Source organism: Pseudomonas sp. MF09150 (assembly GCF_059862355.1).
The window spans coordinates 1-55140 of the sequence record NZ_JCBCUS010000015.1; the positions used below are offsets into that span (position 1 = coordinate 1).

58 protein-coding genes and 1 pseudogene (1 of these 59 only partly in view) are annotated in these 55140 nt (G+C 58.6%); 36 read left to right on the top strand and 23 right to left on the bottom strand.

Features of this window, described 5'->3' with window-relative positions; all coding sequences use genetic code 11:
• Both AC19YX_RS32415 and AC19YX_RS32420 read left to right on the top strand, forming a co-directional pair.
• Positions 1-127 (top strand): annotated as a pseudogene (locus AC19YX_RS32415) (IS5/IS1182 family transposase); the annotation flags it as partial.
• A gap of 878 nt (positions 128-1005) precedes the next feature.
• The gene (locus AC19YX_RS32420) at positions 1006-2262 is read left to right on the top strand and encodes an integrase domain-containing protein (protein WP_500607849.1); all 1257 of its coding nucleotides are present in this window, start codon (positions 1006-1008) and stop codon (positions 2260-2262) included.
• A 285-nt stretch (positions 2263-2547) separates the two neighbouring features.
• Here the strand turns inward: AC19YX_RS32420 and AC19YX_RS32425 are convergent, their stop codons facing one another.
• Together AC19YX_RS32425 and AC19YX_RS32430 are read right to left on the bottom strand one after the other, a co-directional pair.
• Positions 2548-3453, bottom strand: coding sequence for a viperin family antiviral radical SAM protein (locus AC19YX_RS32425; RefSeq protein ID WP_500607850.1), 906 nt, complete (start codon positions 3451-3453; stop codon positions 2548-2550).
• A 54-nt stretch (positions 3454-3507) separates the two neighbouring features.
• Positions 3508-5382, bottom strand: coding sequence for a hypothetical protein (locus tag AC19YX_RS32430; protein WP_500607851.1), 1875 nt, complete (start codon positions 5380-5382; stop codon positions 3508-3510).
• A 283-nt stretch (positions 5383-5665) separates the two neighbouring features.
• Here AC19YX_RS32430 and AC19YX_RS32435 point away from each other — a divergent pair, with 283 nt between their 5' ends.
• The 7 genes from AC19YX_RS32435 to AC19YX_RS32465 all read left to right on the top strand — a co-directional run bounded on the left by AC19YX_RS32435 (position 5666) and on the right by AC19YX_RS32465 (position 10235).
• Positions 5666-5995: a hypothetical protein gene (locus AC19YX_RS32435; RefSeq protein ID WP_500607852.1), complete on the top strand. Its 330-nt coding sequence runs from the start codon at positions 5666-5668 to the stop codon at positions 5993-5995.
• 92 nt (positions 5996-6087) lie between these two features.
• Positions 6088-7056: a DUF932 domain-containing protein gene (locus AC19YX_RS32440; protein WP_500607853.1), complete on the top strand. Its 969-nt coding sequence runs from the start codon at positions 6088-6090 to the stop codon at positions 7054-7056.
• A gap of 78 nt (positions 7057-7134) precedes the next feature.
• Positions 7135-8139, top strand: a complete 1005-nt coding sequence (locus AC19YX_RS32445) for a YqaJ viral recombinase family nuclease (protein ID WP_500607854.1) — start codon at positions 7135-7137, stop codon at positions 8137-8139.
• Positions 8140-8226: 87 nt separating this feature from the next.
• On the top strand, positions 8227-9177 hold the full coding sequence (locus AC19YX_RS32450) for a recombination directionality factor (protein ID WP_500607855.1): 951 nt from the start codon (positions 8227-8229) through the stop codon (positions 9175-9177).
• The gene (gene radC / locus AC19YX_RS32455; protein WP_500607856.1) at positions 9149-9646 is read left to right on the top strand and encodes a RadC family protein; all 498 of its coding nucleotides are present in this window, start codon (positions 9149-9151) and stop codon (positions 9644-9646) included. Before AC19YX_RS32450 ends, radC begins: the two co-directional genes overlap by 29 nt.
• Positions 9647-9659: 13 nt before the next feature.
• Positions 9660-9869 carry a hypothetical protein gene (locus tag AC19YX_RS32460; RefSeq protein WP_154911896.1) on the top strand — a complete coding sequence of 70 codons (210 nt, stop codon included), beginning with the start codon at positions 9660-9662 and terminating at the stop codon, positions 9867-9869.
• 60 nt (positions 9870-9929) lie between these two features.
• The gene (locus AC19YX_RS32465) at positions 9930-10235 is read left to right on the top strand and encodes a hypothetical protein (RefSeq protein WP_500607857.1); all 306 of its coding nucleotides are present in this window, start codon (positions 9930-9932) and stop codon (positions 10233-10235) included.
• On the opposite strand, the gene AC19YX_RS32470 is transcribed toward AC19YX_RS32465, so the two are convergent.
• Positions 10222-10569, bottom strand: coding sequence for a helix-turn-helix domain-containing protein (locus tag AC19YX_RS32470; RefSeq protein WP_017739179.1), 348 nt, complete (start codon positions 10567-10569; stop codon positions 10222-10224). The two genes, AC19YX_RS32465 and AC19YX_RS32470, sit on opposite strands and share 14 nt — an antisense overlap.
• A gap of 138 nt (positions 10570-10707) precedes the next feature.
• Between AC19YX_RS32470 and AC19YX_RS32475 the strand changes: the two genes are divergently transcribed.
• Together AC19YX_RS32475 and AC19YX_RS32480 are read left to right on the top strand one after the other, a co-directional pair.
• Complete coding sequence (locus AC19YX_RS32475; RefSeq protein WP_236267683.1) at positions 10708-11061, top strand: hypothetical protein; 354 nt, start codon at positions 10708-10710, stop codon at positions 11059-11061.
• A 51-nt stretch (positions 11062-11112) separates the two neighbouring features.
• Positions 11113-11901 carry a hypothetical protein gene (locus AC19YX_RS32480; protein WP_500607858.1) on the top strand — a complete coding sequence of 263 codons (789 nt, stop codon included), beginning with the start codon at positions 11113-11115 and terminating at the stop codon, positions 11899-11901.
• A gap of 125 nt (positions 11902-12026) precedes the next feature.
• Here AC19YX_RS32480 and AC19YX_RS32485 read toward each other — a convergent pair whose 3' ends face one another.
• From AC19YX_RS32485 to AC19YX_RS32520, 8 genes are all read right to left on the bottom strand, one after another.
• Positions 12027-15131, bottom strand: coding sequence for an HsdR family type I site-specific deoxyribonuclease (locus AC19YX_RS32485; RefSeq protein ID WP_500607859.1), 3105 nt, complete (start codon positions 15129-15131; stop codon positions 12027-12029).
• Positions 15124-16440 carry an anticodon nuclease gene (locus AC19YX_RS32490; protein WP_500607860.1) on the bottom strand — a complete coding sequence of 439 codons (1317 nt, stop codon included), beginning with the start codon at positions 16438-16440 and terminating at the stop codon, positions 15124-15126. The genes AC19YX_RS32485 and AC19YX_RS32490 overlap by 8 nt, the downstream gene beginning before the upstream one ends.
• 1 nt (position 16441) lies before the next feature.
• Complete coding sequence (locus AC19YX_RS32495; RefSeq protein WP_500607861.1) at positions 16442-17596, bottom strand: restriction endonuclease subunit S; 1155 nt, start codon at positions 17594-17596, stop codon at positions 16442-16444.
• Complete coding sequence (locus AC19YX_RS32500; RefSeq protein WP_500607862.1) at positions 17593-19164, bottom strand: type I restriction-modification system subunit M; 1572 nt, start codon at positions 19162-19164, stop codon at positions 17593-17595. The genes AC19YX_RS32495 and AC19YX_RS32500 overlap by 4 nt, the downstream gene beginning before the upstream one ends.
• 92 nt (positions 19165-19256) lie before the next feature.
• The gene (locus AC19YX_RS32505) at positions 19257-19460 is read right to left on the bottom strand and encodes a helix-turn-helix domain-containing protein (RefSeq protein WP_150749605.1); all 204 of its coding nucleotides are present in this window, start codon (positions 19458-19460) and stop codon (positions 19257-19259) included.
• Between the two features lie 95 nt (positions 19461-19555).
• Positions 19556-19915, bottom strand: a complete 360-nt coding sequence (locus AC19YX_RS32510) for a hypothetical protein (protein ID WP_500607863.1) — start codon at positions 19913-19915, stop codon at positions 19556-19558.
• Positions 19916-20036: 121 nt separating this feature from the next.
• Complete coding sequence (locus AC19YX_RS32515; RefSeq protein ID WP_500607864.1) at positions 20037-21005, bottom strand: YagK/YfjJ domain-containing protein; 969 nt, start codon at positions 21003-21005, stop codon at positions 20037-20039.
• Between the two features lie 328 nt (positions 21006-21333).
• Positions 21334-21567 (bottom strand): helix-turn-helix transcriptional regulator, encoded by a 234-nt coding sequence (locus AC19YX_RS32520; RefSeq protein ID WP_500607865.1) that lies wholly within the window; start codon positions 21565-21567, stop codon positions 21334-21336.
• A gap of 538 nt (positions 21568-22105) precedes the next feature.
• On the opposite strand from AC19YX_RS32520, the gene AC19YX_RS32525 reads away from it, so the two are divergent.
• The 3 genes from AC19YX_RS32525 (at position 22106) to AC19YX_RS32535 (ending at position 24403) form a co-directional block, all read left to right on the top strand.
• The gene (locus AC19YX_RS32525; protein ID WP_500607866.1) at positions 22106-22927 is read left to right on the top strand and encodes a hypothetical protein; all 822 of its coding nucleotides are present in this window, start codon (positions 22106-22108) and stop codon (positions 22925-22927) included.
• Positions 22928-23529: 602 nt separating this feature from the next.
• The gene (locus tag AC19YX_RS32530) at positions 23530-23907 is read left to right on the top strand and encodes a hypothetical protein (protein ID WP_500607867.1); all 378 of its coding nucleotides are present in this window, start codon (positions 23530-23532) and stop codon (positions 23905-23907) included.
• Positions 23908-24079: 172 nt separating this feature from the next.
• Entirely contained in the window at positions 24080-24403 is a 324-nt protein-coding gene (locus tag AC19YX_RS32535) for a DUF2388 domain-containing protein (RefSeq protein ID WP_078469740.1), read from the top strand.
• Positions 24404-24492: 89 nt separating this feature from the next.
• On the opposite strand, the gene AC19YX_RS32540 is transcribed toward AC19YX_RS32535, so the two are convergent.
• A complete protein-coding gene (locus AC19YX_RS32540) occupies positions 24493-24810 on the bottom strand; it encodes a hypothetical protein (protein ID WP_500607868.1) in 318 nt (105 codons plus the stop codon).
• A gap of 243 nt (positions 24811-25053) precedes the next feature.
• Here AC19YX_RS32540 and AC19YX_RS32545 point away from each other — a divergent pair, with 243 nt between their 5' ends.
• Positions 25054-25782 (top strand): helix-turn-helix transcriptional regulator, encoded by a 729-nt coding sequence (locus tag AC19YX_RS32545; protein ID WP_500607869.1) that lies wholly within the window; start codon positions 25054-25056, stop codon positions 25780-25782.
• 1 nt (position 25783) lies between these two features.
• Here AC19YX_RS32545 and AC19YX_RS32550 read toward each other — a convergent pair whose 3' ends face one another.
• A complete protein-coding gene (locus AC19YX_RS32550; protein ID WP_201129393.1) occupies positions 25784-26464 on the bottom strand; it encodes an acyl-homoserine-lactone synthase in 681 nt (226 codons plus the stop codon).
• 441 nt (positions 26465-26905) lie between these two features.
• Here AC19YX_RS32550 and AC19YX_RS32555 point away from each other — a divergent pair, with 441 nt between their 5' ends.
• From AC19YX_RS32555 to AC19YX_RS32605, 11 genes are all read left to right on the top strand, one after another.
• Positions 26906-28174, top strand: coding sequence for a beta-ketoacyl-[acyl-carrier-protein] synthase family protein (locus tag AC19YX_RS32555; RefSeq protein WP_242487583.1), 1269 nt, complete (start codon positions 26906-26908; stop codon positions 28172-28174).
• Between the two features lie 2 nt (positions 28175-28176).
• Complete coding sequence (locus AC19YX_RS32560) at positions 28177-28959, top strand: MaoC/PaaZ C-terminal domain-containing protein (RefSeq protein WP_078469737.1); 783 nt, start codon at positions 28177-28179, stop codon at positions 28957-28959.
• Positions 28960-28979: 20 nt separating this feature from the next.
• The gene (locus AC19YX_RS32565) at positions 28980-29246 is read left to right on the top strand and encodes a phosphopantetheine-binding protein (RefSeq protein WP_078469736.1); all 267 of its coding nucleotides are present in this window, start codon (positions 28980-28982) and stop codon (positions 29244-29246) included.
• Between the two features lie 36 nt (positions 29247-29282).
• Positions 29283-30182 carry a diiron oxygenase gene (locus AC19YX_RS32570; RefSeq protein WP_078469735.1) on the top strand — a complete coding sequence of 300 codons (900 nt, stop codon included), beginning with the start codon at positions 29283-29285 and terminating at the stop codon, positions 30180-30182.
• Positions 30179-31702: a phytoene desaturase family protein gene (locus AC19YX_RS32575; protein ID WP_500607870.1), complete on the top strand. Its 1524-nt coding sequence runs from the start codon at positions 30179-30181 to the stop codon at positions 31700-31702. The genes AC19YX_RS32570 and AC19YX_RS32575 overlap by 4 nt, the downstream gene beginning before the upstream one ends.
• Complete coding sequence (locus AC19YX_RS32580; protein ID WP_201129390.1) at positions 31699-32538, top strand: alpha/beta hydrolase; 840 nt, start codon at positions 31699-31701, stop codon at positions 32536-32538. The genes AC19YX_RS32575 and AC19YX_RS32580 overlap by 4 nt, the downstream gene beginning before the upstream one ends.
• Positions 32539-32574: 36 nt before the next feature.
• Complete coding sequence (locus AC19YX_RS32585) at positions 32575-33330, top strand: SDR family NAD(P)-dependent oxidoreductase (protein WP_020299952.1); 756 nt, start codon at positions 32575-32577, stop codon at positions 33328-33330.
• Between the two features lie 39 nt (positions 33331-33369).
• Positions 33370-34875 carry a phytoene desaturase family protein gene (locus AC19YX_RS32590; RefSeq protein ID WP_078469732.1) on the top strand — a complete coding sequence of 502 codons (1506 nt, stop codon included), beginning with the start codon at positions 33370-33372 and terminating at the stop codon, positions 34873-34875.
• A gap of 44 nt (positions 34876-34919) precedes the next feature.
• On the top strand, positions 34920-35291 hold the full coding sequence (gene fdxA / locus AC19YX_RS32595) for a ferredoxin FdxA (protein WP_020299954.1): 372 nt from the start codon (positions 34920-34922) through the stop codon (positions 35289-35291).
• A 21-nt stretch (positions 35292-35312) separates the two neighbouring features.
• Positions 35313-36950 carry a phytoene desaturase family protein gene (locus AC19YX_RS32600; protein ID WP_078469731.1) on the top strand — a complete coding sequence of 546 codons (1638 nt, stop codon included), beginning with the start codon at positions 35313-35315 and terminating at the stop codon, positions 36948-36950.
• Between the two features lie 77 nt (positions 36951-37027).
• Positions 37028-37459, top strand: coding sequence for a hypothetical protein (locus tag AC19YX_RS32605; protein ID WP_020299956.1), 432 nt, complete (start codon positions 37028-37030; stop codon positions 37457-37459).
• A gap of 60 nt (positions 37460-37519) precedes the next feature.
• Here the strand turns inward: AC19YX_RS32605 and pdxR are convergent, their stop codons facing one another.
• On the bottom strand, positions 37520-39007 hold the full coding sequence (pdxR, locus tag AC19YX_RS32610; protein ID WP_500607871.1) for a MocR-like pyridoxine biosynthesis transcription factor PdxR: 1488 nt from the start codon (positions 39005-39007) through the stop codon (positions 37520-37522).
• A 76-nt stretch (positions 39008-39083) separates the two neighbouring features.
• Between pdxR and AC19YX_RS32615 the strand changes: the two genes are divergently transcribed.
• The 4 genes from AC19YX_RS32615 (at position 39084) to AC19YX_RS32630 (ending at position 42715) form a co-directional block, all read left to right on the top strand.
• The gene (locus tag AC19YX_RS32615) at positions 39084-40763 is read left to right on the top strand and encodes a M24 family metallopeptidase (protein WP_500607872.1); all 1680 of its coding nucleotides are present in this window, start codon (positions 39084-39086) and stop codon (positions 40761-40763) included.
• Between the two features lie 79 nt (positions 40764-40842).
• Complete coding sequence (locus tag AC19YX_RS32620) at positions 40843-41610, top strand: hypothetical protein (protein ID WP_500607873.1); 768 nt, start codon at positions 40843-40845, stop codon at positions 41608-41610.
• 32 nt (positions 41611-41642) lie between these two features.
• Positions 41643-42110 carry a hypothetical protein gene (locus tag AC19YX_RS32625; RefSeq protein ID WP_500607874.1) on the top strand — a complete coding sequence of 156 codons (468 nt, stop codon included), beginning with the start codon at positions 41643-41645 and terminating at the stop codon, positions 42108-42110.
• Between the two features lie 26 nt (positions 42111-42136).
• A complete protein-coding gene (locus AC19YX_RS32630; RefSeq protein ID WP_500607875.1) occupies positions 42137-42715 on the top strand; it encodes an SMI1/KNR4 family protein in 579 nt (192 codons plus the stop codon).
• Between the two features lie 9 nt (positions 42716-42724).
• On the opposite strand, the gene AC19YX_RS32635 is transcribed toward AC19YX_RS32630, so the two are convergent.
• The 5 genes from AC19YX_RS32635 to AC19YX_RS32655 all read right to left on the bottom strand — a co-directional run bounded on the left by AC19YX_RS32635 (position 42725) and on the right by AC19YX_RS32655 (position 47248).
• Positions 42725-43753, bottom strand: coding sequence for a hypothetical protein (locus AC19YX_RS32635; protein ID WP_500607876.1), 1029 nt, complete (start codon positions 43751-43753; stop codon positions 42725-42727).
• Positions 43754-43816: 63 nt separating this feature from the next.
• Positions 43817-44278, bottom strand: coding sequence for a GNAT family N-acetyltransferase (locus AC19YX_RS32640; protein ID WP_078469725.1), 462 nt, complete (start codon positions 44276-44278; stop codon positions 43817-43819).
• 80 nt (positions 44279-44358) lie between these two features.
• Positions 44359-45999: a glycosyltransferase family protein gene (locus tag AC19YX_RS32645; protein WP_500607877.1), complete on the bottom strand. Its 1641-nt coding sequence runs from the start codon at positions 45997-45999 to the stop codon at positions 44359-44361.
• Positions 46000-46235: 236 nt separating this feature from the next.
• Positions 46236-46544, bottom strand: coding sequence for a hypothetical protein (locus AC19YX_RS32650; protein ID WP_078469723.1), 309 nt, complete (start codon positions 46542-46544; stop codon positions 46236-46238).
• A complete protein-coding gene (locus AC19YX_RS32655; protein ID WP_078469722.1) occupies positions 46541-47248 on the bottom strand; it encodes an AzlC family ABC transporter permease in 708 nt (235 codons plus the stop codon). Before AC19YX_RS32655 ends, AC19YX_RS32650 begins: the two co-directional genes overlap by 4 nt.
• Positions 47249-47425: 177 nt before the next feature.
• Between AC19YX_RS32655 and AC19YX_RS32660 the strand changes: the two genes are divergently transcribed.
• Entirely contained in the window at positions 47426-47908 is a 483-nt protein-coding gene (locus tag AC19YX_RS32660) for a hypothetical protein (RefSeq protein WP_500607878.1), read from the top strand.
• Between the two features lie 74 nt (positions 47909-47982).
• Here the strand turns inward: AC19YX_RS32660 and AC19YX_RS32665 are convergent, their stop codons facing one another.
• Positions 47983-48864, bottom strand: a complete 882-nt coding sequence (locus tag AC19YX_RS32665) for an alpha/beta fold hydrolase (RefSeq protein ID WP_500607879.1) — start codon at positions 48862-48864, stop codon at positions 47983-47985.
• A gap of 11 nt (positions 48865-48875) precedes the next feature.
• Positions 48876-49943, bottom strand: coding sequence for a sugar phosphate isomerase/epimerase family protein (locus tag AC19YX_RS32670; RefSeq protein WP_500607880.1), 1068 nt, complete (start codon positions 49941-49943; stop codon positions 48876-48878).
• Between the two features lie 140 nt (positions 49944-50083).
• Between AC19YX_RS32670 and AC19YX_RS32675 the strand changes: the two genes are divergently transcribed.
• Positions 50084-50692 carry a TetR/AcrR family transcriptional regulator gene (locus AC19YX_RS32675; protein ID WP_500607881.1) on the top strand — a complete coding sequence of 203 codons (609 nt, stop codon included), beginning with the start codon at positions 50084-50086 and terminating at the stop codon, positions 50690-50692.
• 2 nt (positions 50693-50694) lie between these two features.
• Here AC19YX_RS32675 and AC19YX_RS32680 read toward each other — a convergent pair whose 3' ends face one another.
• The gene (locus AC19YX_RS32680; RefSeq protein ID WP_500607882.1) at positions 50695-51579 is read right to left on the bottom strand and encodes an EamA family transporter; all 885 of its coding nucleotides are present in this window, start codon (positions 51577-51579) and stop codon (positions 50695-50697) included.
• A 117-nt stretch (positions 51580-51696) separates the two neighbouring features.
• On the opposite strand from AC19YX_RS32680, the gene AC19YX_RS32685 reads away from it, so the two are divergent.
• Positions 51697-52479, top strand: coding sequence for an AraC family transcriptional regulator (locus AC19YX_RS32685; protein WP_078469716.1), 783 nt, complete (start codon positions 51697-51699; stop codon positions 52477-52479).
• Between the two features lie 83 nt (positions 52480-52562).
• Here AC19YX_RS32685 and AC19YX_RS32690 read toward each other — a convergent pair whose 3' ends face one another.
• Entirely contained in the window at positions 52563-52880 is a 318-nt protein-coding gene (locus AC19YX_RS32690; RefSeq protein WP_020299973.1) for a hypothetical protein, read from the bottom strand.
• A 296-nt stretch (positions 52881-53176) separates the two neighbouring features.
• On the opposite strand from AC19YX_RS32690, the gene AC19YX_RS32695 reads away from it, so the two are divergent.
• The 3 genes from AC19YX_RS32695 to AC19YX_RS32705 form a co-directional block, all read left to right on the top strand.
• Positions 53177-53626 (top strand): hypothetical protein, encoded by a 450-nt coding sequence (locus tag AC19YX_RS32695; RefSeq protein ID WP_500607883.1) that lies wholly within the window; start codon positions 53177-53179, stop codon positions 53624-53626.
• A gap of 4 nt (positions 53627-53630) precedes the next feature.
• Positions 53631-53975: a hypothetical protein gene (locus tag AC19YX_RS32700; protein ID WP_201129357.1), complete on the top strand. Its 345-nt coding sequence runs from the start codon at positions 53631-53633 to the stop codon at positions 53973-53975.
• 111 nt (positions 53976-54086) lie between these two features.
• On the top strand, positions 54087-55140 hold the 5' portion of the coding sequence (locus tag AC19YX_RS32705) for an ArnT family glycosyltransferase (RefSeq protein WP_500607884.1). The gene runs 401 nt beyond the window's last position; 1054 of the gene's 1455 nt are visible here — the first part of the coding sequence; the start codon lies at positions 54087-54089; its stop codon lies beyond the right edge, outside the window.

Consider the following 55140-nt stretch of genomic DNA (forward strand, 5'->3'; position numbering starts at 1 on the left):
TGGCTGGCTGAAAGAAAATCGCAGGATCGGCACTCGCTATGACAAGCTGGCCAAGAGCTTTGCAGCCATGGTCACCTTGGCCTGCAGCCTACGTTGCATGCGGCAATACTTTTCGTACAAAGCCTAGTCAGAAATCTACAAACCAGTTGTAAAATCGATACCCCGCGATAACTGACACTGCGCATGTGGTTAGGCTCAATAGAGGCCATTGTCCTTCAACGCCCAGCCACCACTGCACTTTGAACAGAAACGCTCCCATCAACACACAGGCCAGAACACCTAGAGCCAGGCCAATTAACGCAAATAGCCGAGTCCCTAACCCCGGATTTCCGCCATGCCAATTCTCACTCAGGCAAAAGGGACAGTGATTCGACGAAGGCGAATAGCCCCAGAAGCCACGGCTATATGTCGCTCTCGGAACCATCGCTTTGCCACAGTTTTGACAGGTAACCATCGAGTGTTTCATACCGCACCTCAGCTCAGACGTCCTAGATGAGCCCATGGTGCGCGACCGCGGAAAAAACCCAATTGCGTGGCCCGAGCTACCCAGCGCCCCGGCCTGGGCTAGGATCAAACCCTGGTCGCCAGATAACCGATACCATGCTGTGCACGACCGACACCATCTAATGCCCGCCGGTGAGTGGCTAGCTCCGCCTTGTCGCAGAACGATAATTCAGGACGCCAGTTCAACTCCTCAAATAGCCGTTCATCGAAAATATGTGCGCGGGGGCACTTATGGGGGCACTTACGCAGAATACAAACAAAAATGCATTTTAAAACAGTAACTTAGATACAAATATTTAATCCCCCCGGCTCCACCACTTCAACATCTAAAGACGTCCACGGACGTCTTTTTTTGTGCCTGAAATCAAGTAAATACGGGGCTTTCAGCGCCATTAGTGTCCGCGAACTTCCAGCAAGATCTATGTCTTTTGGTATTCCAGATGGTATTCCAAGCCTTCAAGTGCTAATTTTTGGAATACCAAAACATCTCATGGAATACCAATGTGCGCTCAAGCTACTCGCCTTTCTGAACTCAAGATCAGAGCCGCCAAACCTTTAGAGAAGGATTACGTCCTAGTTGATGGTGATGGCCTTCAGATGCGAGTGAGAATCAATGGCTCGAAGCTCTGGAACTTTAACTACTACCACCCTGTAACCAAGAAACGCATCAACATGGGGCTTGGCACGTACCCTGAGCTGTCTCTCGCCCAAGCACGAAAAATGACCATTGAGGCAAGGGAGCTTCTGGCTACTGGTATTGATCCGAAAGAGCAGCGAGATAATCTAAAGCAGGCTAAGAAGGCTGAAACCGAACACACATTTCAGAACGTAGCCACTGCTTGGTACGAGCTCAAAAAAGACTCGGTCACGCCTGCTTATGCCGAGGACATCTGGCGCTCGTTGACGTTGCACGTTTTTCCGGACCTTGGCACCACACCGATCTCAGCCATCAGTGCACCACAAGTCATAAACCTGCTTCGGCCACTCGAAACCAAAGGCAGTCTTGAAACAGTTAAACGGCTATCACAGCGACTCAACGAAATCATGACCTACGGGGTCAACTCGGGACTGATTCACGCAAACCCGCTTAGTGGGATTCGATCCGTCTTCAAGAAGCCGAAAAAGAAGAATATGCCGGCACTTGCTCCCGATGAGCTGAAAGAACTCATGGTGGCAATTGCCAATGCCAGCATAAAAAGGACCACTCGCTGCCTGATCGAATGGCAGCTCAACACCATGACCCGCCCAGCAGAGGCAGCCACCACTCGCTGGGAGGACATCGACTTCGAGAAGAAAATTTGGACGATTCCTGCTGAGCGCATGAAGAAACGCCGTATACATATTGTGCCGCTCACAGATCAAGCACTGGCACTGCTGGAGGCAATCAAACCCTACAGCGGACACAGAGAGTATGTATTTCCTGCAGACCGTGACCCTCGAACCCATTGCAACAGCCAGACCGCTAACATGGCGCTAAAGCGCATGGGCTTCGAAGGTCGGTTGGTAAGCCATGGCATGCGCTCAATGGCTAGCACTATTCTCAACGAACACGGCTTGGATCCTGAGCTGATTGAGGTGGCGCTTGCCCACGTCGACAAGGACGAGGTTCGTAGCGCCTACAACCGAGCGGAATATATCGAGCGCAGACGCCCGATGATGGCTTGGTGGAGCGAGCACATTCAGGAAGCAGCCACCGGCAACATGTCGGTGTCAGCCATAACGGAAAATCGGGACAGAAAAGTCGTTTCGATTCGCTGACGAGCTTATCCCTGACCAGGAGCAAGCAGTGCCGTTCCAGGTCAGGGGCACCCGACAAGTGTTAAGTATCTGGCACGTAATGGATCGTACTTACCAGACGCCTGACAGCATGCAAGAAGTTATCAAATGCGCGGTAATCGCTTGGAGTGCAAGGCACGCTAACAAAGCCTCTTCCTTCGGGCGGACGAATGCGGCCATGAGAGCGCCCTGACTGATATGACCAACCTTCAGCGAGAAGACGCCTAATCAGCAGATTGATGTCCTTGGATGAGCTGTATCTTCTCATTATCGCCCCTCCACCAATGCGTCCCGATATCTCGCAGCATAGGCGCCGGCCGAAAAGCGCCATTCGCTGAACGCACGCTCAGCACCAATCACGTCAATAGGGTTGCTGTAGTAGTAACCCGTCTGACCGATTGTGTTCTGAAAGAAGCGGCCCAGCGGGTCGATCATAATGTACGACTCTGTCATGTCGTCATTACCCTCGACACACATCACGTCATGAAAAATGTCATGCCGTGCAACGAATGCGAGAAAATCCTCAGACGAAACCGCCAGATCACTGGTTACTACCTGCAGCATGCGCAACACTTTCCATCGATCTGGCATAAGCGCATGCATGATCGGCGACATGTCTTCTTGGTGGTTCAGCGCATTGACCACTGTATTGACCTTCAATCGCAGAGCCGAATTCTGCGACTTTGCGCGCACCAGTATTTCGGGGAGCGAGTCCACGTCCAGCAAAGAGCCACGGCTGTCGAGGCGGCCAATGCCGATGTTCCTGGTAGGATCCGCTGAGTCAATACTCAGTCCGAGCATGGAAACCAGCGGTGCGAGCCGGTCAATCAAATCGTTTGTGAGCCGGCTACCATTGGTGATAATGGACGCACCCATCCCCTTAGTTCTCGCATAATCCAGTGCGCGAAGCAGAGCATCTTGATACAGCAGCGGCTCTCCACCGGCCAGATTCAAACGAATACTGGACCACGTCATGTGCTGACTGAGCGGATTGGCATCGTTCTCCGGATGAAAGAATGCCTGCAGTTCATCGAGCAAATTACGGACGCGAGTCCAGTCATGCAGCAACTCCCTGCCGGCACCATCCCATTTCGCATAGCAGTAGCGGCACTTGTAGTTACAAGCTTCAGTGATGTGCCAGTTGATAACCAATTCGGAAACATGAGGACGCATAGCCCCCTCTCCACTTCGGAGATACACCATGATTCAGCTCCTGGTGAAAGAGGGTTAGGCGTCGAGATGAGCGACATAGCAAAGCCGGAACCCGACTTTGACGCCCTTGTAGCTCATCGTCATATGAACAGGGCAGAGATTGCGCTCAATTGAGCCACCGACAATAGATTGGCCGGTTGCTACAGAGGCAATCGGCGCTGCTCCATGCAGGTGGTCAGACAGCCACTCGCCGAAACCCGGCACAGAGAGGAATGGGACTCCTTCGTCGTTGTCGACCCATTTCAGGTTCGGTCCATAGTGCATGGAGCCGTCAGGCCGGTAGCAATGCGAAGAATTGCCACCCAGCCTGCCATCCCCACCGACAATGCCCCAGCCCAACTGTTCATAAATAGGATCGTCTGGCATCTCTCCCTTTTTGACGACAAGGCTACGCACCGATGACACATGGCTAAAGTCCATCGGCGGCGGGGCGATCTGCTGCCATTCTTCGACACTCAGCAGTCGAACAGAAAGCCCTGTCAGCCGCTCATAGTCACGACAATAGGCCAAAGCATCCAGCCAGGTCACGCTCACCGGAAGCTCAGCGGGATCCATGTTGATACTGCCCAAGTCGTCGATTTCCTTCGAACTTGTTTTGAGCGCCTTCTCTTTCCTGGCCTGCCCCCAGTTCGACCGAGCACAGAAATCGAAAAAATCAACGATCGAAACGAGGGGAGAAACCATCAAGCAGCTCTCACCGAGCCGGTGCGGGATGAAGTCATCGGATGAGACCCCAGTATCAGGGCGTGGCGTTCGGTACCCCTTGCCGGCAATGAGCTCACGCTGAATCAGCTTCGCATAACCAGGCCAATTGGCTGCCGTTCCACCTTCGTTGTAATGACGCGATTCTGCATCGTGCTCCAGCTTTTCCGTCCAAGTGCCGGTTGCAAAGTACAAATGCCCGTCCAGCTTGCTCCGGTCCATAGCCTTGGGGACTTCGTCCTTATTAAAGAACGGGTAAAGCGGGTTGGAGGAAAACTTCTTGTCGCGTTGATCACGAACAACCCAGTCAAAAGCGCCGTTGGCACCCTTCAGGAATATAAGGTTGGCATTTCCCGGAACTGGTAGTACGTCCACCCAGCCTTCATCGGAGCCTTCAATTTCTTTACGGAACAGCTGGAACATCTGCAGCTCAAACGCCAGATCTTCTTCGGACATGTTGTAACTGCGCATCACCGGCTTACCCACTGCCGGCTCCATCAGATTGTTGCCCATCATGTTGTACATGCAGCCGATGAACTCACTTACCGCATTGAGCATCAACATCCGGCCGGTCATATCGAGGTAGTCGAGACCGCAGCCATCCTGCATGTACTCCGCACGCATGAGGATTTTGTCCTCATGCGGCTCACAAAAAGCGTATCGCTGCTGGTCTGTCCAAAATGTGCGGCCAGCTACTTGGTCAAAATCCAGACGACCGTACGCGCGCGGAGCGAACAGGCAAGAACCCACCCCGGTAAAGATCCGCTTGGGCAGTGCCAGACCGGAGTTGAACAACCGATCGGCAACCTGCTGTGCCACTAGAGCACCAGCCATTCTTGGTGAATACGACCACTTAATGAGATCAGTCGGCACCGACATGCCGTGCTCGCACAGAAAGTCGGCAACCTTCTGCTGCTCGACCTCGCGCCAGTGGGTATAGGACTGCGCACCGAGGGTGCGGGCAAGAGCGTCCTGTAGCGCAACCGATTTGACGGAGCGCGCAATCTGCTTGGGAATAGGCCGCGACCAACGACTGCGCAGCTCGTCTACAGCACCACGGATGTGGTCGTGATGAAGGCCTTCGATTCGCATTGACCAGAAGCGCTCAGAACTCCCGTCTTCGGTGTTCGGCTTCTCAGTCAGGACATGGACGTCACGCGATGCACGCAACAAATCAGACATATTCATAGCTCTCTCCAATAAAGCCACGGCAACAACGCACCGTGATGCCTCAGGCAACAGGTCATGGTCAGCAGGGATTTGGAGAGAGAGGGCAAGGCCCTTTGAGCTGATCAACTGAGGAGGCAACTGCTCAGCCGTGGTTGCTCAGGCACCACACGCACTTAAGCGATAGTTGATCTTATTACTGACCATAGCCCGATTACAAGGCCTCGATTGTTGAGGTTTTCGATTCAAAATAATTTCAACCACACATTACTGCTATGACATCACCACCAAAGAGGTTCGTCCCATGTCATTGCAGTGTCCTCGCTGTCATTCCCCCAAAATCGCTTCTTTCCATCACGCCATGAAAGTCGGCGCGGCCATCGGCACCGTGGGTGGTGCTGCGCGCGGCGTCAGTGCTGCGCTGGCTTGGGGGCAAGCGGGGGCCCTTATTGGCGCTATCGCCGGCCCTGTCGGTATCACCCTCGGTTCTGTATCGGGTGCCATCCTCGGCGGGTTGGCCGGCGGTGTCGGCGGTTGTGCTCTCGGTGCACAACTGGGCGAGTCGCTTGATCGCCACGTTCTGGCCCATAACCTCTGCTTGCTATGTGGACACCGCTTCAACCTCCCGACCTAACCAAATCAACGTCACTTCTATTTATTAGGTCCGGACGGTGCTGCGCTGGGCGCGGCGCTTTATGCCGGCCTGCACCCAAAGGAATCTCAACCATGGCTCATCTCGTCGAAACTATGGCCTACGCTGGCGCTGCACCGTGGCATGGCCTAGGCAAACTGCTCACGCAGAAACAATCCATCGAAGTCTGGCAACGCGAGGCTGGAATGGACTGGGCGATCCAAGAAAGCCCCGTTCACTTCAAAGCCGACACTGTCGGCCATCTCGGCAGCATCCACTCCTTCCCCGAGCAGAAGGTGCTCTTCCGTTCGGACACCAAGGCTCCGCTGTCGGTGGTTTCCCAGCGCTACCACACCGTGCAGCCGCGAGAGGTGCTGGAGTTCTACCGCGATCTCACCGAGGTCTCGGGCTACGAGTTGGAGACTGCGGGGGTACTCAAGGGCGGTCGCAAGTTCTGGGCGCTGGCGCGTACCGGGCAAGGAGCAGTACTCAAGGGTAACGATCAGGTCAACGGCTACTTGCTACTGGCTACATCCTGCGATGGCACCCTGGCCACCACAGCAACACCAACCACCGTGCGAGTGGTGTGCAACAACACCCTGACCATCGCCCTGGACGGCACCAGCCGCGCGATCAAGGTGCCGCACAACACCCGCTTCGACCCGAAAGTAGTGAAGAAGCAGCTCGGCATCGCCGTCTCGCAGTGGGATGAGTTTATGTACCGCATGCGGACCTTGTCTGAGCGCAAGGTGCAGTGGCATGAGGCGCTGGGGTTCTTCATGACCGTGCTGTGTGAGACCAGTCCAACCGGCGCACTGCCGGAGGTACTGCCAAACGAACGCGCTCTGCGCAAGGTTCAGGAGCTGTACGAAGGTCGTGGTCGGGGCAGTCAGCTCGACTCGGCACGCGGCACCGCCTGGGGCCTGCTCAACTCCGTGACCGAGTTTGTCGACCACGAACGGCGGGCACGTAGCAACGAGTACCGCATGGACTCGGCCTGGTTCGGCCAGGGGGCGCAGATTAAACAACGTGCCCTGGAAACCGCCCTGCAACTGGTCGCTTGACTGCCCACATACTCACCCCATAACGCCCGATCAGCCTGGTAGCTGATCGGGCGTTTCTATTTCCCCAAGGTGAACGTTATGAAAGCCACTTCATTGAACCGCAGCACCGACAAGCCACGCCCAGCGCTGCGCCTAATCAGTACCAAGGAGTTACCGCGTGAAGATTGGCTGGCCGTGCGTAAACAGGGCATCGGCAGTTCGGATGCAGGCGCGGCCGTTGGCCTCAATCCCTATAAATCACAGCTAGAACTGTGGCTGGAGAAAACGGGACGCGACACCACATTGCCCAAGGCCGACCCGCACGATGAAGAAAGTCCGATGTACTGGGGCAACGTGCTGGAACCAATCGTGGCCTGGCACTACAGCAAGCGTACTAATAACAAGGTGCGGCGCATAAACGCCGTACTGCAACATCCGAATCCGGATATGTCCTGGATGCTGGCCAACATCGATCGCGAGGTGATCGGTACCGACGATGTGCAGATTCTCGAATGCAAAACCTCCGGCATAAATGGCGCACGTCTCTGGAAGAACGGTGTTCCTGAGTATGTGCAATTACAGGTCATGCATCAGCTCGCCGTCACTGGTAAGCAGGCTGCGGATGTAGCGGTATTGCTCGGCGGGCAAACGCTGGAGATCCACCGCATTGAACGGGACGACCAGATGATTGCTCGTCTGATCGAACTGGAACGCAGGTTCTGGCAGTACGTGGAAACCGATACACCACCACCTGCAGATGGATCCGCCTCGGCTGAGCTGGCATTGCGTTGCCTGTACCCGGAGGACAATGGCCAGAGCTTAGATCTCAGCAATCATGCTGGGCTGACTGCTGCCTATATCGAGCTGAAGGCGGTACGTCAGTTGATCGCTGAAAAGGAAACGCGTGAAGCCCAGCTCAAGCAAATGCTGCAGCAAGCCATGGGCGATGCTAGCCGCGCGGAGTTTAGTCACGGCTTCATCAGTTGGAAAAAGTCCAAAGACAGCACCGTGCTGGATGTCGAAAACATGCTGAAGGAGAAGCCTTACCTGCAGGCTCGCTACACCAAGCTCAAGCAAGGCAGTCGGCGCTTCTTTGTCGGCTGATCTTCACCTTACTCAACCCTTTCCCCTTGGCCAGTCCATGCAGTTAGCCCTGCGTGGCTGGCCTTTATCGTTTGTAGGAGAACCATCATGTTGAAAGGCTTAGCCCTAACACCGCCGATACTCGGACGTATCTCCATCGGCAAGGTCATCGAAAAAAACGGCAAACGCCTGCCGGAAAAGGATGATCAATTTACCATCACCTCTCAGGTACACAGCAAAGACGGCTGGCTGCTACACCCACTCAACGATGAGTTGCGCAAAGGCCAGGACGACAAGTTGCGCAGTATTCCTGTGCGCTTGCTGTTCAATGAGCCGGAGCTGAATTTTCGAGCGGACTACACGCTGTTTGATCGGCAATCAGGACGACCGTTGTGCATCGGCAATGGTGAGCACTGTAAGCGGGTTACGCAGGACGGCATGCAGTCGTTGCCATGTCCTTCACCGGATGCCTGCCCACTGGCCAAAGGCGGTGCCTGCAAACCCTACGGCCGGCTGAATGTGCTGATTGGGGATGATGATCCGCTAGGCAGCTTCGTGTTCCGCACCACCGGCTTCAACAGCATCCGCACCCTAGCGGCTCGCCTGCAGTACTTCAAAGCTATTTCCGGTAATCGATTGGCTTGCCTGCCGCTGGAGTTGCGCCTGCGTGGCAAGTCAACGCGGCAAAGCCATGGAACACCAATTTTCTACGTCGATCTCACAGTACGCAGCGGTATGGACATGGCCGAAGCACTGCAGTCTGCGAGTGAGCTAGATGTGCAACGACAGGCGGCTGGCTTTGATCAGACAGCGCTGGATGAAGCCGCGCGCCGTGGCTTTGGCAATGGTGCCTTTGAGGACAGCGAAGAAGACGCCGGTGCAGTGATTGAAGAGTTTTACCCCACCGAAGAAATCCCACTCTCAACCACAAGCATTTTCCCGCGCTCTACGAAACCCAGCCTATTCGAGAAGCTGGACACGCAAGCCCAGCGCCACACCTCACCGACAGATAACCATCAAGGAACTTCACATGCGTCTACACAAGCTGAAGGCCAGTGAATCTACTGGTACCTACCAAATCGAGTCACCGATCAGTGAAGCCGACATTCTGCTAATGGCCCGGCAATTGGCAAATCTACGCCTGCGCCGAGGACGGGCATTAACTTCGCCGAAGGACGTCTTCAGCCACCTGCAAGCATTGTTGGGCGATTACGAACATGAGGTATTCGCCTTGCTTCTACTCGATAACCGGCACCGAGTAATCGTCTTTCACGAACTGTTCCGGGGCACCCTGGACAGTGCAAACGTCTATCCCCGCGAAGTCGTCAAAACCGCCCTAGAGCACAACGCTGCAGCAACTGTATTAGTACACAACCACCCTTCCGGTGATCCAGAACCTAGCCAAGCAGACCTCACCCTGACCCACAAACTACAGGAGGCCTTGAACCTGGTTGGGGTGCGAACACTGGACCATATCGTGGTAGGTCGCGAGGGCTGCGTATCGCTGGCGGAGCAGGGCTATCTATAAGGAGAACACGACGATGAAGCTACTACGCATGTTTGCGGCCGTACTCATGTTCACCGGCATACTTGCGGGCTGCTTGGCCACTCTATTGTTGGTGCTTTTGATGGTGCGGTTCCCACCACTGCTGATCGCCGTACTGCTGGCGTGTTGGATGTTCTGCCGTCTCTTAAAGGCATTGGCACCCAAGCCAGCAGCGGCAGATGCCACCACGGCAGCACCGAAATAACCCTACGTCTGAGGAGCGTCAGGCATGCACTAGCGCCTCAACTCAATAGGAAACATAACAATGAACAGACAGTGTTTGATCTGCGACTCCAGCGCCGTGCTGACACGTGACGCCGCCAAAGGGCTGACCTTGCTGATCGGGTTGTTTAATGGCGCAATCGAGGGTGCTCAACGTCCGCATGAAAGGAGCGGCCAGTTCGCTCTTCTCAGCGGGCTGGCCGCAGTTATGCCTGCTTATCCAGCGGCCAGAAAAGAGGCAGATGAGGTTGTGCGGTTCCACTTCGCCGACTTTGACTCTCTCTGCCTACGCTGTGGTGCTTTGTTCAACGAAGCAGCCGAAATCAAGGAGCGGCTTAACCCCGGCTGAGGCGCGCCACCAAACTCTCCACAAACTCCAACACCAGCGTACGGTCACCTGAGTCCAGCACGGATAACAGCCCCTGCAGTCGACGCGCCTGATCCTCCTGACGCGTGCTGCCCTCAGTTAGCAGGTCAGCAGTCTCGCAGCCGAAGACCGTCGCCAGCTCAATTAAGCGTTCGATGTTAGGCATCACAACGCCACGCTCAATACGGGATACGGCCTCGCTTCCAATCCCGAGCTTTTCCGCAACCTGCTCCTGACTCAACTTGCTGCGAATGCGCTGGCGCGCAATGGCTTGCCCAACAAACTCCGCTAGCTGCTTCGATTTGGTTTTTGACATTTCACCCTCCAGGACAACCTGGATGGTTGAGCATCAACCCATTGACATGAAGGACTCATCAAACCGAGACTCACCCCAATAGGTTGATATTCGACTTTTATCTAACCCACGACTTCAAACAAGGAGCACAGAAAAACCATGATCGTCGTAACCGGCCTAAACGAAGCACAGATTGAAGGCCTCGTGAAAAGCAAAGCGTCCTTCGAGATCCATGGCCTCAGGGGAAATTTCATGGCAGGCATCAAACTGGTCGAAACCAAGATTGAAAGCCAGGGGCTGAAGTGTCGAGTCAAAAGCGATGTAAAAAGTGCAGTTGTACAAGGCGGCGCACTGGGTGCGGTATTCAGCGTCCTGACAACACCCGCCACATTGACCATCGCAGCATTAACGGCCACAGCAGGTGTAGGCCATACGCTCGTTACCTATAACCCTGATTACGAAATCATCAAGGACTACGTCAACAAGCAGCTCAAAGTTGTTTACAAGCAATAGCAGCCTGTTCAAGACCTATTTCCCTCTCACCTTCATAGTAAGAAACAGACAATGAAACGTATTTTTAGCATTCTCCTTCTCGCGTTCTGCGCCCAAGCCAACGCTGAAATCTCCGCATACCAAGGTACAGCGGCTTTCTTTCCCGACGAGAAATCGACGCACAACCTCCCGGAGGCAATTCCATGCGTCACCCGTCCAGCAGCGACGGGTCAACCGATGCTTTTTTGTACTTGGCTCACCAGCACGCGCTACGTAGATATCTGGGACGCTCAGCGCCAGCAAAGCGTCCGTATCACCAATAAGGTCAATGGCATGTGTCAGCGGGGTAACTGCCGAATCCAAGGTGCGGAGGTAGGTCACTGGAAGGAGAACACTCCGTTCCAGCTCTCCATCTGGTATCGCATAGGCAGTAGCACCGATGGCAAGCCCGTCGCCTACCGCACCGACGCGACTCGGCAAGTATCGTACGTTGAAGCTGGCAGTCTATTGATGCAGTTCTACCTAGATGCAGGCGTGCCGGACAATGAACTGGTTTCGACCTTCGACAAGCGCTACATCGGTGGCTGGGCCGCGTGGAATCAAGAGAAAAACGGAACTGCATCAACAACGACGAATACCCCAGCCGCTCCCCTGCCCGAATGGCCAGAGGTCAAAACCGCTTGGTGTAACCCGCAAGCTGATGACGATTGCTATATCAACAACAAGAAGGTACCAGTCGCTGAGCTGGGTAAATGGTTGCCCGATATCAGTGAATCGAATGCCGACCAGCTAGGTGGCCACTGTGAAACCATCCTCTGCTTCGACAAAGATGACCAGCCGATGGGCTATCTGTTGCAATAACAGTTCTGAGCCCCGTTGCGCAGGCTAAAACAGTCGCCTTACTCATTCTGAAGAACCCAAAAATCGAATAAGCGGCATGAGTTGGACAGAGGGCTACTGAGCTCCCTATCCGCCTCATACCGATTTTATTTAATGCTCCCACCCACACCTTTGAACTTCTCGACATACGCAGCGATCTTTTGGAACACGCTCTGCTTCTTGGTCAGGTATTGAGGGTTCAGCGGGCTCATCTTGGGTAGCACGGCGTTGAGTTCTGTGCCGCTGTCGCTGGCGAACTCCCGCTTGAGGGCGGTGGTGATATAACGTCTGGCCGCTTCTGCATTAAGGTTCTCAGCGCTAATCAGTTCCTGAGCCTCTCGTTGTTGTTCCGCTTGGGCAAAGATGAAGAAGGCGTCTATCACACTGGCCTTATCGCCAATCTGGTCAAGGTCGGTTTGTTTGATGAAGTCCACCACCAAGCTCTCTTTGGCGCGGTTGCCCAGACTTGCGCGAATCACGCGACGCGCCTCATCCACTAGGTCGGACTTGCTCTTTATCTTTTTGTTGTGCTCGAAGATCAGCTCAAGGATGTAATCCAGGTTGATTTCTTGCGACTTGAGCAGGTCCACCTCAAAGACCACATCATCCCAATCGATAGTTGATTTTTCTTTGTCGTTGGAGGACTTCTCCCGACGCAGCCAATCGCGAACATCGTTATAGGTTGAGCGATAGTCCTGAATTTTTCGCTCTGCTGGTACCTTGATTGCTTGCAACGCAGCCAGATCTTCATCGTTTAAATAGTGCTTGACCTTGAATGCCTCAACTGCCTCCGGATCATTCAGGTCGACACTTTGCAAGGCCTCCAGGCGGGCAAACTCATCGTAGTTCTGAAGCACGTTCTCAACGCGCAAATATTCGCCGAACAGTTTCGCGAAGGCTTTTTTATCGGACTCTTTTTCAATGGCTGAAGGGTCAGGAAAACGCTGTTCCAACTCTTTCACCACTTCCACAAAGCCGCGTCGCGCTTCACCGGTGGCCACATCGGTGAAGCCTTCCATGTACTCCTTGTAGCTCTTCTCCAGCACCACGTTCTTGGTGTTCTTGTCACCGAACAGGGTGATGGCATCAATTGTCGCCTGCTCCAGATCGCGGAAGGTCACGATGTTGCCAAAGGTCTTGGTGGCGTCGTAAATGCGGTTGGTGCGCGAGTAGGCTTGCATTAGCCCGTGGAAGCGCAGGTTTTTGTCGACAAACAAGGTGTTCAGCGTGGGCGCATCGAAGCCGGTCAGGAACATACCCACCACTATCAGCAGGTCGATCTCCTTGGCCTTCACCTGCTTGGCCAGATCGCGGTAATAATTCTGGAAGCCATTGCTGTCCACGCTGAAGTTAGTTTTGAACAGCGCGTTATAGTCAGCAATTGCCGCGCTCAAAAACTCCTTGGCGCTGCTGTTCATGGCAGTGACATCAAAGCTCTCGTCCTGAATGTCACCCACCGCCTCCTGCTCCTCGTTCGCCGCAAACGAGAAGATAGTGGCTACCCTCAGCGGCTTGTCGCTGTTCTTCTGCAACTCACGGAAAGACTCGTAGTACAGCTTAGCGGCGTCCACGCTGCTCACGGCAAACATGGCGTTGAAACCTTTGTTGCCCGCTTGCAGGCGGTGGGTTTTCTGCCTGAAGTTGTTCAGGATGTACTGGGTAATTTCGCGGATACGATCGGGGTGCAGCAAGGCCTGCTTGTTTTCCGCAGCGCTGAGTTTCTTCTCATCTTGCTCGGTTTCGATGGCTTTGAACTGCGGGCGCACATCGTTGTAATCGACCTTGAACTTGAGCACCTTTTCATCCCGAATCGCATCGGTGATGACGTACGAATGCAGCTCGCGGCCAAACACGCTGGCGGTAGTTTCCGCACCCAGCGCGTTCTCGGGGAAGATCGGTGTGCCGGTAAAGCCAAACTGATAGAACCGCTTGAACTTCTTCTTCAGGTTCTTCTGCGCTTCACCAAACTGGCTGCGGTGGCACTCGTCAAAAATGAACACCACCTGCTTGCAATAAATCGGCAGGTCGCCTTCGCCCTTCATCAGGTTATTGAGCTTCTGGATGGTGGTGACGACGATCTTGTTGTCGTCTTTATCCAGATTGCGCTTCAGGCCTGCCGTGCTGTCAGATCCATTCACGCTGTCCGGTGAAAAGCGCTGGTATTCCTTCATGGTCTGGTAATCCAGATCCTTGCGGTCCACCACGAAGAACACCTTTTCGATGAAATCCAGCTCGGTGGCTAAACGCGCCGCCTTGAAGCTGGTCAGCGTCTTACCCGATCCAGTCGTGTGCCAGATGAAACCGCCACCCTCAAGCGCGCTCCAGCTTTTGATCTGAAAGGCGCTTTTGATCTTCCACAGAATGCGTTCCGTGGCGGCGATCTGGTACGGGCGCATCACCAGCAGCGTGTTGCTGACATCAAACACCGAGTAGTGCAGCAGCACATTGAGCAGGGTGTGCTTCTGGAAGAAGGTTGCGGTGAAGTCTTTCAGGTCGCGGATCAAGCTGTTGTCCGCGTTCGCCCAGTTCATGGTGAAGTCGAAGCTGTTTTTGTTGCGCGTCGTGGTGTTGGCAAAGTAACGGCTGTCGGTGCCGTTGGAGATCACATACAGCTGCAAATACTTGAACAAGGAGTGTTCGCTGTTGAAGCTCTCCTTGCTGTAGCGGTGCACCTGATTGAAGGCTTCGCGAATCGCCACGCCGCGCTTCTTTAATTCCACCTGCACCAGCGGCAGGCCATTCACCAGAACCGTCACATCGTAGCGATTGGCGTGGCTGCCGGTTTGTTCGAATTGTTTGATCACCTGCACCTTGTTGCGGGCGATGTTTTTCTTGTCCAGCAGGTAGATGTTCTGGATGCGGCCATCGTCAAACACAAAGTCATGGATGTAGTCGTCGTGAACCTTGCGGGTCTTGTCGATAATGCCGTCGCTGGGTTTATCCAGATAGGTTTCCACGAAGCGCAGCCATTCGCCATCGCCAAACTGCACGTTGTTGAGCGTTTGCAGCTGTACGCGCACATTGGCCAGCAAGGCCACTGGCGTGTTCAGACCGGGCAGGTATTCATAGCCCTGATTCTGCAAATCCTGAATGAACTCGCGCTCTAGGTCGCCTTCACTCTGGTAGCTTTCTGCGGCCTTCCATTCCTGGGTGTATTTGTCCAGAACAATGAAGTTGTTGGCTTCAGCAATCGGCTTGGTGTAATCAACCATTTTGCTCTTCCTGCTTTCTGAAACCATAGGTTTGAATTAAGTAGTTCACCAAACCCTCAAGATTTTCCCTATCTTTATCTTCTATATCTGCGATTTCTTCGCCCGCATGGGCAGAGTGACTGGACAGATTAAGAATTCTATTAGCAAACGGATCGGGTTTATCTTCAGCTATTTTCGGCAATAGCGCAGGCCAGTAGTTGTAGCCAAGGAATGTGGCCATCTTTTCCAGAATATTTCTGACAAAGCTGAAGTGGTACTTTCTTACTTTTCCGCTCTTGATGGCACTTTCTAGTTCGGACAACAGAAATAGGTGATAAGAGAAAGGAGAATCCGTTGGCTGCTCTAACAGATCAAAATTGCCATCCGCCTGCTTTTCTAATCGGTACTTCTTAAACTCCCTATTCGCATTGTAAGAAAGACTGTATGTTCCATCTGCCTTCTTTTCATAAGCTTTATTGCTCAGCTCATTGCATAGCACGTTATAAAAAAGTGGGCTGTGCGTTGTGACGACAAACTTAAGATCTGATTTGCTAGATTTGATCAGTCCTGCCAGGTCGACTGCCAACTCGATTAGATGACTGTCATCTAGAGAGCTCACAGGGTCATCAATAAAAACATATTCCAACTGATTAAATTTATCAGTTATTCGATTCGTGGCATCAGGCTCATTAAGAGTGGAAACTACCTGCTCCAGAAATGTGTAAATAATACTCCAAAAGAAGTTACTTTCTTCGCCTTTAGAGATTTTAACAATTTCATAATGCCCTTGAACTACATTAACAGCGTCATCTGCTGTGACAGCGGAGTCATTCACTGTTACAAGCTGCTTGGCCGCTATTTTAAAAGTGACCTCAGAAAAGGCAGGAACGGTGATTTCCGTCTCCTTACCATCATGATCTTTGGCTTTGTATTTGTATGATTCATTAAATTCTGGCGTAACTTTACTGCTCGTATAGCGCTGAAAATTGGAAATAATATTGCCATCTTCCCCAAGATCTTTAAGTAAAGCAATAAGCCAGTCGGTGAACGTATTTGGCTGGATTTTCAACTTGGGTACAGGATCAGCTTCAGCTTTCAAATCGTTATCCCAATAAAACAAATCTTCGGTGAAGGCGTTGTAGTATAGGATTTTGTTGCGTGACAACTCGGCTTGCTCTGCATCAACTTCATTTAGTTCTTTTTTTGGTGCAATATGCCGCTTAAACTCGCGCGATAGTCGTGTTTTTCCCGAGCCATTAAAAGCATAGATTAGCTGCACTTTTTTATTAGCCGCTTGTAATTGCTGTGCTATTTCCGTTAGCGTGCTCATGTCAGGCAGCTTCCTCTTCTTGTTTTGGAAAGCGCAATAACAAATCGCGATAATACTCGTATTGTTTTTGGCGCAATTCGATTTCGCGGGGCAAACCTTCGCTGATGGAGTTTGTGAGTGCGTCGAATTTATCCAGAATGGCGACGATGCGAATTTTTTCTTCAGGCGAAGGATTGGGGATTTTAATACTGTTTAAATTCTTTTGATTTAACTTTGGCTGAGCTGCCCCCGAAATGTAAGGCGTTAAGTCGATACTGTTTAGGTAATACTCAACATATCGACGCTCAGCATAAGTTTTGAATTTTAGTATGTGCGCATGATTATTTACCCAGCTTTTCCCACTGATACTAAACGCTATTGGAGTGCTCCTGGCTACCAAATTTGCGCCATCTTCTGAAACCAGTAAGAAGTCACCGTCAAAAATATAGTCTTTTACATAGTCAACAATTCCAGATGCGCCGTAGTACGGAATATCTCCAGTCTCTCGCAATCCACTTGTTACGGGTTTTCGCATTGAATCAAGGTTCTCTGCAAGCTCACCCAAGGGTGGCCACTCGACTTCCCCATCTTTAAAGCTCAGCAACTGGTCGCGGTAGTAGTTGTATTGTTTTTTGCGGGCGGTACGCTCGGCGGTAAGCTCGGCGGTATGGGCGGTAAATGCGTCCAGAATACGGACAATTTCGGCCTGGATCTCCAGCGATTTTTGGGGGTTGTCTGAGCAGGGGATGGGTAGAGGGATCTTTACCATCTCCCCTTTTGTCAGTTTCGACCTGTCTTGGTTTGGCAAGTAAGGAATGAAATCAACAACACGCAAATAGTGGTAGAGAAATTTAGTGTTCAGTCCTCGCTTACCGCGTACAACATGAACATGATTATTTGCCCAAAATTTCCCAGACGCGTATTGAACAGAGTAATTCTCAAGGCTTGCTGAACCGTCCTCAGCAATCAGCACATATTCGCCGTCATGGGTATATCCATCCACGTAGTCCTGGATGTTGTTTGCGCCGTAATATGGCGTCTCCCCGAGCACACGTAGCGAAGCTTTTACTGGCCTTCTTGCAGCATTCGCTACTTCAACAAAGCGCTCATCCCCCAATGCCGTCCATTCCACAGCAACGCCACCCAGCAGCTTTTCCAAGAAGTTCAAGCTGCTCATGCCTCCAGCTCCTTGCCTTCAATCTCCGCGACGATGGCATCAATGTCTTTGCGCAGTTGGTCGATCTTCGCGACGGTTGTTTCCAGCTCGGCATTCAGCTCCCCAATATTCACCACTTCGCGGGTGTCTTTGGCTTCGACATAGCTGCTGGCCGAGAGGTTGTAAGCGTTGGCGACCACCTTCTCAAAGGGGACGGATTGGGCGAAGTGGTCCAGATTCGCCTTACTGTCGAAGGCCTGCATGATCTGTTCGATGTGCGCGTCCAGCAGTACGTTGTTGTTGGTTTCCTTTTTGAACAGGGCGCTGGCGTCGATGAACTGGGTGGTGGTGTCAGTCTTGTGCTTGGAGAGCACCAAGATATTCACGGCGATGGTGGTGCCATAAAACAGGTTGGGCGCGAGCGAGATCACGGTTTCGACATAGTTGTTATCCACCAGATACTGGCGAATTTTCTGCTCGGCGCCACTGCGATAGAAAATACCGGGGAAGCAGACGATGGCGGCGCGGCCTTTGCTTGAGAGGTAGCTGAGCGCGTGCAGCACAAAGGCAAAGTCGGCTTTGGATTTAGGCGCGAGCACGCCGGCGGGGGCAAAGCGGTCGTCATTGATCAGGGTGGGGTCGTCCGAACCCTTCCACTTCACCGAGTAGGGCGGGTTGGAGACGATGGCGTCGAAGGGTTTGTCGTCGCCAAAATGCGGGTCGATCAGGGTGTCGCCCAGCTGGATGTTGAATTTGTCGTAGTTGACGTTGTGCAGGAACATGTTCATCCGCGCCAGGTTGTAGGTGGTGTGGTTGAGTTCTTGCCCATAAAAACCGTCGTCAATGATGTGCGCGTCAAAATGCTTTTTGGCTTGCAGCAGCAGCGAGCCGGAGCCGCAAGCTGGGTCGTAAATCTTGTTGACGCTGGTTTGCTTGTGCATGGCCAGTTGGGCAATCAGTTTGGACACATGCTGCGGAGTGAAAAACTCGCCACCGGATTTACCGGCATTAGCGGCGTAGTTGGAGATGAGGAATTCATAGGCATCGCCAAACAGGTCGATGTGGCTGGCGTCACTCTTTTCATAAAACGCATGGCCAAAATCCAGCTCGGCCACGCCCTTGAGCACGTTGGCCAAACGCCGGTTTTTGTCTTTGACGGTATTGCCGAGGCGGTTGCTGGTGGTGTCGAAATCGGCAAACAGGCCTTTGATGTCCTGCTCGGAGGGGTAGCCGTTGGCGGAGTTTTCGATTGAGGCAAAGATGGCGGCCAGATCGGTGTTCAGGCTTTCGTTGGTGTTGGCGCTGGCAACCACCTTGGCAAACAGTTGGCTGGGGTAGATGAAGTAGCCCTTGGTTTTGATGGCATCGTCTTTGATGTCTGCGGTGATGACGCTGTCGGGCAGTTCGGCATAGTTGACGCTGTCGTCACCGGCTTCAATGTAGTTGGCGAAGTTTTCGCTGATAAAGCGGTAGAACAGCGTGCCGAGCACATACTGCTTGAAGTCCCAGCCATCGACGGCACCGCGGACATCGTTGGCAATGGCCCATATCTGGCGTTGCAAAGCGGCGCGTTGTTGGGTGCTGGTCATGATTTTCCTTGTTAACTTTCTAAGTTTCAGTCGTTTGTTGGATGCCGTTAAGGCGCTTGCTGTGTGATCCGGATCTTTGACAGCAGTGCTGTCTATGCTGGCACCAGCTCAAGCAGGTCGCCTACTTGACACTCAAACAGTAGGCACAGCTTCTCAATGGCTTCCAGATCCACTTTCTGTGCTGTTTCTTTGTAGAGCAGGGTTACTGTGGCGCGGCTTAGCCCTGCTTCTCTGGCAACATCAGCAATACGCATCTTGTGCTCACCCATCATGCGGGCGAGGTGGCAGCGGATCATGGCTGTGCCCCCTAGCAATTTGTCTTCTCACGAAACCCCGAGAGTAACGCGACGCTCTTCTTGGCGCGACATTTTGTTAGTCAAACTCAAATTTTTCAATAAAAAACAACTTTTATCGGTTTTTGGCTTGTATGGAAATTGAGCGCGAAGTCGAGCCCAAGCCCAAGCAGGAGATCCGCTCCAGTTGCTATTCGGCAAACGCCTTCGTGGGCTAGCGAGGTGCAACAGCAGCCCGACACTGAATGCATTATCGGAATGCAGCGCGTGACTGAGGGCCAGGCTGGCGAGTTCGGATGTTCAACCGCATCCACATCAAACCAAAGTGGTGCCGGTGCCAGCCCTTGCGCACGATCAGCTACTGACAGGTTCTTGTGCTTACCTGCCAGGCGTTGATCAAAGAAATGATGCAGGCATTCATCAAGAGTACGGCCCTTGCTGAGTTCTGGCCGATTCAATTCGTACTCCGACTGGTAGTGCTGTCAGCAGCGCTCTACTTTCTACCATCCCGCAGCGCCCATATCAGCCTTGAGTCATGGCCAGAGTCTTAACCATCGGCAGGCCTGAGCTCCACCAGCATCACCAGCGCCGGCTTCCCCCTTTCTTTACCTGCCCCTTTCGTAGGCAACGAGCACCCACTGGTTTGAGTCGTAGATGCTGATCATTCTTGACCAGGTAACGCATGGCGTGGTGCACGTTAGCCCGTGCATTCAGATCTCGCCTATGGATTAGGCCAATTCCTAGCCTGTCTTGGTATGTGTCTTTGTCGAGGTTGCAGTTGTTGTAGCAGCCTTGGCCACGAGTAATACGCTCCCACAGTTCTCCGATCCGCTTAGCCTTGTGGATATCGGCACTCACCTCCGCACCATTGAAAAAGAAAGCAGCATGGATGTGATACCCCCGATCCTCGCCTTGCTCAACCCTGCATATGTAGCCGGTCTCACTTTCAAAAATCAGGTTACGCTCACGCTCAGCAATCAGCCTACGCAGGTCATCGAAGACGCGCTCGACACGCAACCTGGCTTGCGCCTCTGCGCGGTAATACAGATCAACCCTAATCACGCAGGTACGAGCGTAGCGTTCAAGCACAGCATCAACGTAACGACTGACTTCGATTTCCTGCTTAATCGCTTGGTGACGCTGATCGTGTTCACGGCGCGTATATCGCTTTTTGCTGAGAAGCATTCGGATGTGCTTGGTCAATTCGTTCAACGTCTCACTGGTGCTCAGATAGCGCGTTTCGCCCTCGTTCAAGCACGTAATTCCGCATGGGCTTAGCTCAACTCCAATGGACTGGTAGGCCTCTCGAAATAGGTTCAAGTGCCAGCTGTACTGGTACTCCTCGTTGCATTCGAGCAAGGCGACCATCTGTTCGATCCCATAGAAACATTTTGACAGCCGGGTTGCAGTGACCTGCTGATCCCCGAGCTTTGAGTAAGTGATGCGGAAGGCTTGGCTATCTGCACGCTGAATAGCGTTGATGAGTCGCTCAATCCGGATAGCGATATTGGACTGCGAAGGATAGGTGTAGCCGTGTAGTTGGGTCATCGTTGTGCACCTGATTGGTTGTGGGCATATCAGGTGCGTTGAGTGTATTTATTGAATCGATGACCTATTCCACTGGCTGGGTAGTAGTGGATGCACAGCTATCAGCGTTCATGCTATTGAATTGGTATGGATTGATAGTCTAGAGCTATATAACTAGATCCCGCCGAAGCCCCAGTAGCTATTCCAGCCTAGCAAGAGAATGGGGAGCAACATTGCCTTGCCAGCCGAGGGAATTCGCAAATACCTCTTGGGGGAGTTAGCTGAGAATGCTTGGCGCACAAGCCGGCATAAACGCCATGACCAGCCAAAGCCAGTCATGGCGCAAAAGCTAGTTACTACTGACCACTTCAAGACGGCTCGTGCGGCTTGGGACGTCTGAAGCTAAATCGCGCTCCTCGATCCTGGCGAGTATCCAATCACAGACCTCGCTGTAGACCCAGCCGACACAGCGGTTACCAAGTGAGACTGGCAACGGAAACGTACCTTCCGCGATGTATTTGTAGATGGTCGACCGGGCCAGACCAGTCGAGTCGATGACTTCTTTTAAACGGATGATCCTCATGAACGGGGCTCCTCGTATTCGTTCAGAGGATCTGCGGAGGTAGTTAGAAAAAACCTGAAGCAGTGGATTCCGAATGACACCAGCTTCCTGACTCGACAATTACTGACGTAGCGCATGACAACGCTCCTGTCAGCACACCCACGAACTCAAGTGCGTCACCAGCCTATTTTGGATACACCCCGACTCGTATAGTCCGGTCGAATTCGCTTTCATTCCCAAACACTCCCCCCCGACCAGCAGCGAAACTAGCTTGGCTTGTGGCCAGCTTTTTGCGCATTCGGCCGGTCACCTTTGCGCTCCATTTGATCAGCTCGGTCGCCTTCATATGGCAATAGAAGATCATGGTTGCCGCTGCTGGAGCTGCTTCCACGTTGAACGGAACAGCCCGTGCATCACATGCAAGAACCATCAAGCCACGCAAAAGCACTAAAATCTCGGCAGTTCTGTATTTTTTACATCTATAACGCATCTATTTTTAAATCTATTAACATGCTAAAAACATTCTATAAAACATCTATATATACTCAAGGTTAAAGGCGTGGACGACGAAAGCGAAATAGCTCAGGCACTTAGGTTCAATTTGAGGGAGCTTGCTTGGCTATGGCATGAGCTGGCTAATGATGGAGTTGACTTCGATGAGTGCCGCCTCAACAGCTCCGTCATGCGCCTTCAGATTTCTAAGCACCTGACCCGTGGCGTAATGAGGAATCTTGAGCACGCCAAGGACACTCAGTTTCTACTCGACGATGACTTCCGATGGATCGATAAAGATGGGAGACAGCCGGCCTGGCTTGTACGAAAAGCCCTGCAAGCCACAGGCAAAATTCGACTTCCGCAACCGATCGCAACGCTGCTGATTCGGCAGCAAGTCATTTCTATTTTTGATATCTGGGAGGCCCGCTTAAGCGACAAGAAAATGCTCTTGAGTGATCTTGAGCATGAGTGGCGTGAACACCTACAGCACGACAAGCTATTCAGCTGGTTTAAGGGAGCGGACGAGCAGGCAAAATGCTCAATGGCTTGGGAGTGGCTGGAGAAATACCAGCCTCAACTTACGCGGCGCGCGCCCCCTTTGGGGTGCTATAGCGAGCTACTGGACTTTTTCGACCTTCGAGACATTACCCCAGGTGAAAAAGAGCTCTTCGTTGCCAAAATAAAGCGGTGGTGGGGCACTCGAAAGACACGGGAGAATTCGCCCACTAAGAAGCAGTACAATTTTGTACTCACCAACGATGTCAATACCGCCCTCGATAAGCTTGCCCAAGGGCATGAGATATCCAGGACGAAAATCCTAGAGAGGCTCATTCTCAACGAAGCAGATACAGGACTGCACCTTGGTCAGACTCTCCGGAAGCGTTAAATCAGAGACTGGTATTCCAAACGGTATTCCATGAAAAAATTAAACCAGTGTTTTTACAACAAAATCATATATTTACATTTCCTGTTCAGATTACCCCGGCCCACCAAACAAGCTACACAAATCAGGCACTTAGCGTTTATCGCAAGTGCCTTTTTTGTGCCTGAATGGATGGTTTTGGCTCGGTTATGCCAGCTTAATGACAGTATTTGTATTGGGTATGTAGTGCCACAACAAGTCGGCCCGACTTGATTGGCACGCTGGGTGTCCCGTTTTTCCAACACGAATCGAGGTCATGCTAATTTTTGCGACCGCGCTTGAAGGTCCGCAGGTAAACGCCCTGCCGTAAGCCTGGGAAGCCCGCAGAGCAATCTGCTTTTACTAAGGCTGAACAAAACGATGCCCGCAACTGAACCTTGCGGCTAAGCGAGCGCATCAATTGGGCTTTGAGGTACGCGTACAGGCGTGCTCTCGATAAGTTTGCCTAACCATGGAGAGTGCCCGGCGCCCATCGCGAACTCCTGGGCAAGCTATTGACTTGACAGGTGGCTTATAGCCATATATTTGCTGCATGCCGCTTGGCTTCGATCTGTGAAGGGAAAATCATGAAATCACTTTTGCTCATTCCGGCGCTGTTTTCACTTGCGGTATCAGCAGCTGAGACACCTACGCCGCCGGGACCAAATCCCATGCAGTTTACAGGACGCGTTTTTACGCTTGCCGCAAACGACCCGCTGGAGCAAATCAAACCTCCTGCAAAAATTGGATATACCGCATTGGTTCTGGATGAGCAGAAGACCGTTCGGACCGATATCGGAAATGTAGTCACTGCAGATCGTGTGCAGTTCGCGTTAGACGACGGAGAAAACTTGCCGAATGGAACCAGGGTGACGCTGGATTGTGGCTTCGTCATGGGAGCCGAGACTCATCACCACTTCGAGCCGCTGGTTTGTGGCCAAAGCAAGTTGACTGTATTGCGATAGAAGCCGCTATCCCGCTACTAAAGTTCGGCTTGACCAGGTTGAAGGCCTGGGAGTCGGACTGATACGCTACCGATCTGTGTTCTGTAGCCCGCCACTGCGCGGGCTTCTTGTTTCTGGCGATACCCTAATTTGCTATCGTCGCGACCTCGGAACGCAATGGAAGCAACGAAGAATGGATTCATGGAAGATTATGGCTGCCGCCCTTACGTTATCGATCAGCGCTCATGCCACTGAGCGGTCCGATGATTCCTATGAAAAATCGATGATCATGATAACGCTAGCCCCAACCACGGTCCTTTCCGCAACCACCGGGTTTTCTGAGCTGGCTGCTAAAAATTTCAAACCTGCAAAAGCCGACGCACTTGCGTTCGTCGGTTCAGATGGCGATATTCGCGGCGCTCAGTTTGAGCAAGCAGTGCGGTATTACCGTACGACATACACCCCGCCATTGATGACCGACCAACAACTGGCCCTGGCGATCGCTACTTCATTCTGATGTAGACCTCCAAACTGTCCACAGCCACAGGCCTCTTGTTTCTCATACCAACTCACCCCACCGTCCAGCGCCCCACATCCCCGTCTTGTTCAGGGGACGATGAGCGAAATGAGGGCGCGGCTGAAATCGGTCTGCTGGCCGGCTTCCAGGCGCACTGGGCGTTGCGGGTGGTCGAAGCGAATGTCCATGGCGCTGGCGGTGGTCGCGATAAAGATCGCCGATATTCTGGTGTGGATTGTTAGGGAGGTGCATGGGACTTTTGTTGCTGGAGGCATGAGGCAGATGACCGAAAGATGAGCAAATTTTGTTAAAAATTCACCAGCACAATCTGAGCGGAACAGCTCGGCAAAAATCACCGAACCTCGAGCAGAAATGCTCCGGCTTTGGATCAAGGCAGCGTTTTTCAATCTCAACCAGCAAGGTTGTTAAAAGCAACTGTTTACTTCAATCGTTTTCTAAACAAACCGTCTAGTTAGTCTCGTCGATTTATATTAGGCCTTGGTCGAATACCGTCTGTCCGGTTGTACCGGCATTAAACGCCTTGTATGTCAGTGGCATGTACGTACTTGCTCGGCGCAATGAAAAATCTTGCATTGTCTTCAATGTTTGAGCAAAGTTCGCTTAATCCTGATGGATAATGAGCTCATGACATGGATAGTCAATTTAAATACGCTGATTTCGTCCCAGTCGACGAAGGTCATTCAAACGTCTGTTTACAATCTGAACTTGAAACGCAGCTGGGGGAGCTGCAAGGGCTAAGTTATGCCTACTTTGCCGTTCCTCGTAATCGTGAGGCGGCGCCTCTTATTGTTTCAAACTACCCCTTGCCCTGGCTCAAAGCTTATAAGGACGCCAGCTATCATTTGATCGACCCGATCATTCATCACGCGCTTAAAAGTTGCGCGCCCTTTTCCTGGGATGATGCATTGCAGAGCCCGTCCTGTGAAAAGAGCCGGGAGTTTTTTCGCCGCTCCACTCAGCACCGAATCTGCTCCGGCGCCACCTTTATCCTGCATGACCCCTGCGGCCTGTTCAGTTCGTTGAGCCTTTGCAACAAAGGGCCGCAAGCCGATTTTGAGCGACGCATGGCCGACCAGGAAGCGCAGATCCAGATGGCGTTGATCCGCTTTCATCGCCGGCTGCTGAGCCTGCGAACGGTCGATGAGTGGTTTGCCAAGCTTCAGAGCGGGCCGCTTTCGGCCAAGGAGATGGCGGTGCTCAAGTGGGTGATGATGGGCAAGTCCTACCGGGAAATCGCGCTGATCTGCGCGATTTCCGAGCGGACGGTAAAATTTCACATGTCCAACATCGCCGGCAAGCTACAGGTCTGCAATGCCAAACAGGCGGTTTATGAGGCTCAGCGCCAAGGCATCCTCTGATTCAGGCACTGACCCGCTCGGGCACATCGAGCGGGCTGTCGCCAGCCTGCAGAGGGCGCGGCCACAGGCTGGCCTGTGCCGCTGACAGGGGTTGCTTGCGCGCAATAGTGGCCAGCAGGCGTTGGCGATTCAGCTCGTTGACCGGCATGTCCAGCAGCAGCACTTTTTCCCCTGGCGAGGCTTCGCCGGTATCCAGCACGTCGTAGTGCCAGCCGGCGTTGCGCACGATCCGCCCCATGGCGTTGCTGACCACAGTGATGATCGACTCCAGGCCCTTGGCCGCGGCGTAGTTGTGCATGCTCAAGAGCAGCATTTCGGTCAGGGGGACCTGGGCCAGGCCGTGGTGGCGTGAGCGGATCTTGTCTACGAAGAAGCGACTGGATTCGGCCATCAGTGCATGCTTTGGCGGCTCGCAGCGGAAAAAATCACGGAACGGGCCTTCGACCATATAGGGGTCCAAGGTGTTGATCAGCCGCAGGCCGGCCAGGGGAATGCCCTCCCAGGTGCCGATCAGGTAGGTGGTGCGCTCGTTGTCGTATTCATCGAACTCGATGCCGTTGTTTACATTGACCTTCCAATTCAGACGGTCGGCGAATACTTCCTTGCGCAGGCCATACAAGTCAGCGACCCAGGCATGGGGCGTCGCACTATAGTCAAGCGTGTAAAAATCGATAGCGTTCATATTATTAACGTTCTTCCATGAATGTAGTACTTAAGTACTAAGTAGAGCGATGGGTACAGGAGCGCAAGGCATTAACTTCCGCACATCGAAGATAACCCCCAACGACTTTCCTTAGTTTATCAATATCCGTTCAGTAGCGACCTGTACCTTAGTGCAGTTGGCGCCTGCGCACTTTGATTTTAATCACCTATCTGTACCTAGATACAGTTGTCCTGCCCTGGCAATTACGACAACTTATGCCGGGCAGTGGTTAAGCCCGGATGACGCTGCACGCTGAACTTTCAACATTGGACGATTGTTCTAAGTTGCCGTCATCGCTTGTAATTGAAAGTACTCCATCTGCCTCTATCGCCAACTATGCCAATGACAGTCTGAGTGTCTGGATCAGGCTTCTTCATGCTGTGCGGCATTCAAGCCAAAGACATCGAAACAGGGAAGATCATGGAAAAGTCTGCTTCTTCAGAACCGCGCCGGGTCGTGGTAACCGGTTATGGCGCCATCTGCTCGCTTGGCGAGAATGCCGACGCTATCTGGGACGCGATGATGGATTACCAGGTGGGCTACCGTCAGCACACCTTCGATGATCCGAGCATCCACGCCCGTTACTTTGGTTTTATCGATGACTTCGGGCATGCGGCGATGCGTCCGTTTTCGAAGAAAATCTCCAAGATGTTGCCGCTGTTCGCCAAATACAGCCTGGTGGCGACCCACGAGGCGATCCGCATGGCGTTCGGTGATACGCCCCTGGATGAGATCGTCTCGCCCTTCGATCGCGGCGTGATCCTGGGCACCGGTTGGGGCGGCCTGGACACCGCCAACAGCAATAACAACGAATACCGTGCCCACGGCATCTCCACCTCCTTCGCCACGGTCATGTCGATGTGCAATGCGGCCACGGCCGGCATCACCATGAACTGGAACATGCGCGGTATCCAGAACAGCCCGGTGGCGGCCTGTGCCACGGGCACCATCGCCATCGGCGAAGCGTACGAGGCGATTCGCAGCGGCCGCGCCAAGGTGATGATTGCCGGTGGCAGCGAGTCCCTGAAAGAGCAGTTCAACGTGTGGTCGGTGGATGTCATCCAGGCCCTGAGCAAAGAGCAGGAAAACACCCGCCTGGCCTGCTGCCCGTTCAGCAAGGGCCGCAGCGGTTTCGTGCTGTCCGAGGGTGCGGCGGTGCTGTGCCTGGAGGACTACGAGTCGGCCCGGGCCCGGGGCGCGAAGATTCTTGGCGAGATCACCGGCTACGCCAACTATTCGGATGCCTACGACATGACCGCCCCGGCCGAAGACATGCAGGCACGGGTACGGGTGATCAATGAGGTCTGCAAGCAGGCCGGCGTGCAGGCGGCGCAGATCGACTACATCAACCTGCACGGCACCTCGACCCCGCTCAACGACGTCAACGAAACCCGCTCGATCAAGCTGGCCCTGGGGGACGCCGCGTACGGCATTCCGATGTCCAGCACCAAGTCCTACACCGGCCACCTGATCGGTGCTGCCGGTTCCATGGAAGCGGTGTTCTGCCTCAAGGCCATGGCCCGCGGCACCATCCCGGCGACGATCCACATGGATCAGGCCGACCCCGAGTGCGACCTCAACTACGTGCCCAACGAGCACCTGCATGGGCAGAGCCTGAACAACGTGATGAACCTGAGCTTCGGCTTCGGCGGCGCCAACGCCGGCATCATGCTGCGCAAGGTGGTTTGAGCATGCAGTTGCAATTTGCAGCCGAGCAGATCGAGGCCTGGGCCGGCCTCTCCGGTGATCGCAACCCGATTCACTTCGACCTGGAAGCGGCGCGCCGCATGGACGCCGCCGATGTGGTGGTGCACGGCATGCTCGCGCTGCTGCCGGTCAAGCAGCGCATGGGGCGCGTCAACCCGGTGCTGCCCCAGGACTGGATGCAGTTCAAGGCGCTGCTCAAGACGCCGGTGCTGCGCGACAGCCTGGTCGCCCTGTCGACCCGCGAGCGCAGTGACAGCACGGCATTCAAGTTGCAGTCGAGCATCGGCAACAGCGAACACATGATCGGCCACGTGCGCATCGTCGACGCGCCGCTCTGGTCCTCCAGCACTGCGGGCTTTCTGCTGGTCAGGGAGGAAGTGACGGCCTGGCTCGCGGAATTTCGCCAGGGCCTGGGCCAGGGTTTCGATGATTGGGTCGCGCTCGATGCGCTGATCTTTTCCCACTTCATTCGCAACCACATGGGGGTGGTCTTCGACTCCCTGTCAGCGCAGTTCCGGCAGCGGGAAAGACCAAACCGGCTTGAGGACCTGTCGGACCTGCTGGTGGTGCAGACCAGCCACCAGATCAACTTCTGCACCTCGCTGCGTTCCCTGGGCGGGTTGCAGACCGATATTCGCTGTGAGATCGGCAACATCAACCTGATCGAAAGCCCCGGCAAGGCCGTGGGCACCCTCGATCTTGGGGTGCATGTCAGCGATCGCCACGTCATGACCATCACCCTCGGGCTGATGGCAAAAACCCTTTAACCCCACCAAGGAGCTGTGCAATGACCACCGTAGAGAAAGTATTTGCCGTTGTTCGTGACCTCATTCTGGAACTCAAGGACGTCGACGAAAACGATGTGACCCTCGATACCCAGATCGAATCGATGGCGTTCGACAGCCTGGACTTCGTCGAGATGCAGCTTGTGGTGCAGAAGAAGATCGGCGTGGCGCTGGATCCCGACTCGTTCGCCAGCCGCCAGATCGCCACGTTGCGCCAGCTGTGCGAATTCGTGGTCGAGGTCAAGGAATCGGCCACCGCACCTGCCTGACCGGCAGATCCACCGTTACCCATTAGGAGCAAGGGAATGTCCACGCTGACCAATAGTGTGCTCACCATTTCAGAGGCAAGGGAATCGAAGGTCCGCAAGCTGAGTGAGGTCTCGCATCACAAGACCATGGACCACGCGACCGTATTGCCCTGGAACCAGGAAGTCGATCGCAGCCTTTATCCCAAGGACCCCGATCATCTGTGGATCAATGGCACGCGCTTCTGTGAAGGCCTGAGCGAGGCGCAGAAACTGGAGCTGGCCTGGCTGGAAACCGGCCGTGATATCTCCATGTTCATCTGGCTGGAGCAGACCATTCCGTCGTTGTACATGGGCTATATCACCCAGTTCCACGATCGGATCTCCCAGGACCTGCAGGAGTACCTGATGATCTTCTCCAAGGAGGAGATCGTGCACACCCTGACCTTCAAGCGCTTCATGGTCAAAGCCGGCCTGGAGATCTGGAACCCGCCGGTAGGGCTCTACGAACTGCTGACCGTGACCCTGCCGAAAATGGAGCCGGCGGTGGGCGTGCTGTTCACCCTGCTGATCGAGTGGGTGGCGGAAATGGGCGCGATGCACACCTCCCAGGGGCCTGGCATTGAACCCATGACCCGGACCCTGTTCCGTGAACATCACCATGACGAGGCCCGGCACATCGCCTTCGGTCGCTGGATCAGCGAGTCGTTCTTTGAAACGGCGAGCGCGGAATCCATCGCCCAGGTGAAAGCCATGAGCCGTCGGATCATTCCGGCGCTGATCGACATGTTCACCTACAACCCGGAAATCGCCCGGCACACGTCGTTCGAGTTCCCGATCGCGATGGACGACAAGGCGAAGATCGAAGAAGTCTGGCGCTCGGACAACAACGCCCGGATCAACGATGTGCGTTTCACCGAGATCTACGCCTGGGTCGACAAGCTGGGGTTGCGTCAATGAGCCAGCCGTCCTGGGACGCGATTTTCGTCGGTGCCGGGATCACCAGCCTGGCCTGTGCGGCCATGCTGGTCAAACGTGACCCTGGGGTACGCCTGCTGGTGATCGACAAGCATATTGTCGTCGGCGGGTATGCCTCCACGTTCAGCCGACCGAAGCAGGAGGCGGTGTTCGATTGCAGCCTGCACAAGCTCAGCGGCATGGCCGAGGGCGGCAACCTGATCCGCATCCTGCGCAGCCTCGAGCTGGAGGACACGCTGGACCTGGTCTATCCCGAAGACTACTTCTGCGCTTACCAGGACGGCACACCCTTGCCCCTGGCCAACGATGTGGACGACGCGCAACAGCAGTTGCTGGAGCGCTTTCCCCATCAGGCCGAGGGCATTGCGACCTTCTTCGAACAGGTTCGGACTTACGGGCGCAACGGCTATTACCAGTTCCAGATGCTGGAAGGCACCTTTGAGCCGGACATGGCCCAATTGCGCTTCGCCCATCGCCACCTGAAGCAGAAGACCGTGCGCCAGGCGCTGCACGAGCTGTTCGACGACCCGTACCTGATCGAGATCCTGGCGGCGCCGGGCATCTACGTCGGCGGCTACTCGGAAGACCTGGGTTACCTGTACTACCTGCATGTGGTGTACGCCACCCTCAACCGTGGCAACGCCTATGTCAGGGGCTCGTCGCAGCACTTGTCCAACCTGCTGGCGCAGCGGATCGAGCAGGCCGGTGGGCAGGTGCTGCTCAGCACGGCGGTCGATCAAGTGCTCACCGACGGGCAAGGCAGCGTCACGGGGGTCAGCACCAAGCGCGGCGTGTTCCATTCGCCGCGGGTGTACATCAACGCTTCACCGCACTACGCGGTGCAGTCGCTGTTCGCGGCGGATGTGGAGCTGGCCCCCACGCGGGAAAAACTCACCGCGCTGAAACCGGCCCGCTCGACCACCACCGTGTACCTGGTGACCGACCTGCCACCGGCGCAACTGGGCTTGCTGCACAGCGAGTCGATGCTGTTCCCCGGGGACCCGGGCGCCGGCGCCGAGCTGCGCATGGCTGCCGAGCGCAGCGGTTATGAGGCGGCGCTCAGTGAGCGGGCCTTCTGGGAAATGTCGCCGGTCGAGGTCACCAACTATCACGCCCTGGACCCGGCTGCGGGCCTGGTGGTGTGCATCAACGTGCTCGACTCGATCGCTCATTGGCCGCAGCGCCGTACCGAGCAGTACCGGGCCAAGAAACAGCGCGCCGGCGCCGTCCTGGTGGAGCGTCTGTTGAGCCAGGTGCCGGGGTTGCGCGGGCATGTGCTGCATACCGAAGTGGCCACGCCCCACACCTATGTGCGGTTCACCAACAACACCGACGGTTCGGGTTATGGGGCGATGGTGAGCACGGACCTGAGCGGCCATGTCTTCCATCACGGCTTCCCGGTGCAGGGCGTGCAGTTCCTCAGCGCCTGGGTGGCGGGACCCAGCTACGAAGCGGCATTCGGTTATGCCGAGATGAAGGCCAGACAATGGAAACGAGCATGAGCAAAAACGAGCAATCGACGGGTTGGCTGGGTGTGGCCATTTCCAAACTGTTCATCCGCACCATGTTCCGCCAGGTCCAGGGCTGGAAGCGCGACGTCCCGAGTCGCGCGGCAGGTTTTGTCGAAGTCGCGCGCGACGGCAGTCGGCTGGAGGGGGCGTCCCTGCGCACCACCGTCATGCACCCTCGGGGCGTGGTGCTGTTGTGCCACCCGTTCCTCAAGTACGGCATGCATTACTTCTTCGAGAACAAGCTGGACCAGGCGTTTCTCGACCAGGGTTATCACGTGGTCGCCTTCAACTTCAAAGGCTTCGGCCGCAGCACCATCGGCGGCCACGCCTTTGCCGACGATGTGCTGGCCATTGCCCGACGGGTGCAGCGGGACAACCCCGGCCTGCCCATCCACCTGGTGGGCTGTTCGTTTGGCGGCTATCACCTGTCCCATGCCCTGGCGCGGGATACCACGCCCTTCACCTCGGCGGTGCTGGACAGTGTGCCGGTGTCGGTGCGCAGCTATTTCACCCGTGGCCCACTGCGACTGGCCATGCGCTGGATCAGCGGCAGCCGCCTGGCAGTGCCCACCGGAACCTGCGCCATCGACCACTCGTTGCGCGGCGTAGGCCGGCTACCGATCGCCTATTTCTACGGCCTCGACGACCGCTTTATCCCAGCGGCCAGCGTCGCGGGTCTGAGCCTCGATTGCGCGGCGCTGCACTTGGTCGGTTTCGAAGGCTGTCGCCATCTGGAAAACCACAAGAAGCATCGGGACCGCTACTTCGAGGAAATCTTCGATTTCTTCCACCGTGCAGAAGCTAAAACACCCGTCGTGCCCGCGTAACAACGGCAAGGACCATCAGGCTAAAGGATGTAGATCATGGATGTTCAGCAGGCTTCAAACGGTAAATGGGTGCTGGTCAGTGGCGGCAGTCGCGGCATTGGCCGCGCACTGGTTTCGTCCCTGGCCCGGGAAGGGTATCAAGTCGCGTTCACCTACCAGTCTTCGGCCGACTCGGCACGGCAACTGGAGCAGGAAGTGGCGGCCAGCGGTGGTCTGGCCCACGGCCACGCCTGTGACGGCCGCGATCATGGGTCGGTCGAGGCGGTGTGCGCACAGCTGGTGGAAACCCTCGGCGAGCCCTACGGCTTGATCAACAACATGGGGGTCACCGGCGACCAGTTGCTGCTCAAGTTCGACATCGAGCGTTATCGCGATGTGATCGCGACCAACCTCGATTCGGCGGTGTATTTCAGTAAATGCCTGGCGCCGGCCATGGCGGCCGAGCGGCGCGGCAAGATCCTGCACATGTCCTCGGTCAGTGGCTTCAAGGGCAACAAGGGGCAGTTGAGTTACTCGGCGACCAAGGCGGCGATGATCGGCATCACCAAGACCATGGCCCTGGAACTGGCGCGCTTCAAGATCAACGTCAACGCCATCGCCCCGGGGTTCATTGCCACCGAAATGGTCGAGCAGATCGCCGACCCGGTGCGCAAATCGATCACCGACACCATTCCCCTCAAGCGCTTCGGTGAAGTGCGTGAAGTGGCGGCCCTGGCCAGCTTCCTGCTGTCGAACCAGGCCGACTACATCACCGGCCAGACATTCGTAATCGACGGCGGCCTGACGGTCTGATTGAGCTGTCCCGATCCGGCCGCAGAGCCTGGAGATGTAATGAGTCAAGAATACGATACCGTTTTCGTCGGCGCGGGCCTTGGCGCGCTGGCGAGTGCCAGCCTGATGGCGCAACGCGGCCAGAAGGTACTGGTGGTGGAAAAACACAATGTACCCGGCGGTTATGCCAGTAATTTCCGGCGCAAGGATTTCAACTTCGATGTGTCCCTGCACTCGTTCGACGGCGTGGTGCGTGGCGCCGAGTCGTTCAATGTAATCGAGGCCTGCGGCGTGGCGGACAAGGTCGAGTTTCTGCATCACCCAACCCTGTACCGCTATCGCTCGCAAGACGTCGACATCACCGTCGGGCACCGCGACCTGGAAGGCTACAAGCGCGAGTTGTTCCGCTTCTTTCCCGAGGAAGTCGACAACATCAATCGCCTGTTCGACGAGTCCCAGCGCAACTACAAGGACCTGTGCGGCTTCCTGTATTCGCGCAAACCGTTCTGGATGAGGCTGATGGCCACGCCCCTGGTCTATCCGCGGGTGCTCAAGTATGGCCACGAAACCGTGGACCACTACTTCTCGCGCTTCACCACCAACGAACGCCTGAAGGAAGTGCTGTCGGCGCAGTGGAGCTACTACGGCCTGCCGGCCAAGGACCTGGCGTTCGGCTACTTTTCCTACCCCTTTATCGACTACCTGGAAAACGGCGGCTACTCGATCAAGGGCGGCTCCCAGGCCCTGTCCAATGCCCTGGTGGAAGTGATCGAGCAGCACGGTGGCCGGGTCGAACTGGAGTCGGCGGTGAACCAGATCGTGATCGAGCGCGGGCGCATCAATGGCGTGGTGACGCGCAAGTCCGGCCGGGTCAAGACGCGCAATGTGGTGGCCAATATTTCACCCCATGCGGTGGTAGCCCTGGCCGGCGAACAGCACTTCGACGCCAAGTACCGTTCGCGCCTGCGCCGGCTCAAATTGTCGGTGTCCGGGTTCCAGGTCTACCTGGGGCTCGATTGCCCGCTCAGCGAGTTGGGCGTGGGCCCCGAGGAGTACATCCACTTCTTCGCCCCGGAGAAAACCCAGAGCGAACAGTTCGAGCACATCCAGGCCGGCGAGCTGCATGGCGACAACACCAGTTGGTCGATCAACTACTTCTCCAACGTCGATCCGTCGATGGTCCCGGCCGGCAAGTCGAGCCTGGGCCTGTTCACCCTGACGGGCGCCAAGGAGTGGCTGTCCCTGGACAAGCTCGACTACCGGCGCAAGAAGCAGGAACTCACCGAGCTGCTGATCGCCAACGCCGAACGGGTCATTCCCGGCCTGAGGCAGCACATCGAGGTCTGCGAAAGCGGCTCGCCCCGGACCATGACCAAGTTCACCCATAACCCGGCGGGCGCGATCTACGGCTTCGAGCAGAACACCCGGCAATCCGGCCTGTTCAACCGTTTCCCGCAGAAATACCCGGTCAAGGGGCTGTACCAGGTCGGGGCCTGGACCTTCCCGGGCGCAGGCTTCATCGGAACGATGCTGTCGGCGCGGTTGTTGGTCGACCGCTACTTCTGAGTGGCGCCCTCCCCCTGTCAAACCCGACTTTTACGAGACACACCATGACCTACGTAGTGACTGACAACTGCATTCAATGCCGCCATACCAGCTGCGTCGATATCTGCCCCGCGGATGCTTTCCACCTAGGGCCGAACTTTATCGCCATCAACCCCCAGGAGTGCGTCGACTGTGGCCTGTGCCTGCCGGAGTGCCCCGAGGAAGCGATCCAGCCGGAGAACCAGCTCGATGACAGCAACCGGCATTTCATCGAACTCAATGCCGAGCTGGTCCAGCACTGGCCGGTGATCCTGCAACGGATCCCGCCCCTGGCTAACCACGAACACTGGAGCCGCCAGCCGAACAAGCTGCCCCACCTGATACGTGAGGCCGAGGCGGTCGACCCGACCCGCGACCACCACCTAGCCCATGCCTGATGTGCGACTGGAACCTATCCCATGCAAAGCTTTGATCGATTCAAAACCCTAGAGAGCGACACCTTTGACGTAATCGTGGTCGGCGCCGGCATCGGTGGCCTGACGGCGGCGGCAACCCTGGCCAATCGCGGCAAACAGGTGCTGGTGCTCGACATGCACTATGAAATGGGCGGCTGCGCCACGGTGTTCCACCGCAAGGGCAAGGACTACGAGTTCGATGTCGGCCTGCACTACATCGGGGACTGCGGCAAGCACGGCCTGATTCCGCGAATCCTGCGCGGCGCCGGGATCAATGACGGCGAAATCAAATTTATCGAGCAGGACCCGGAGGGCTTCGAGACCCTGTGCTTCCCCGCCTTCGAGTTCGCGGTGCCCCGTGGTTATGAACGCTTTCGCGAGAAGCTGCTGGAGGCCTTTCCCGAGGAACGGGCGGGGATCAACCGCTACTTCAAGATGCTGCAGCAGGTCTGGGACTTCATGGGCATCCACTCGCGGCCGCTGACCGCGCTGTGGGTGCTGCCACGTTCGTGGATGCTGATGCGCCATGCCAAATCGACAGTGGAGCAGTTCCTCGACACCTGTACCCAGAACCAACGCCTGCGGGCGGTGCTGACCGGGCAACTGGGGGTCTATCACCAGCCGCCAAGCCGCGCGACCATGGCCGGCCATGCGGCGGTGGTCAACCACTTCCTGCAGGGCTCCTACTACCCTTCGGGCGGCGGCCAGGTGTTCTCCGACAAGCTCGGCGAAGTGGTCGAGCGCAAGGGCGGCAAGATCCTGTTGCGCTCCAAGGTCGAACGCATCCTGATCGAGAACGGTCGCGCGGTGGGCGTCGAGTTCAGCAACAAGCACCTGGGCAAGCGGGTGGTCAAGGCCGACTCGGTGATCTGCAATGCCGACCTCAAGCAGTCCCTGCTGGGCCTGATCGGCCGTGAACACCTCAAGCCGCAGACCGTGCGCCGCGCCGAGCAATTCGAAATGTCACCGGCCATGGGCGTGGTCTACCTGGGCATCGACATGGACCTCAAGGCCATGGGCCTGAAGAACACCAACTACCGCCTCTACCCCGGCTACGACTACGAGAAGGCCTACCGCGACGTGTTCGCCGGCGAGTTCCCCGACGAGCCCCATCTGTTCATCGGCAACGCGACGATGAAAGACCCGGACAACCCGGCCATCGCCCCGCCAGGCATCTACAACCTGCAACTGATGTCGGTCGTGCCCTCCACCCCCCACAGTTGGGGCGTGACCCAGGCTGAGCTGGACGATGGCAGCTACCGCACCAACCCGGCCTACCTGGCGAAGAAAGACCGCTACGCGCGCCAGCTGATTGCCCTGGCGGAGCGGGTGATTCCGAACATGTCGGCGCACATCGTGTATCAGGAGGTCTCGACCCCGTTCTCGGTGACGCGCTTTATCGGCTCCGAAGGCGGCACCTCCTACGGCCTGGCCTTTACCCCGGAGTACTTCCTGCACAACCGGCCGGGGGCCAAGACCGAAATCCGCAACCTGTACCTGTGTGGCGCCTCTACCCGTACCGGGCACGGCATCTTTGGCGCCATGACCGGCGGCGTGGAAGCGGCCGCGGCGGTGTGCGGGCGTCACGTGCGTTACCAGGTGATGGACGTCGGCACCCGCGCCGAAGCGGCAACCAGCTGATCAAGGGGCTACCCTGAGCCCTGGCGAAGCAACGCCTCGGGGCTCAGCGTGGCCCTCGGGCCTCAAGGAGCGATGGCATGACAAACGAATACAACATGGCACTGGTGATCGGCGCCGGGCTCAGCCTGCTGGCGGCGCTGATGCATGTCGGGGTGATAGTGGGCGGGCCTTCCTGGTATCGCCTGTTTGGCGCGGGCGAACGCTTTGTGCGGGCAGCCCAGGCCGGGCGCTGGTTTCCGGCGCTGGTCACGGCGGGGATTGCCCTGGTGCTCGGCGCATGGGCGGCGTATGCCCTGTCCGCGGCCGGCGTCATCGAGCCCCTGCCCCTGCTGCGCCCGGCACTGTGCGCGATCACCCTGGTCTACCTGCTGCGCGGCCTGTTGGGGCCCTTCACCCTGGTCGGCACCGGGCGCAGCGTGCGCTTCGTGGTGGTCAGCTCGGTGGTGTGCCTGGTCTATGGCCTGGTGCACCTGTTCGGCCTGGTGCAGGTCTGGGGATCACTGGCCTAGGCCACAGTCCTGCAGCGGCGCGCTGCAGCCCGCTCTCGGCAGCGGCTGAACCTGCATTGCCTAGCGGGCGATGGCAGCTGCCGCCTGCACCAGACGCGCTGTGGCCAGCCGGATTTCCTCCCGATTGAGCGAGGCGAAGCCTATGCGCAGGGCATTTTCCGGTTGATCCAGCGGCGAAAACTGGCGACCGTTGCGCACCACCAGGCCATATTCCAGGGCCTTTTTTACCAGTTGATCGACATCGATTTCCGCCTCGAAACCGACCCACAGCGCCAGCCCGCCTTCCGGCTCCCGAACTGAAATCCGCTCGCCAAACCCATCCAGCAGGCCACTGTGCAGGGTTTCCCGGCGCCGCAGATACTCCTTCGAAACCCGGCGCAGGTGCTTCTTCAGTTCACCGTCATTGATCAGGTCCGCGAGCATCCGCTGCATGACCGCATCCCCCTGGCCCAGGGTCAGCGCAGCATGTCGCTCCAGCACCTCGATGACATTGGTGGGCGCCACCACATAGCTGCAACGGAAGGTCGACCCCAGGGCCTTGGACAGCGAGCCGATGTAGATCACGTGGCGCTGCGTGCTGTCGCTGGCCAGGGGCAGGTATGGCCGCCCGTCAAAGTGGTACTCGTGGTCGTAATCTTCCTCGATCACACAAAAATCATGGCGCCTGGCCAATGCCAGCAATTGTTGCCGGCGTCCGGCGTGCAGGCTGACGGTGGTGGGAAACTGGTGATGGGGCGTGAGGTAGATCATCCGCACCTTGTGCACCCGGCACAGCGCGTCAATCTGATCGACCCGGCAGCCTTCGCTGTCCAGGTCCAGGGTCACCAGTTGCGCCCCCAGCTTGCGAAAGATCTCCCACGCCGGTGGATAACTCAGGCGCTCCACCAGCACCACATCGCCGGGTTTGAGCAGCGCGCTGGCGGTCAGGTACAGCGACATCTGGGTGCCCTGGGTCAGGCAGATATGCTCGGCGCCAACGGCCAGACCGCGATTGTGGCGCAGCATGTCGGCCAGCGCGCGGCGCAGGTGATGGCTGGTTTGCTCGCTGCCGTGACGCACGGTATTGGAGGCGAAACTGCTGCGCAGCGCGTTGCGATAGTAGCGGTGCAATACGGCTTGAGGCAGCAGGCGGTGGTCGCACGCACCGTTATCGATGAACAGTGTGCCGGGCCGATGCTGCAAGGCCGGCACCTGGTCGCCCTGGGTGAAATACGCCACCGCGGGGTGCGCCAGCAGTTCCAGGGCGAAAGACGGCTGGGCACTGCGGGCGCTGGGCTGGGCGGCCAATTGCGCGTTGACAAAGGTGCCGCGGCGCGGCTCGCTGACCAGCCAGCCCTTGGTGATGGCTTCTTCATAGGCCAGGATCACGGTCTTGCGATTGACGTCGAGCAGCTGCGCCATTTCCCGTGTCCCGGGCAGCAGCGTCCCGGGGGTCAGGCGTCCGTCGACGATGGCCTTGACCAGGCCGTCGACAATCCGCCGGTAAGACGCCTGGGACTCGCTCCCCTCAAGTTGCAGCAAGGGGCGCCATTTACGCATCTGGACCATCTGAAGTATCCAAATCTGGAGGTTCTAATGGTCCTAGTCTAGCGCAACAATCAGGCCTCACTTACCCGAGGTCCTTATGAACCAACGCCATGTCATTGAAGTGTCGCCATCGGGGAAAACCTTTGACGCCGGGGATGAGCTGCTGCTCGACGCCATGCTCGCCAGCGGCTTGCCGGTGCCGTTCTCATGCCGCCGCGGGGCGTGTGGGTCGTGCAAGGTCAAGGTGATAAGCGGGCAATACCGCGCCACGCCCCAGGCTGCGAATGGTGCGCCTGCCTCCTTCCCCCTGGCGGCCGATGAACTGCTTTTGTGCCAGAGCCATGCCTGCGCGGACATGCGCCTGGAGATCCCCGGCTGGTCCCTGGACACCCCGACCCTGGCGATCGACGCCCGTGTGCTGAGCCTTCGTGCCTTGAGCGCCGACGTCATCGAACTGGTGCTGCAGCCGGGCACCCGGGAGCCACTTGACGTCAGGCCCGGGCAGTACCTGAAGTTTCGTCTGGGGGAGGACCACAGCCGCTGCTACTCGATCGCCAACCTCCCGGCCGAGGATCAGGGGCAACTGGTCTTTCATATTCGCCAGGTTCGCGGCGGGTGGTTTTCCGAGGGCATCCTGCCGACCCTGGAGATTGGCCAGCCCCTGACCCTGGAAGGCCCGTTCGGCGCCTGTACCTGGCAGCACGATGATGATCGTCCGGTCGTCCTGTTCGCCACCGGCACCGGCTATGCCGGGGTCAAGCCGATCCTGCTCAATGCCCTGGCCCGGGGAGCCAGGCTGACGTTGTACTGGGGCGGTTCAGGCCCGGCGGATTTTTACGACCGCGACTTCCTCGACCGGGCCGGCGTCGAGCACCCGGGGTTTGCCTGGCACCCGGTGCTGGCGGCGCAAGCCCGGGTGCAACAGGTCGCACTCGGCCATGGGCACCCCTGGGCAGAGGCCCAGGTCTATGCCTGCGGCAACAGCACAATGATCAGCCAGGTCCGCGCGCAATGCCTGGCTGCCGGCCTGGCGCCACACCGTTTTGTCGCGGAAGCCTTTGTGCCCAACGGCGTGCCAGCCCCGGTGTCGACATTCAAGCCTCTGGATCCCGTGTGGGAGAAGGTCGGCCCGCGCTATTCCCTGGACGGCATGCTGGCCGCCCGCGAACAATCGGTTCGCGCCCTGGCCTTGATCGCCAGCCAACTGCGGGTCGGCATGACCACCGCCGAAGCCATTGATATGGCCAACCGGCAACTGACCCGGATGGGCGCATCCCACACGTGGCACCCGACCTATATCCGCTTCGGCGAAGACACCATTCGCTCGCCACGGGAGCGCATCGACCCCCTGCGCCAGCTGCGCGCGACCGATATCGCCGTGGTCGATCTCGGCCCGGTGTGGGACGGCTATGAAGGCGACTATGGCGACACTTTCGTGTTCGGCGAGCACCCGCTGCACCGGGCGTGCGTCACGGCCTTGCATGAGGTCTTCGACGAAACCCGCGAGGCCTGGCAGCGGGGGCTGACCGGTCGCGGGCTCTACGATTTCGCGGAGCGCAGCGCGGCGGCGAAGGGCTGGATGCTGGAACGAAACCTGGCCGGGCACCGCATCGCCGACTTCCCCCACGCCCTGTTCGGCAATAAAAAACTGGCCGAGCTGGAAATCGTACCGAGCGAGATGGTCTGGGTCCTGGAAATTCAGCTCTGCCATCCCACCGAAGCCGTCGGTGCGTTCTTCGAGGACATCCTGATCGGCGAGGCCCGCCCGGCCCCGTGAGCCGCGAGCGCTGCGCCCTGTACCGGTGTCGGTTCGGCCTCTGATAAGCTTGCCGCCCCCTATCTACACCCGGTGCAGGATGCACGATCTATTAAACCCGGCAGTGTCTTACCAGGCCGAAAGCGAGCAGCAGGCCCTGGCTCGCTACAGCGGCTTCGGTGAAACGTTGTTTGCCGAGCTGTATCGGCACTTCCCCTCACTGACAGGCCAGGTGCGGTTTTTCCGCAACGGTGAACTGCCGGATGTCTGGGCCGTTTGCGGCACCGGGCCTTCGGCGTTCGCGGTGCAGCTGGACCCTGATATCGACGTCATCTGCCTGTGGAATGCACGCCTTCAGGAAGAAATCACCGCCTGGAACCCCGAGCCCGTGGCCCACGCCATGGCCCGCATCCGCACCGACTACTACCGGCTGGAGGGGGCCGAAGTGCTGCAACAGTGGCTCGACCTGGCCCGGGATGATGAGGTGGTGATCGATCCGGAGCACATCAACCACGAAGCCCAGAGCAACCTGTGGCGGTTTTCGCCCACCGACGAGCAGACCCCGGGCATCACCGTGGCCGGCATCGGTGGCTTTATCAATGCCATCCTCGAAGCCCGCCGCGCCAGCCTGGGCCGAAGCGCGATGCTGTTCTACTGCTGGCACGACGCCCAGGTGCGCCAGCTGCGCTTCAGCCTGGTCTCGCAAAGCCACGGCCGCCTGCCCTTCGGGCGCAAGACCCGGCGCACCGAGCAGGTCGAAGACATCGCCCAGCGCCTGTATGCCGACTGGCACGAACTGCCGAGGCAGATCCACACGCCCGAGGCGACGCGCCATATCCTCCCGGTGTTTGTCGCGGCGATAGCCTGACCCTACCCTTTTCAACCGCTAGGCGATTGAACATGAACACAGCCTTGAATTCGATTTTCACCACCCTGGCCGAGGCCGCCGAACAATCACGCGCCCAGGGCGATAAATGGATCGTCATCGACTGTGCCTACCAGCACCTCGACGCCCTGCGCCTGCATGACTACCCGCAGGTACTGGAGCAGATCCTGGCCTTGGTCGAAACCTATCCGGAACTGGATTACGGCGGCCCCGGACCGTTCGGGATGCTGATCGAAGCCCAGGCCATTGCGGCCTATGAAGGGGCGCTGCTGGCGTCCCTGGCGCGCCAACCCAGCTGCCAGGTCCTCGGTTGGCTGAGCCGCACAATGCAGCTCGAAGACGCCGAGCGTAACGCCCTGGGCCTGATTTCACGGGCGCGTTTTGCGCAACTGCTGGAGGACGTCCAGGTCCATCCATCAGTGCCCAAGGACTGCGTTGATTTTGCCCAGTTCTGCCAGGAAGACGATCAACCAGAAACCTGAGTGCACTCCCCTTTGAGGCTGACCCCATGAGCGCTACCCACTCCCACGCCCAGACCCTGGCCGCTATCGCCCATTGGGTTGCGCAACACGCGCCAGACCTGCCGCCGATGTTCCGGCCCGGCGCATCAGAGGCAGAGATGGCCGAGGCTGAACGCCAGCTTGGACTGTCTCTGCCGCCCATGCTGCGCGCGCTTTATGCCATCGCCGACGGCCAGACCGAAGGCGCCGCCACGCTGCTGGATGCTTTTGCCTGGATGCCCTTGAGCGAGGTGGTGGATCGCGCGGCCTTCCTCAACGAGTTCTTCCCGGGCGGGGTCAACGAAGAAGACCCCGACCATGAGCCGATGCAGGTGGATGCCGGTATTCGCCCGACCTGGTGGTGGCCGCAATGGCTGCCGATCATGGCCAATGGCGGCGGCGATTATCTGTGCGTCGACCTTGACCCGGCACCCGGCGGGCAGCCCGGCCAAGTGCTCGCCTACTTCCATGACGAGACCTATCGCAGCCTGGTAGCGCCCGGGGTCGAGGGGCTGATCGAGCATGTCGCCAGGGGGTTGGCCAACGGCACTTTCGGCCTCACGGACGGCATGCTCTGCGAGGTCTAGCAGGCAACCTCAGAACACCCCGCGCGCCTTCGCCAACCCCAGGCGCTGCTGCTCGGCGTCGATCAGGGCATCGATCTTGCGCTTGCCGGTCCACAGCGCCAGGCTGCTCAGGGCCGGTGGCAGGGGCTGCTGGATCAGCGCCAGCAGGTCCAGCCCCGGGGTCTTGATCAGGCGCAACTGGGTCAACCGGGAGGCGGCCAGCCCCGTAAGCCCGGTCAGGCCTGTGAGGTTGTCCAGGTGCAGTTGCTCAAGCAGCGGCGCCCGCTCCAACGCCAGCTGCGAGAGCTGCGCCTGATCGGCCACGTAGAGCTTTTTCAGTGCCGCGAAGCGCCCCAGGTCCAGCTCGGCCAGCCCCCGCACCCGCAGCACTTCCAGGCTGTCGAGTTGCTGGTGGTGCAACTCCGGCATGGCCTCGCGGCTGCCAAAACTCACCGACAATTGCCGCAGGCCGCGCATCGGGCTGACCATCTCCAGCGAGGTCTTGGCCGGCAACCGGTGCAAGGCCAGCCGGGTGATCCCCGCATGCTCGGCCAGCACCCGCAGGTTGTGGCTTTGCGCGCTGATTGAAAGGTTCTTCAGCCCGGGCATGCGGGCAATCGGCGCCAGGTCCAGCGGCGGGCCTTTGTCCTGGGAGACATGCAGCTCCTGCAGTTGGCCCAGGTTGGGCAAGCCGAGGATATCGGGCGTATTGCCGATGCGGATTTGCAGCCCGAACTCCGTCAGCGCGGCCAGGCCCGCCAGCGCGCCAAGGTCGCCGCGGGTCTCTTCGCAGTCCAGGGTCAACGAGCAGACATGGGGCAGCAGGCGCAGGTTGGCGCAGTCGAACGCATCATTCGGGTAATGGGAGTAAAAACGGACGTTGATCCGCCGACCGTACTCTTTGCACAGCGCATCCAGTTGGGTCAGCAGCGCGGCGTCGTACTGATCGGAGCGGTAGAACTGCACGATGACCTGGTCCAGTTGGTCGTCATCCAGCAGGGCGCGAACCCGAGGTTCCAGGTCGAGGTGGGTTAGGTCATACAGTCGGTTGTTGGGCATGTGCGGTCCTTCGTCAGTGGCGCGAAAAGAATACAGGCTTCGGCCACACAACAGGCTGCGCGTTCACGGCTCAGGGGACAGCTCGCGTTCCATGACGATGGTGCGCTCGCCGTCGTCCTCGATCTCGCGCACCACTTGGTAGCCAAGCCGCGCGTAGAAGGCCTGGGCGGTCAACGATGACGGTACTGCCAGCACCGTCACCCCAGCCTCGCGGGCCGCGCGCTCGACCACGAACATCAGGTGCCGCCCGATGCCGCGCTTGTGCATCCTAGGGTCGACGAAGACCGAGCGCACGGCGCGCCCGTCGAGGCTGGCGGTGCCGACCGGGACGCCGCCGATCAAGGCCACGAACATCTGGCGCTTCTTCATCAGTTCGGCCACCGCGGCCGGAGTGAAACTCTGCTGGACCCGGGCGATGACACTGGGCGGATAGTCCTGGGCGTTGCTGCCGAGCAACGCTGCAAGAATCACCTGGCTGACTCCAGGTGCATCGCTGTCACGGGCCAATCGAATCAGACACGGCATAACTTCTCCCGCTATGAAACCGCACACTTGACTGCTCAGCATAATCCAAGCGCAGGTAGTTTTCGTACAGCGCCCAAGGCTTATGGCATCTGGAACACCAGACACGGGCTGTCGTTCAGGCGCCCTTCAAAGGCCGGGGTGGATGGCGCCAGCACGCTGCCCTGCAACAGCGCCCGATCCTTGCGCGCCACGATTACCCAGGCCCCGCGTGGCAGGGCGTCCAGTTGTGCACGCTGGGCCTTGGCGATAAACAGCGGCTGCTCGTCGTGATCCAGGTTCATCATGTAGCGCACGGCCCAGGTGTCCTGGCCGAGGTTGAAAAACACCAGCGGCCCCGGATTGGCGGCGCGCAACCCTTCGACCTGATCGACAAAACCCCGGGTGTCGAACTGCAGGTCCTTGGCCGGCTCCACCACCTTGATCAACAGCCACCATTGCGCCGCCAGCGCGATCAGGCTGAGCAGCACCAGGCGGCGTCCCAGGGCCTGGCGCGTGGTGCGCCAGCCCTGGATGGCCAGCAGTTGCAGAAGCACAAACGTCCCCACCAACAGCGGCAGGGACACCGGCGGCCAGTAACCGTGCTTGTGCCAACTGTGCCGACAAACAAACAGCACCAGGATGCACAACGCCGGCAACACCGCCACCAGCCAGGTGTAGGCGCCTCGCACCTTGAGCATCCAGCCCTGGGCGTTGAGCAGGCCGTAAGCGGCCACCGCCGCGAACATCGGCACCATGGGCAGGATGTAATAGGCACGCTTGAAGTGCGGCACCGATAGCCCCAGCAGAAGCATCAGGCCGCATGCCCCCAGGCGCATCACCAATTGCAGATCGCCCTGGGCATGCCGCAGGTGCCACTGCCGGCGCAGGGCAAACAGCGTCGCCAGGGCCAGGGGCACCACCGGGAAGTAGCGATACAGGCTGAGCTGGAAGTAGAAAAAGAACGGCTCGCCGCTTTCATCGAGGCGACCGCTGACCTGCATGTTGAACACCTGATCGGCAAACGCCTGGCCGCCGCTGAGGCGCGCCAGGTGCATCAACCCCCACCAGCAGCCCGCCAGCAGCACCAGCCCGAGCACGCCATAGGCCAGTACCCGCTTGAGCACCAGCAATCGCTCGGCGCGCGAACGCAGCGGGCCCAGCAGGCAATAGGTACAGGCCACGCCGCAGACTTCGATCAGCCCCAACGGGCCGCGAATGACGAACGCCAGCACCAGCAACGGCAACACGCCAAGGCGCCGCCAGCGCGAGCCGATCTGCTCGCCGCTGTGCAACAGGTAGAAGGCCCCCAGGCACAGCAGGGAGACCATCTGGTCGAGGCAGACCGAACGTGACTTCTCCAGCAACTGGGTGGTCAGCGCCGTGAGCAACACCGCCAGCAATGCCCAGGCCCGGCCATGGGGCGCGAGCAGGCGATACAACAGCGCCAGCACCCCGGCCGAGGCGATGGCCGTGGGCAAGACATTGGCCAAGTGGTTGGGCGCACCGAACAGCTGGGCCCACAGCCAACTGAACAAGGTCGCGGTGCCCGGGTAATCCGGGTACGGCTGGCCGTAGGTGGTGGGGAACAGGCTGGGGCCGTGGCGGAACATTTCCTGAAGGAACAGCGCCCAGCGTCCATCGAACCCCTGGGGCTGCTGGTCCCAGATCCCCAGGGTGAACAGCACCAGGGCCAGTAGCAGGATGCAGAACGATTCGACGCGATACCTTGTGTTGTGATCCATCGCTGACCCGTCAGGTTGATTCGCCGCTCAATGGGCGTGGCCATGGTGCCGGGGCAGCCCCTGAACGCCTCCTGAACGGGCGTTGAAAAATCCGGGCGGCCGTCCGCAAACCCCGCATTTGTTGTGCTGAAGAGCTTGCCCGATGACGAACGGCACACTCCCAATGACGCGCCGCGAACACGCCATTACAAGCGCTGCGCGGCCGAGCGGGAGCAAGCTCCCTCGCCACAGTGGTTTCAATACAGATGAAGCAGCAGCGCGTAGGCGGCGGTGCCGATCACTGCGGTACTGATCAACCCGCACCCCGTGAGCAGCGCCAGGCCTGCCACCAGCAGCATAGACAGGCTGGCGGCGAGGGGGTCGCGGCTGATCTCGCTGTAGGCGATGTACAGCGCAAAATTGATAAACACCGCCACCGGCAGCACCCGCTCCAGGCAGCGTTGCAGGCTGCAGGGCAAGGGCACCCGGACCAGCGCCGGAACGACCCGCACCAGGCAACTGGCGGTGAACAGTGCGGCAATGGCCATCAGCGTCGAGGGGTTCATAGCTTGGCCCAAGTCAGGATCAGGGTGGCCAGCAGCACACTGGGGATCCAGAAATACACCGGCCCCAGCCACTGGATCAGCCCCCAGGCGCACAGCACGCACAACGTCAGCGCACCGAGCATCGGCAGCCAGCGCTCACGCACTTGCAGCAGGCGGCCACGCAGCTGGGAAATCGACAAATACATCAGCACCACGCTGGCCGGGTAGCCCAGGTTGACCTCGGCGCCGACCCACTGCGCCGGCAGCAGTTGGCCGAGCAGCGCACCCAGGACCCCGGCGGCGGCCCAGGTGAGAAAGATCGTGGCCCGAATCAACAGCACCGCCCCGGGCCCGTCCTGTTCCCGTTCGGTGGCGTAGGCTTCATCGCCGAGCATGTGCGCGGCCAGCACCTTGCGCCCCCAGGGCCGGGGCAAGCGGCCCGCGGTGGTAAAGGCAATCGGCAGGTAGCGGCTGTTGATCGAGGCGGTGACCAGCAGCATGGTGAAAAAGCCCGCCCCGGACTGCTCCAGGGGCAGCACCGCAAATTGCCCACTGCCGGAGAACCCCAGCACGCCGATCAAGGCCACCTCCAGCAGGGACCAATCCGCACGCCCCGCCAGCACCCCGAACAGCAGGCTGACCGGCACGATGGCCAGCGCCGTCGGTGCCACCCGGCGCCAGACACTCGAGCGGCCCGGTGTCCATTCCAACTCACTGCCTTGCATAACCACCTCCGATATCCCACGGGCAGCATGCAAGGCTCAGGCAACAGGGTCTTGTACGATTGTGCGGGCTGGCGTCAGCCCCGATTCACCACAGGAAAACCACACAAACTCCACAGTGTGCCGCGCCCGCTATCGATAGCCTGGTGCGCTCATCAGCCCTCAACGGTCCGCTTCCCCATGTTCCGAACCTCCACCCCCATACGTACCGTGCGCGCCATTGACTGGTTTATCACCTACCTGGTCGGCGTCGCGGCGCTGTCCCTGGTTGTGGCCCTGTCGTTCGGCCTGCTGATGCTTGGTGGCAGCCCCACGCTGTGGAGCAGCCTGCCTTCAGTGATGTCTTTCAGCCTGGCGATCGGGTGTTTGAGCGTCATGGTGGTCGGCACCGTCGCGGCCCTGCCCTGCGCCCTGTTCTTCTGGCTGGCCCAGCGTTTTACCTGGCGCCATATCGCGATCTACCTGCTGTGCGGCGCCCTGAGTGCGCTGCCCACCATTCCCCTGGTGATGCAGTTGGATCCGGATTTCTATACCGATCCAGCCGAAGAGCAGGTATCCCCCAGCACCCTGGAGCGCTGCTGGCCCCTGGCGCCGTTGTTCGGCGCCTCGGGGGCCTTGCTGGGGGCGATATTCTGGTGGCGCAGCGGCCGGCACCTGCGCTGATCAAGGGGGGGCGCTTGCCATAGCGCAGTGCCTGCGCCCGCTGCGCAAACACCGGTTTACCGGCGATGGCGCTGTCAGTTCTGCTCGGACAGGAACGGCAGCACCAGGGCGATGAACGCTTCAGGCGCCTCCTCGGTAATGAAGTGCCCGCAATCGGCGACGATGGCGCCCCGCAGATCCAGGGCATTGCCCTGCAAGGTCTCCAGCGGCGCATTGTCGGTGGCGTGCTGCGCGCCAATCGCCAGCACCGGCATGGCCAGTGGGGTCGCCGCCCGCAGCTGGTTCTGGCGGATGGTTTGCGGAATCGCCCGGTAATAACCAAAGCCGCCACTCAAGCCGCCCGGCGCCGAGTAGGCCTTGACGTAGGTGTCCACCGCCACCCGGTCCTGGCGGAACGACCACTTCTCGAACATGTAGGCCAGGTACTGCGCCTCGCGGCCGGTGATCAGCACCTCGGGCAAGTCCTGCAACTGGTTGAACATGAAGTGCCAGAGGAAAATATTCAGCTCCGGCGGGGCGAAGATCGACGGCGCCGGGGCCAGCCCCGGAATCACGGCTTCGGTGAGCACCAGTTTTTCCACCGCCTGCGGCTGGTCGCTGGCCAGGGCGTAGGCGATCCACATGCCCACGTCATGGCCCAGGACCGAATAACGCTCGTGCCCCAGAGCCTGCATCAAGGCATGCAGGCGCCCGGCACTGGTGCCGGTGTCGTAGCCGTCCCGGGGTTTATCCGACAGGCCCATGCCCGGCAGGTCCACCGCAATCGCCTGGTAGCCCTGCTCGGCCAACGCCTGCATCACGTGGCGCCAGGTGAACCAGGTCTGCGGCCAGCCCGGTATCAACAGCACCGGCCGACCCTGGCCTTGCGTCACGTAGTGCAGGCGCAGGCCGTCGATACGCTCATAACCGTGGTGCGGCTCATGTCCGGCAAAGGCCGATTGTTCAGCGTTACTCATGCTCATCATCCTTATGCCGCGACCGGCGCAATGCCGAGTAGTTGATTGATCTGGGCCTGATCCACCGGGGCTCCGGCGAAGTCGTCGAACACCTTGTCGGTCACCTGGATGATGTGCTGGTTGATAAAGGCCACGCCCTCGCGAGCCCCCTGCTGCTGATCCTTGAGGCAGCATTCCCACTCCAGCGCCGCCCAGCCGTCGTAGTCATACAGGGCCAGCTTGGAAAAAATCCCCTTGAAGTCGACCTGGCCATCGCCCAGGGAGCGGAAGCGCCCGGCACGATCAGCCCAGCCCTGATAACCGCCGTACACACCCTGGCGTCCGGTGGGATTGAACTCGGCGTCCTTGACGTGAAACATGCCGATGAACTCGTGGTAGATGTCCAGGTAGTCCAGGTAATTGAGCTGCTGCAACACGAAGTGGCTGGGGTCGAACAGCATCTTGCAGCGAGGGTGATTGCCCACCCGCGCCAGGAACATCTCGAAGGTCACGCCGTCGTGCAGGTCTTCGCCAGGGTGGATCTCGTAGCACAGGTTGACCCCCTGCTCGTCACAGGCATCGAGGATCGGCAGCCAGCGCTTGGCCAGCTCGGCAAACGCCGAATCGATCAGGCCTTCGGGGCGCTGCGGAAACGGAAAGAAATACGGCCAGGCCAGGGAGCCGGAGAAGCTGCCCATTTCTGTCAGGCCCAGACGCCGCGAGGCCTTGGCCGACATCTGCAAACGCTCCAGTGCCCATTGGGTCTTGCCCGCCGAATTGCCCTTGAGCCGGGCCGGGGCAAAGCCGTCGCACAGGCTGTCATAGGCCGGGTGCACGGCCACCAACTGGCCGAACAGGTGGGTGGTCAGCTCACTGATCACCAGCCCGTGCTCGGCCACCACACCGCTGATTTCATCGCAGTAATCCTGGCTTTGCGCGGCCAGGCTGACGTCGAACAGACGCTCATCCCAGGCCGGCAACTGCAAGGCCTTGAAGCCCATGCCGGCGGCCCAGGCGGCAATCGACGGCAGGCTGTCGAACGGCGCCGTGGCGTCACTGAATTGAGCCAGGTGCAGGCTCGGTCCTTTAAGGGTTTTCATCGGGCACTCCTATTATTTGTCGGTCGACAAACAATAGGGGCAGCGCCAGGACCCCGTCAATACGCGGGCTTGATTTTTTTGTCGATCGATCAATAATGCACGCCGGCACACACCCTTCATTCAGGCGAGGCATCCACAGCATGGCCGGCAGACCCCGGGAGTTCGATCGAGACCAGGCCTTGCGCCAGGCCTGCGATGTGTTTTGGCAGCGCGGTTTTGAAGCCACGTCCATGGCCGACCTGGTGCAGGCCCTGGGCATTGCCTCGGCCCGCATCTACGCCGCCTTCGGCTCCAAGGAAGCGCTGTTTCGCGAAGCCATTGCCCTGTACGAGAACGGTGAAGGCGCCTTTGCCGACCAGGCCCTGAGCGAAGAGCCCACGGCGCGCGGGGCCATCGAGCGCATGCTGCGCGACGCCATCGAGCTTTACACCCGTCCCGACGGGCCCCTGGGTTGCATGGTGGTGTCATCGGCGACCAACTGCACCCTGGATAACGACAGCATCCGCGAGTGGCTGGCCGGGCATCGGCGCGACCGCACCCGCTCGATCATCCAGCGCCTGGAACAGGCCGTGGAGTCCGGCGAACTGCCGCGCCAGACCCCGGTGCAAGCCTTGGGCGACTGCTACGCCACCCTGCTGCACGGGTTGTCGGTGCAGGCTCGGGACGGCATCGAAAAACCACGGCTGCTGGCCACCCTGCCCATGGCCTTGGCAGTGTTCGATGCCGCGGCCGGCACCGGTCCGGCGTAAGCCTATCGGGTTGCGCAGGGCTCCTGGGGCGGGCGCCGGCCCTTGATCAGGCCCACGGCAAGCGCCGACAGAATCAACACCATGGCCAGCGCCTCCCGGGCATCGACCTGATGCCCCAGCAGCAGCACCGAGCCCAGCACGCCGAACACCGGGATCAGCAACGACAAGGGCGCCACCCGCGACACCGGGTACTCGCGCAGCAACAGGTTCCAGCCCCAGTAGCAGAAGTGCGTGGCGCCATACACCTGGAACGCCAGGGACCACAGGGTGCGTTGATCCAGCCCGCTCGCCAGGTTCACAAAAGGCGCCGAACCCTGGCTCAGCCAGGTCAGCGCAAACAGTGGCAGCGGCGCAAACAGGCTTGACCAGACTACAAAGGCAAAGATCTCGCGCACCCCGGAGCGCTTGATGATCACGTTGCCCAGGCTCCAGCTCAGGGCGCTGATCAACAACAGCCCGTAGCCCAGTGACGTGCCCTGCCCCGGGCTGCCTTGCAGGATGCACAGCAACCCCAGCGCCGCCAGCACCAGCCCGAGCACCTGCCCTCGGCTCAAGCGTTCGCCAAACAGCAACACCCCCCAGCCCAGGGTAAAAAAGGCGCTGAACTGGATCAGCAGCGCGGCGGTGCCCGGCGCCACGCCCAGCTTGATCCCGAGGTTGATCAAGGCCCACATCGCCACCCCGAAGATCACGCCATACGCCGCCAGCCAACCGATGGCGACATGGGGCCTGCGGATAAAAAACACCCAGGGCAGGGCCGCCAGGGTAAAGCGCAGGCCCGTGAGCAGCAGCGGGTCGAGGTTGGCCAGGCCAAGCTTGGTGATCGGAAAATTAAAGCCCCAGAGCGCTGTCACCAGCACCGCCAGGATCAAGTGTCGCTTCTGCATCAGCTCGCGTTCCAGCACAAAGGCCCGCGCAAAGACGCGCCGGCGAAGACGTCACTATGACTAGCCCGGGCCATGGCCCGCTTGCAATGCCAGGCCATTGATCATTAAATTCGGGCCATGCGCCAGATAGATATCGATCCTTACGAAAACACCCCACGCGACGCCGTGGTCACCGCCAGCGACTACCACGCTGGCCAGCACTTCCCCCGCCACAGTCACCAACGCGGCCAATTCGCCCTGGCCGCCAGTGGCGTGATCACCCTGTTCACCGATGCCGGCAACTGGGTGGTGCCGCCGCAACGGGCAGTCTGGGTGCCCGCCGGCGTGCCCCATGAAATGCAGATGAGCGGCCCGGTGACCATGCTCAACACCTACATCCGCCCCCCCGCCGCCACCGCGCTCAAGCTGCCCGCGCGGTGCCAGGTGTTCGGTGTGTCCGAGTTGCTGCGCCAGTTGCTGCTGCGGGCCATGAACATTCCCGCGCTCTACGCCGAAGACAGCCACGACGGGCACTTGATGACGTTGCTGCTGCATGAAATAGCCGCCATGGCGCCGCTGTCGCTGAACGCGCCGCTGCCCGATGAACCGCGCCTGGCAAAGGCCTGCCAGCGCTTGCTGGCCCAGCCGTCCCTGGAAATCGGCATCGACTGCATGGCGCGCGAGGTGAACATGAGCCGGCGCACGTTCACCCGCCTGTTTCGCCAGGAGACCGGCATCAGTTTTGTCGAATGGCGTCAGCAGGCCTGCCTGTTGGCGGCCGTGGCGCGCCTGGGCGAGGGCGAGGCCATCACCCGGGTCGCGACCGACCTGGGCTATAGCAGCCCGAGCGCCTTCAGCAGTGTGTTTCGTCGAGTGCTGGGGGATGCGCCCAGTCGCTACTTTCCCAAACAGGCTGTGTGAGTCCAGGCCCGGGGGCCTGAACATCCTGGACCGGCAGATTGCCTGCCGGACCAGAGGCGAGTGGCTGCGCCCAGCGCAGCGTTCTACAGGAATACCGCCGAGAGCATGCCCAGGGCCCCGAGGCAGAACCCGATCAAGGCGCCACGCCCCGGCTGCTCATGGAAGATCGCCCAGATCACCAGCGGCTCCAGAAGCAGCAACGAGGTGACGGAGACCACGGTAATCAGCCAGATATCACCGACCGCGACATACCCCAGCCAGTACGCGCCAATCAGGCAGATACCGGCAAAGCACATGATCAACACCGGCAATGCCAGGTCGGCCCAGGTGGTGTTGCCGGTATGCGCCAGGCGCGCGGCGACCACTTCACTGTAGATGGCGCAGAACTCGCCCAGCACCATCAACCCTACAGCAGAAACTCCGAGTAACTCTTTGGACATGAGACAAACCCCTTTGCATTGAGAGCCAGATTTTTCAGCTCCCAGGCAGCTATGGCTCCGTTGACGGAGCCTCCATGGCAATGCGCGGGGGTTTGCGGCGGCTCAGTAATCGTGAGGAACCTGAACATGTCCATCTCCTTCTCGGGTGTTGCAAAGGGGGTTGATACAGCGCAACGAGGCCCGAGTGCGCTAGCATCACTGCCCTGCGCCTCCAGCCTCGCTGGCAGAGACTATCGCGATTTGCCCGGAAACCTGAAATGCCTGTTGCCCGCTCCCTCGATGCCTTGGAACACCAGATTCTCGACCTGCGCGATGTCGGCAACTCCATCATGGGCATCCAGGCCTGGGAGTCCGGGTCGGTGGAAGACGCCGCCCGCCGCTTCGGACTGCTCGACGACCCCGGCATCTATCGCGCAATCAGTGCCGAAGAGGCCGAGCAGGTGCTGGTCTGGCTGTTGCGGCGCGACATGGTCCACCGCCTGAAACTCATGCCCAGGGCCCAGGCCCAGCGCTTCGCCGCCGAACTGATGACCCATCTTGCCGCCCCCGGCGCCGCCTTCTATACCAACGGCCCGCTGATCAAGACCCCGGACAACCCCGGCGGCGAGGTCAACTGGACTGCTGTCAGCGACTGCACCTTCGACAGCGGCGTACTGGCCCTGGCCCCCGGGCGCATCGCTTGCGCCTGGTTTCAGGAGGAGGACTGAGGCCATGCCGCGCTTTGAAGTCTGGCATCACGCACAGCTGATCGGCTGGTCCGAACTGGAGTCCGGCGACCCGCCCATGGGCGTGGCGTTCGGCCTGTTTATCCCGGCGCCGGCCTATGCCCAGGTGCAGGCGCTGATCCGCGCCCGGGCCGAAAGCGATCAGAGCGACCTGCACCTGAGCGTGCTGCACCAGGGCCAAGCGCTGGTCTGCGCGGGTGTCTACATCCAGGACTTTTCCGCCGACTGCGGGGAAGACGCCATGGAAGTCACGGTCCTGGGAATCAGCGAGCCGCCCTACGCCGAGCTGTTCGCCCAGCACGCGGCGGCGTATTGGCGGCCGCAAGGCTGAAGCCCGCGAGCATCGCGCCCGCCGTTCACGAATTGTTAAGAATTGGCCCCGTATACTTCGTCGATTGCCTCGCGGCACTTCGATCAATCCTCTACTGGTGGCCCCAAGCTCATGTCGCGACCCGCCCCGCTGCTCTTCCTGCTTGCCGGCCTGCTGTTCTTTTTCGCCCTGGGCAATCATCAGTTGCAAGGCTCCACCGAAGCCCGGGTCGCCGGGATCGCCATGCAAATGCACCTGGATAACGACTGGGTCACCCCGCGCCTGTTCGGCCAGCCCTTCCTGGAAAAACCGCCGCTGAGCCTGTGGCTCGACGCCGGCGCCATCCGCGCCTTCGGCGGCACCCCCTGGGCCGTGCGCCTGGCCTCGGCCTTTGCCGGTCTGTTCAGTGTGCTGCTGCTGTACGCCATGCTGCGCCGTTTTGGCCGGCCGACAACGGTGGCCTGGGTCGCGGCGGCGATGCTGGCGACCATGGCCAGTTACTGGAGCAACGTGCGCGGCGTGGGCGAAGACGCCTTGCTCAGCCTGGGCGTGACCCTGGCGCTGCTGGCGTTCTTCCAGGCTCAGCGCCGCGCGGCCGATCAGCAACCGGCGCTGCTGGCCTGGCTGCTGTTCGCCGTCGGGATCGCCATTGCCACCCTGAGCAAGGGAGTGCTGGGCCTGGCGATGCCCGGGGTGGTGATTTTTGCCTACCTGGTCGCCGACAGCCTGCTGGAAAAACGCTTGGCCCCGAGCCACTGGCTGCGCCCGGCGCTGTTTACCCTGCTGGGCCTGATCCCGCTGCTGATCTGGCTCTACCTGCTGTATCAGCGCGGCGGCCTGCAAGCCCTGGGCGAGGTGCTGTGGACCAACAGCGTCGGGCGCTTCGACGGCTCCTTCGAGGAAGCCGGGCATTACGAGCCGTTCTACTACTACCTGGCCAAGCTGCCCCAGGCCTTTCTGCCGTGGAACATCCTGGTCTACCTGGGTCTGTGGCACTTTCGCAAAAGCCTGATGGAGAACCGCTACCGGCTGTTCTTCAGTCTGTGGCTGGTGGCCCAGTTCACCCTGCTGTGCCTGGCGTCGAGCAAGCGCACGGTGTACCTGATGTCGCTGACGCCAGCCGCCGCGGTCCTGGCCGCCGAATACGCCGCCGTGCTGTATCAGCGCCTGGGCCGGCAGGCCGGCA

What these genes read in the sequence shown, in the direction of transcription:
- AC19YX_RS32465 (WP_500607857.1), top strand. Translation starts at nt 9,930, where the DNA reads ATGAACAGACAGTGTTTGATCTGCGACTCCAGCGCCGTGCTGACACGT.
- AC19YX_RS32520 (WP_500607865.1), bottom strand. Translation starts at nt 21,567, where the DNA reads ATGAGGATCATCCGTTTAAAAGAAGTCATCGACTCGACTGGTCTGGCC.
- AC19YX_RS32490 (WP_500607860.1), bottom strand. Translation starts at nt 16,440, where the DNA reads ATGAGCACGCTAACGGAAATAGCACAGCAATTACAAGCGGCTAATAAA.
- AC19YX_RS32630 (WP_500607875.1), top strand. Translation starts at nt 42,137, where the DNA reads ATGAGCGCTACCCACTCCCACGCCCAGACCCTGGCCGCTATCGCCCAT.
- AC19YX_RS32615 (WP_500607872.1), top strand. Translation starts at nt 39,084, where the DNA reads ATGAACCAACGCCATGTCATTGAAGTGTCGCCATCGGGGAAAACCTTT.
- AC19YX_RS32580 (WP_201129390.1), top strand. Translation starts at nt 31,699, where the DNA reads ATGAGCAAAAACGAGCAATCGACGGGTTGGCTGGGTGTGGCCATTTCC.
- AC19YX_RS32575 (WP_500607870.1), top strand. Translation starts at nt 30,179, where the DNA reads ATGAGCCAGCCGTCCTGGGACGCGATTTTCGTCGGTGCCGGGATCACC.
- AC19YX_RS32440 (WP_500607853.1), top strand. Translation starts at nt 6,088, where the DNA reads ATGGCTCATCTCGTCGAAACTATGGCCTACGCTGGCGCTGCACCGTGG.
- AC19YX_RS32420 (WP_500607849.1), top strand. Translation starts at nt 1,006, where the DNA reads ATGTGCGCTCAAGCTACTCGCCTTTCTGAACTCAAGATCAGAGCCGCC.
- AC19YX_RS32605 (WP_020299956.1), top strand. Translation starts at nt 37,028, where the DNA reads ATGACAAACGAATACAACATGGCACTGGTGATCGGCGCCGGGCTCAGC.
- AC19YX_RS32590 (WP_078469732.1), top strand. Translation starts at nt 33,370, where the DNA reads ATGAGTCAAGAATACGATACCGTTTTCGTCGGCGCGGGCCTTGGCGCG.
- AC19YX_RS32655 (WP_078469722.1), bottom strand. Translation starts at nt 47,248, where the DNA reads ATGCAAGGCAGTGAGTTGGAATGGACACCGGGCCGCTCGAGTGTCTGG.
- AC19YX_RS32450 (WP_500607855.1), top strand. Translation starts at nt 8,227, where the DNA reads ATGTTGAAAGGCTTAGCCCTAACACCGCCGATACTCGGACGTATCTCC.
- AC19YX_RS32430 (WP_500607851.1), bottom strand. Translation starts at nt 5,382, where the DNA reads ATGAATATGTCTGATTTGTTGCGTGCATCGCGTGACGTCCATGTCCTG.
- pdxR (WP_500607871.1), bottom strand. Translation starts at nt 39,007, where the DNA reads ATGGTCCAGATGCGTAAATGGCGCCCCTTGCTGCAACTTGAGGGGAGC.
- AC19YX_RS32640 (WP_078469725.1), bottom strand. Translation starts at nt 44,278, where the DNA reads ATGCCGTGTCTGATTCGATTGGCCCGTGACAGCGATGCACCTGGAGTC.
- AC19YX_RS32565 (WP_078469736.1), top strand. Translation starts at nt 28,980, where the DNA reads ATGACCACCGTAGAGAAAGTATTTGCCGTTGTTCGTGACCTCATTCTG.
- AC19YX_RS32555 (WP_242487583.1), top strand. Translation starts at nt 26,906, where the DNA reads ATGGAAAAGTCTGCTTCTTCAGAACCGCGCCGGGTCGTGGTAACCGGT.
- AC19YX_RS32560 (WP_078469737.1), top strand. Translation starts at nt 28,177, where the DNA reads ATGCAGTTGCAATTTGCAGCCGAGCAGATCGAGGCCTGGGCCGGCCTC.
- AC19YX_RS32480 (WP_500607858.1), top strand. Translation starts at nt 11,113, where the DNA reads ATGAAACGTATTTTTAGCATTCTCCTTCTCGCGTTCTGCGCCCAAGCC.
- AC19YX_RS32695 (WP_500607883.1), top strand. Translation starts at nt 53,177, where the DNA reads ATGCCTGTTGCCCGCTCCCTCGATGCCTTGGAACACCAGATTCTCGAC.
- AC19YX_RS32460 (WP_154911896.1), top strand. Translation starts at nt 9,660, where the DNA reads ATGAAGCTACTACGCATGTTTGCGGCCGTACTCATGTTCACCGGCATA.
- AC19YX_RS32515 (WP_500607864.1), bottom strand. Translation starts at nt 21,005, where the DNA reads ATGACCCAACTACACGGCTACACCTATCCTTCGCAGTCCAATATCGCT.
- radC (WP_500607856.1), top strand. Translation starts at nt 9,149, where the DNA reads ATGCGTCTACACAAGCTGAAGGCCAGTGAATCTACTGGTACCTACCAA.
- AC19YX_RS32670 (WP_500607880.1), bottom strand. Translation starts at nt 49,943, where the DNA reads ATGAAAACCCTTAAAGGACCGAGCCTGCACCTGGCTCAATTCAGTGAC.
- AC19YX_RS32660 (WP_500607878.1), top strand. Translation starts at nt 47,426, where the DNA reads ATGTTCCGAACCTCCACCCCCATACGTACCGTGCGCGCCATTGACTGG.
- AC19YX_RS32475 (WP_236267683.1), top strand. Translation starts at nt 10,708, where the DNA reads ATGATCGTCGTAACCGGCCTAAACGAAGCACAGATTGAAGGCCTCGTG.
- AC19YX_RS32570 (WP_078469735.1), top strand. Translation starts at nt 29,283, where the DNA reads ATGTCCACGCTGACCAATAGTGTGCTCACCATTTCAGAGGCAAGGGAA.
- AC19YX_RS32550 (WP_201129393.1), bottom strand. Translation starts at nt 26,464, where the DNA reads ATGAACGCTATCGATTTTTACACGCTTGACTATAGTGCGACGCCCCAT.
- AC19YX_RS32650 (WP_078469723.1), bottom strand. Translation starts at nt 46,544, where the DNA reads ATGAACCCCTCGACGCTGATGGCCATTGCCGCACTGTTCACCGCCAGT.
- AC19YX_RS32675 (WP_500607881.1), top strand. Translation starts at nt 50,084, where the DNA reads ATGGCCGGCAGACCCCGGGAGTTCGATCGAGACCAGGCCTTGCGCCAG.
- AC19YX_RS32600 (WP_078469731.1), top strand. Translation starts at nt 35,313, where the DNA reads ATGCAAAGCTTTGATCGATTCAAAACCCTAGAGAGCGACACCTTTGAC.
- AC19YX_RS32500 (WP_500607862.1), bottom strand. Translation starts at nt 19,164, where the DNA reads ATGACCAGCACCCAACAACGCGCCGCTTTGCAACGCCAGATATGGGCC.
- fdxA (WP_020299954.1), top strand. Translation starts at nt 34,920, where the DNA reads ATGACCTACGTAGTGACTGACAACTGCATTCAATGCCGCCATACCAGC.
- AC19YX_RS32700 (WP_201129357.1), top strand. Translation starts at nt 53,631, where the DNA reads ATGCCGCGCTTTGAAGTCTGGCATCACGCACAGCTGATCGGCTGGTCC.
- AC19YX_RS32665 (WP_500607879.1), bottom strand. Translation starts at nt 48,864, where the DNA reads ATGAGTAACGCTGAACAATCGGCCTTTGCCGGACATGAGCCGCACCAC.
- AC19YX_RS32685 (WP_078469716.1), top strand. Translation starts at nt 51,697, where the DNA reads ATGCGCCAGATAGATATCGATCCTTACGAAAACACCCCACGCGACGCC.
- AC19YX_RS32680 (WP_500607882.1), bottom strand. Translation starts at nt 51,579, where the DNA reads ATGCAGAAGCGACACTTGATCCTGGCGGTGCTGGTGACAGCGCTCTGG.
- AC19YX_RS32620 (WP_500607873.1), top strand. Translation starts at nt 40,843, where the DNA reads ATGCACGATCTATTAAACCCGGCAGTGTCTTACCAGGCCGAAAGCGAG.
- AC19YX_RS32535 (WP_078469740.1), top strand. Translation starts at nt 24,080, where the DNA reads ATGGATTCATGGAAGATTATGGCTGCCGCCCTTACGTTATCGATCAGC.
- AC19YX_RS32645 (WP_500607877.1), bottom strand. Translation starts at nt 45,999, where the DNA reads ATGGATCACAACACAAGGTATCGCGTCGAATCGTTCTGCATCCTGCTA.
- AC19YX_RS32435 (WP_500607852.1), top strand. Translation starts at nt 5,666, where the DNA reads ATGTCATTGCAGTGTCCTCGCTGTCATTCCCCCAAAATCGCTTCTTTC.
- AC19YX_RS32690 (WP_020299973.1), bottom strand. Translation starts at nt 52,880, where the DNA reads ATGGTGCTGGGCGAGTTCTGCGCCATCTACAGTGAAGTGGTCGCCGCG.
- AC19YX_RS32585 (WP_020299952.1), top strand. Translation starts at nt 32,575, where the DNA reads ATGGATGTTCAGCAGGCTTCAAACGGTAAATGGGTGCTGGTCAGTGGC.
- AC19YX_RS32470 (WP_017739179.1), bottom strand. Translation starts at nt 10,569, where the DNA reads ATGTCAAAAACCAAATCGAAGCAGCTAGCGGAGTTTGTTGGGCAAGCC.
- AC19YX_RS32425 (WP_500607850.1), bottom strand. Translation starts at nt 3,453, where the DNA reads ATGCGTCCTCATGTTTCCGAATTGGTTATCAACTGGCACATCACTGAA.
- AC19YX_RS32505 (WP_150749605.1), bottom strand. Translation starts at nt 19,460, where the DNA reads ATGATCCGCTGCCACCTCGCCCGCATGATGGGTGAGCACAAGATGCGT.
- AC19YX_RS32495 (WP_500607861.1), bottom strand. Translation starts at nt 17,596, where the DNA reads ATGAGCAGCTTGAACTTCTTGGAAAAGCTGCTGGGTGGCGTTGCTGTG.
- AC19YX_RS32445 (WP_500607854.1), top strand. Translation starts at nt 7,135, where the DNA reads ATGAAAGCCACTTCATTGAACCGCAGCACCGACAAGCCACGCCCAGCG.
- AC19YX_RS32545 (WP_500607869.1), top strand. Translation starts at nt 25,054, where the DNA reads ATGGATAGTCAATTTAAATACGCTGATTTCGTCCCAGTCGACGAAGGT.
- AC19YX_RS32625 (WP_500607874.1), top strand. Translation starts at nt 41,643, where the DNA reads ATGAACACAGCCTTGAATTCGATTTTCACCACCCTGGCCGAGGCCGCC.
- AC19YX_RS32530 (WP_500607867.1), top strand. Translation starts at nt 23,530, where the DNA reads ATGAAATCACTTTTGCTCATTCCGGCGCTGTTTTCACTTGCGGTATCA.
- AC19YX_RS32635 (WP_500607876.1), bottom strand. Translation starts at nt 43,753, where the DNA reads ATGCCCAACAACCGACTGTATGACCTAACCCACCTCGACCTGGAACCT.
- AC19YX_RS32485 (WP_500607859.1), bottom strand. Translation starts at nt 15,131, where the DNA reads ATGGTTGATTACACCAAGCCGATTGCTGAAGCCAACAACTTCATTGTT.